The sequence below is a fragment of the Citrobacter sp. Cpo061 genome (assembly GCF_030332845.1).
GTDB lineage: Bacteria > Pseudomonadota > Gammaproteobacteria > Enterobacterales > Enterobacteriaceae > Citrobacter > Citrobacter portucalensis.
The window spans coordinates 402,977-459,504 of sequence record NZ_JAOWHB010000034.1 but is presented as its reverse complement, the minus strand read 5'-3'; the positions used below and the strand labels follow the sequence as shown (position 1 = coordinate 459,504).

Below are 56,528 nucleotides of genomic sequence, written 5' to 3'. Positions count from 1 at the left end.
ATTACCTATGTTGCAGGTTGCGCTGGATAACCAATCAATGTCTTCCGCGTATGAAACGACGCGTCTGATTGCCGAAGAGGTCGATATCATTGAGGTGGGCACTATTCTTTGCGTGGCAGAGGGCGTGCGCGCCGTACGCGATCTGAAGGCGCTTTACCCGCATAAAATTGTGCTGGCGGACGCCAAAATTGCCGATGCGGGAAAAATCCTCTCCCGAATGTGTTTCGAAGCCAACGCTGACTGGGTCACCGTCATCTGCTGTGCGGATATCAACACCACCAGGGGGGCACTGGAGGTGGCGAAAGAATTTAACGGTGATGTACAGATTGAACTGACGGGTTACTGGACCTGGGAGCAGGCGCAAGAGTGGCGTGACGCGGGCATTGGGCAAGTTGTGTATCACCGCAGCCGTGATGCGCAGGCAGCGGGTGTGGCATGGGGAGAGGCGGATATCAGCGCGATCAAACGCCTGTCCGAGATGGGCTTTAAAGTCACCGTCACCGGCGGTCTGGCGTTGGAAGATCTGCCGCTGTTCCAGGGAATTCCGATTCACGTATTTATTGCCGGTCGCAGCATTCGCGATGCCGCCTCTCCGGTGGAAGCGGCCCGTCAGTTCAAACGTTCTATCGCCCAGCTGTGGGGATAAGGAGCGACTATGTTGTCGAAACAGGTCCCGCTCGGTATTTATGAAAAGGCACTCCCCGGCGGGGAGTGCTGGCTGGAGCGCTTGCAGCTGGCGAAGGAACTGGGCTTTGACTTTGTCGAAATGTCGGTTGATGAAACCGACGCTCGCCTGGCGCGTCTTGACTGGAACCGCGAGCAGCGACTGGCGCTGGTGGCCGCTATCGCCGAGACAGGGATACGGGTGCCGTCCATGTGCCTGAGCGCTCATCGACGTTTCCCGCTGGGTAGTGAAGATGATGCGGTACGCGAACAAGGGCTGGAGATCATGCGTAAAGCGATTCAGTTTGCGCAGGATATCGGTATTCGCGTTATTCAACTGGCGGGTTACGACGTTTATTACCAGCAGGCCAATAACGAAACGCGTCGTCGGTTTCGCGATGGGCTGAAAGAAAGCGTAGAGATGGCGAGCCGTGCACAGGTGACGCTGGCGATGGAAATCATGGATTATCCACTGATGAATTCGATCAGTAAGGCGCTGGGATACGCTCACTATCTCAACAATCCGTGGTTCCAGTTGTATCCCGATATCGGCAATTTGTCGGCGTGGGACAACGATGTGCAGATGGAGCTGCAGGCGGGAATGGGCCATATCGTTGCCGTACACGTGAAAGATACCAAACCCGGTGTATTCAAGAATGTGCCGTTTGGTGAAGGGGTTGTCGATTTCGAACGTTGTTTTGCGACGCTCAAACAGAGTGGGTATTGCGGGCCATACCTGATTGAGATGTGGAGTGAAACGTCGGACGATCCGGCTCGTGAAGTGGCGAAGGCGCGCGACTGGGTGAAAGCGCGTATGGCCAGCGCCGGTCTGGTGGAGGCGGTGTAATGCAAAAACTCAAACAGCAGGTTTTTGAGGCTAATATGGATCTGCCGCGCTACGGGCTGGTGACGTTTACCTGGGGTAATGTCAGCGCCATCGACCGCGAACGCGGGATGGTGGTGATTAAGCCCAGCGGCGTCGACTACCAGACAATGACAGTGGACGACATGGTGGTTGTGGATCTGCACGGCAACGTGGTGGAAGGACGCTATCGTCCTTCTTCCGATACCGCCACCCATCTGGCGCTGTATCGTCGCTATTCCTCTCTTGGCGGCGTGGTGCATACCCACTCAACCCACGCGACGGCATGGGCGCAGGCAGGTCTGGCAATTCCTGCACTAGGCACGACGCATGCGGACTACTTCTTTGGTGATATCCCCTGCACCCGGGCGTTAACTGAAGCGGAAGTTCAGGATGAGTATGAGCTGAATACCGGCAGGGTGATTGTTGAAACGCTGGGGGAGGTGGAACCTTTGCATACGCCAGGCGTAGTGGTGTACCAACATGGCCCGTTTGCCTGGGGCAAAGACGCTCATGACGCGGTACATAACGCGGTGGTGATGGAAGAGGTGGCAAAAATGGCATGGATTGCGCGTGGCATTAATCCGGCGCTCAGCGCTATCGACAGTTATCTGATGAATAAGCACTTCATGCGTAAGCACGGCCCAAATGCCTATTACGGGCAGAAGTAGGAATAAACGTTCCGGAGCCAACTCTTCATGGGGATGAGATCGGTCTGGCTTCGGGATTGTTTTGCAAAAAAAGCCCCCAGTGAAGGGGGCAAGTCAAACTGTGGCAATGTTCTCGTTGGTTATTTCTGGTGTTAACGATAAATATCTGCACTGGCGTGCATATTTCCGTTACTACCGGGTTCCCTGGTGAGGATCACGTGGTAGTAGGTTGCGCCTTGCGCATCGGTCTCTTCATTCAGGGCCTGAGTGGCTTCACTTTCAGTGGCGAAGTTATGATTTATGTAAATGACGCCTAAGCTCTGCACATCATCCATGTTCCTGGCCTGATGGTTATCAATTTTGATGGCTGCCGTTGCATTTGCACTGAGCAAAAGCACAGCCAGAAGGGTCAAAACACGGGCTCGCATATGTACCTCCTCGACTGCGGTCTCTGGTTGCCTCTCTCCTGTGAGTGATTAACTTCTGATGTAATTTTAACCGCTACCAGCGCAGTCGATAGCGACCATTTCTGATGCAGTTGTTCAAAAAATTACCGCATAACCATCTTTTCTTTAATTAACAGTCTGCTGGTGTATACCGCTGCGGTGAAAAAATACCTGCCTTTCGCGCATAAGCTCTTACCAAATAGTCAATTTAATCGGGTGAGTACGCCGTTTATAGTGAGCCGGATAATTAATATAACTTTATGATAATAAGGCAAAAACTTATGGATACTTCATTCATGGATTTCAGCTATTTCGTGGTTATGTTTATGGTCGCGCTGGTGGCTGGCTTTATTAACGTGGTGTCGGGTGGTGGTGGATTTCTCTCTATTGGCGCACTCTTAATTTCTGGTTTACCCCCGGCTAATGCGCTGGCAACCAATAAAATTCAGGCTCTGGGTAGCTCGCTGACCTCCGGAATTTACTTTTTACGCCGAGGACATATCAACGTGCAGGAGCACAAGTATGTGTTTTTATCTGCCTTTATCGGTTCTGCGCTGGGAACGACGCTTATCCAGTTCATTGAACCGGAACTGCTGAAGAAACTGCTCCCAATCCTGATTATCGCAGTCGCCATTTACTTTATTTTTGCGCCAAACCTTAGCGAACCGAAAAGAAAGCAGCAGGTATCCCTGTTTCTCTTCTCGTTGATCGGTGGGGGATGTATTGGTTTTTATGATGGCTTTCTCGGGGCTGGGGCAGGTTCCTTTTATACCCTCAGCTATATTCTGCTGTGGGGATACAGTATTGATAAAGCGCAAATCCACTCGAATTTTATTAACCTGGCGTCGAACATCGCCTCGATTTTGTTCTTCATTTTCGGCGGTAAAATGATCTGGTCGCTGGGTTTGGTGATGTTTGCAGGGCAATCCCTTGGCGCACGTCTTGGTGCGACAGTCGTACTGACGCGCGGTAAGAAAGTCATCCGACCCATGATTGTCATTGTCTCCATTTGTATCAGCATCAAAATGCTGCTGGATATGTATTAATGGCAACATGATAAATAATCGTACAAGCACCTTGAGTTTACCTGCTGACCCCAGTATTATGACGCGTCATTTTTCAGCCGACCTTTAACACGTTCCTTGCCTCCATGGGCCTCGGCTGACCCAGACAGGAGGCTGAATAATCCGTAAGGAGCAATTCGATGCGTCATTACGAAATCGTTTTTATGGTCCATCCTGACCAGAGCGAACAGGTTCCGGGTATGATCGAACGCTACACTGCTGCCATCACTGGTGCAGAAGGCACGATCCACCGTCTGGAAGACTGGGGCCGCCGTCAGCTGGCTTACCCGATCAACAAACTGCACAAAGCTCACTACGTTCTGATGAACGTTGAAGCGCCGCAGGAAGTGATCGATGAGCTGGAAACTACCTTCCGCTTCAACGATGCCGTTATCCGCAGCATGGTTATGCGTACTAAACACGCTGTTACCGAAGCATCTCCGATGGTTAAAGCGAAAGACGAGCGTCGTGAACGTCGCGATGATTTCGCTAACGAAACCGCAGATGATGCTGAAGCTGGGGATTCTGAAGAGTAATTTCTGATGACCAACCGTCTGGCGTTGTCCGGCACTGTGTGCAGGGCCCCCCTTCGAAAGGTCAGTCCATCAGGAATTCCTCATTGCCAGTTCGTGCTTGAGCATCGTTCTGTGCAGGAGGAAGCCGGGTTTCACCGGCAGGCGTGGTGCCAAATGCCCGTTATTATTAGCGGACACGAAAACCAGGCCATTACTCACAGTATAACGGTCGGTAGCGCAGTGACCGTTCAGGGGTTCATCTCTTGCCACAAGGCAAAGAACGGCCTGAGCAAAATGGTTCTGCATGCCGAGCAGATTGAATTGATAGATTCTGGAGACTAGCCATATGGCACGTTATTTCCGTCGTCGCAAGTTCTGCCGTTTCACCGCGGAAGGCGTTCAAGAGATCGACTATAAAGATATCGCTACGCTGAAAAACTACATCACCGAAAGCGGTAAGATTGTCCCAAGCCGTATCACCGGTACCCGTGCAAAATACCAGCGTCAGCTGGCTCGCGCTATCAAACGCGCTCGCTACCTGTCCCTGCTGCCGTACACTGATCGTCATCAGTAATCGGTCACGGTCCATTAATACGACTTTGAGAGGATAAGATAATGCAAGTTATTCTGCTTGATAAAGTAGCAAACCTGGGTAGCCTGGGTGATCAGGTTAACGTTAAAGCGGGCTATGCTCGTAACTTCCTGGTACCACAGGGTAAAGCTGTTCCTGCTACCAAGAAAAACGTTGAATTTTTCGAAGCGCGTCGCGCTGAGCTGGAAGCTAAACTGGCTGACGTTCTGTCCGCTGCTGAAGCTCGTGCTGAGAAAATCAACGCACTGGAAACCGTAACCATCGCGTCTAAAGCTGGCGACGAAGGTAAACTGTTCGGTTCCATCGGTACTCGCGACATCGCTGACGCTGTAACTGCAGCTGGCGTTGAAGTAGCTAAGAGCGAAGTTCGTCTGCCGAACGGCGTTCTGCGTACCACTGGCGAGCACGAAGTGAGCTTCCAGGTTCACAGCGAAGTGTTTGCTAAGCTGACTGTAAACGTAGTTGCAGAATAAGTTTTTATTCTGATGACCGCGTAAAAGCGCCGGCCCTGTGCCGGCGTTTTGCTTTTCTGTTCCCCCCGCTTTTCTCTCTGGCTATTCTTTATCCTTTTCGGGATAATCACAAAAATAAAACATTATTTCAAAGTGGTGATGGAATGGAACCAACGCACCAACCTCTGTTTGCGCGTAAAAATGTTGTCTACCTGAGCGCAGCGTTTTGCTGTCTGTTGTGGGGGAGCGCCTATCCGGCGATCAAAAGCGGATATGAGATCTTCCAGATTGCCACGGATGACATTCCCTCAAAGATTGTCTTTGCCGGATATCGCTTTCTGTTTGCGGGATTATTGCTGCTACTGCTGGCGGTAGCGCAGCGTAAACCAATTGGCCGGTTAAGCCCGCGTCAGTACGGCCAACTCACGCTGTTGGGGCTAACGCAAACCTCGCTGCAATACATCTTCTTCTACATTGGCCTGGCGTTCACGACGGGAGTGAAAGGGTCCATCATGAATGCGACCGGGACCTTCTTCAGCGTGCTGCTGGCCCATTTTATCTACCATAACGACAAACTGAGCTACAACAAAGCGCTGGGCTGTATTCTGGGCTTTACCGGTGTAATGGTGGTGAACTTTAGCAGCGGAATGGATTTTAGCTTCAGCCTGTTAGGCGACGGCTCAGTAGTGATGGCAGCCTTTATTCTCTCTGCTGCCACGCTATATGGAAAACGTATTTCTCAGACGGTGGACCCGACGGTAATGACAGGGTACCAGTTGGGCGGTGGCGGCCTGGCGTTGGTTATCGGCGGCTACGCTTTTGGCGGCACGCTAACCGTACACGGTGCGTCTTCGGTGGCGATTCTCGGCTACCTGACGTTACTCTCTTCGGTCGCTTTCGCCTTGTGGAGTATTCTGCTCAAGCATAATCGCGTGGGGATGATTGCGCCGTTTAACTTCCTGATCCCGGTTTCGGGAGCAGTGCTGTCGGCAATATTCCTCGGTGAAAACATTCTCGAATGGAAATATGCGGTAGCGCTGGTGCTGGTGTGTTCGGGGATCTGGTGGGTGAACAAGGTGAAACGCTGACGTTTCACCTTGATGCCTGATGGCGCTATCGCTTATCAGGCTTACAATCGCGGGGTCACAGCGCTTAACGGGCGCGGATAAAACTGCCGTTAGGCTGGCGGGTAAACAGTACCTGCTGACCATTCCCGGTATCAATGGTTAATCCCGTCACCACGCCATTGGCATTCTGCCTGATCTGTATCATCTGACCGTCTTTCAGATTGCTCAGTGGTTTTCCGGCGCCTTCAACCTGTGCCATCGCATACACATCGGTTGGCGGGAGGTTATGGTCACGGAATACCTGCGCCAGCGTTTTACCTGAGTCTACGCGGTAGGAGCGCCACTGCTGGTCAATTCCGCTATCCTGTTGGAAAGGTTGTGTCTGAGGCTGAGATTGCTGGACCTGAGGCTGCGCATCAGGTTCGCCTTCCTGGATTGGCTCTGGCGCAACCGGAGCGACCTGGCCGGGATCATTTTGCGGCGGGACAAGCTGTGCCTGCAGCTGAGCCTCAGTCGGTGGCTGCGACTGTGACTGTAAATCCAGCTGGGCAGTACGCGTCACCACAGGGGTATCGCTGGTGTCACTGGAAGGGAGCAGGAAACCTATCACCAACACAATAGCAGCAATAATAATGCCGCGGCGGTGCATAGGCGGTAGCGGGTCCATAATGCGAAAATTGTCCGGTGCATGCCAGATTTTCGCCAGGGTTGGTTTTAATTCAAAGCGCCCGGGCATGGCTTTCCTCCTGCTCCGCGTCTCGTTCCTCGATCATAGAGTATAGATGGCTAACGCTATGATGTTCGTCATATTACCCGCTTTCGTGACGTCAACGCGGGATATTCCTATTGTTTATGTTTCCTCGCGATTTGTCATCTGTTCCCGAGACAAAGTTTTACCGGATGCGGCATGGCTGATATGCTGCCCGCTACTTTACATCCGATGAAAGGAAATATGATGGCTAACCCGACTTTTGACACTATCGAAGCGCAAGCAAGCTACGGCATTGGTTTGCAGGTAGGACAACAGCTGAGCGAATCCGGACTGGAAGGACTGTTGCCTGAAGCGCTGGTAGCGGGTATCGCTGACGCGCTGGAAGGTAAGCACCCGGCAGTGCCGGTTGATGTTGTGCATCGCGCACTGCGTGAAATCCACGAACGTGCTGATGCAGTTCGTCGCGAGCGTTTCCAGGCTATGGCGGCTGATGGCGTCAAATATCTGGAAGAAAACCGTGAGAAAGACGGTGTGAACAGCACTGAATCCGGTTTGCAGTTCCGTGTTCTGACCCAGGGTGAAGGTGCTATTCCGGCACGCACTGACCGCGTTCGCGTGCACTACACCGGTAAGCTGATCGACGGTACCGTGTTTGACAGCTCTGTCGCACGTGGCGAACCGGCTGAATTCCCGGTTAACGGCGTAATCCCAGGCTGGATTGAAGCGCTGACCCTGATGCCGGTAGGTTCCAAATGGGAACTGACTATTCCTCAGGAACTGGCTTACGGCGAGCGTGGCGCTGGCGCGTCCATTCCTCCGTTCAGCACGCTGGTGTTCGAAGTTGAGCTGCTTGAGATCCTGTAAGCAGTGACTTCTGTTCCCCCCGAGGCCGGGGGGAGCAAAAAAATAGCGTGAAAAGCTATAGTTACGTCGTTGTCGATATTTTATCTTGCAAATGCCCCATCAGCGTGTATTTTTGTGAGCTGATTCGCGCTATCAGAGTGATATGACACTCACTTTAAACATTAAATTAACATTATATCTAAATCTTAGTATTCATCCCGCCAATTCTTACCTAATATCGATGAGTCCTGATAACAGGATCGTCGTATCATAGACACACTAAAGGCCGTAGAGCCTGAACAACACAGACAGGTACAGGAAGAAAAAACATGGTAGATCAGGTAAAAGTCGACACCGCTGAAGAGGCGTCGTCTGAACAGTCGCTACGGCGCAATCTCACAAACCGTCATATTCAACTTATTGCTATTGGTGGCGCTATCGGTACTGGCCTGTTTATGGGCTCCGGTAAAACCATCAGTCTCGCCGGCCCGTCGATCATCTTTGTGTATATGATCATCGGTTTTATGCTGTTTTTCGTGATGCGCGCAATGGGTGAATTGCTGCTCTCGAATCTGGAGTACAAATCGTTTAGTGATTTTGCCTCTGACCTGCTCGGGCCATGGGCCGGGTATTTTACCGGCTGGACCTACTGGTTCTGCTGGGTTGTTACCGGGATGGCAGACGTGGTCGCGATTACCGCGTATGCGCAATTCTGGTTCCCCGAACTGTCAGACTGGGTCGCCTCGCTGGCGGTGATTGTGCTGCTGCTGAGCCTCAACCTCGCCACCGTAAAAATGTTCGGTGAGATGGAGTTCTGGTTTGCGATGATCAAAATCGTTGCCATCATCGGCCTGATTGTCGTCGGTCTGGTGATGGTGCTGACGCACTTCCAGTCGCCAACCGGCGTTCAGGCATCGTTCACGCACTTGTGGAATGACGGTGGCTGGTTCCCGAAAGGTCTGAGTGGCTTCTTTGCCGGCTTCCAGATAGCCGTGTTTGCGTTTGTGGGTATTGAGCTGGTGGGTACGACCGCAGCGGAAACCAAGGATCCGGAGAAATCTCTGCCGCGCGCCATTAACTCGATTCCAATCCGTATCATCATGTTCTACGTGTTCGCGCTGATCGTGATTATGTCCGTTACGCCGTGGAGCTCGGTAGTGCCAACCAAGAGCCCATTCGTTGAACTGTTTGTGCTGGTTGGTCTGCCTGCTGCGGCGAGCCTGATCAACTTTGTTGTACTGACTTCAGCTGCCTCTTCTGCAAACAGCGGCGTGTTCTCTACCAGCCGTATGCTGTTCGGTCTGGCGCAGGAAGGCGTTGCGCCTAAAGCGTTTGCCAAGCTGTCTAAACGCGCAGTTCCAGCGAAGGGTTTAACCTTCTCCTGTATCTGTCTGCTGGGCGGCGTGGTGATGCTGTACGTGAACCCGAGCGTGATTGGCGCCTTCACCATGATCACCACTGTATCGGCGATTCTGTTCATGTTCGTCTGGACCATCATTCTTTGCTCGTACCTGGTGTACCGCAAGCAACGTCCTCACCTGCATGAAAAATCAATCTACAAGATGCCGTTAGGCAAGCTGATGTGCTGGGTATGTATGGCATTTTTCGTCTTCGTACTGGTACTGCTGACGCTGGAAGATGATACCCGTCAGGCGCTGATCGTGACGCCGCTGTGGTTCATCGCGCTGGGTCTGGGCTGGTTGTTTATCGGTAAGAAACGTATGGCAGGCGTGCGTTAATCGCTAAGACGTGAGATGTAGGCCGGATAAGGCGTTTACGCCGCATCCGGCACTATGCTGGCGGGATTGCCTGATGCGGCTTCGCCTTATCAGGCCTACGTTCGAGGTCGTTGTAGGCCCGGTAAGCGCTAGCGCTACCGGGCTTTTTTATTCACCTGCGAGGGCACGCGGGAACAACACATTGTTTTCCAGGCTGATGTGTTCCATCAGGTCGTCGATCATCTCGTTAATGCCGTTATACATGGCTTTCCAGGTGGTGCAGGCCTCTGGTGGCGGCGTGACGTTATGGGTGATGTGTTTGATCACTTCTACCAGTTCACCCGCATCGTCATGTTCGCTTTCCATCACGCTGATTGGCCCCATCGCCTGGCTACCCATGCCCTGTTTAATCATCGGGAACAGGATCTGCTCTTCCTTCATCATGTGGCTGGACAGCTCTTCATGCAGCATGGTCAGGTTTTTCGCCAGACCGCGCGGTACGTTCGGTTTGTCTGCGTGAACGCGTTCAACTTTAGTGGCCTGCAGGATCAGCTCCGGCAGCTGTTCGCGGTGTCTGTCGTGATAACGCACGATGATATGGTCGATGATTTCAGCCAGAGCCACGGTACGCCAGTCTTTCTCCAGCGGCTGTTCAGCCAGCTGCGCGAGCTGCGCCTCAATAACGTCTAAATCCAGCTCTTTACGCGCGGCAGCGCGTGCCAGCGTTTGCTTACCGCCGCAGCAGTAATCCATATCGTATTTACGAAACAGGGCCGAAGCGCGAGGAATAGAGAGCGCCAGTTCACCTAAAGGTTGATCGCGATAAGACATTGCCGTTACCTCATTCTCAATAATATAAGATGCATTTTAAATGCAACTTATGGCGAAGGATATAACCCTTTCGGGGTGGGGTGTTTTGTGAAGGGCGTCACGAAAATTTCTTATCTCGTTAAGATGCTGAATCTTATTGGAAAGGAAAGGTACGGCGAAAAAAGCCGCACGACAGGATTAAATAAGCGCACGCCGCTGCCGATAGTTAGACCTCAGACAATACCTGCATAATAAAAGGCTACAGATGTTCAAACGAATCAAAGTGATAACCTTACTTATCACCGTGTTACTCGCGCTGGGCGCAATGCAGCTCATCTCCGCGGGCGTCTTTATTGGCGCACTCAATAACGATAAGCAGAACTTTAACGTGTCTCAACTTTCCAGCCAGAACGTGTCCGAGTTTACCGATGCGTGGATTAGCCTGAACCAGGCTCGCGTCACGCTCAACCGGGGCATGCTGCGTTTACAGGGAACCATGGCCAGCGATATTAACGGCGGTCAATTGAAGGAGCTGGTGAACACGGCAAATCGCCTGTTGGCCGAATCGAAAGAGCATTACGATAAATACTACGCTCTGCCGGAAACGCCGGGGCTGGATGAGCATCTGGCCGATCGACTGGAAGAGCAGTACGGCATCTATTCTGCGACGCTGGCAAAAATGAACGCGCTGCTGGCTGAAGGAAAGCTGGAAGAGATGTTCAAGCAGAATGCCGAGCAAAAGCAAACGGCCATGCAGGACGTTTATCGGGAATGGCGTAGCGCGCAAACGGCGCTGGCCGCTGCCGGAGTGCAGGACAATGAGAGTGATTACCAGAAGATAATCTGGCTGCTGTCCGCGGTGATGCTGATTGTCGTCACCGTGATTATCGCCAGTTGGCTGGCGATGCAGCGAGTGCTGCTCAAGCCGCTCCACGAGGTGATGGGACATATTCGCTACATTGCCGCCGGTGACCTGACGCACCCCATCAGCGCCGATGGCAGCAATGAAATGGCGCTGCTGGCAAGTAACGTCCGTGACATGCAGCAGGCGCTGGCGAATACGGTCAGCGTGGTGCGTGACGGGGCCGATACCATCTATACCGGTGCGGGTGAAATCGCCGCAGGCAGTAACGATCTCTCTTCACGTACCGAGCAGCAGGCCGCCTCTCTGGAAGAGACCGCAGCCAGCATGGAACAACTTACCGCAACCGTGAGACAGAACGCAGATAACGCGCGTCAGGCGACCAGTCTGGCAAAAAATGCTTCACAGACGGCGCAAAAAGGCGGAACCGTGGTTGATGGTGTGGTGCGTACGATGGATGAAATCGCCACCAGTTCCAGCAAAATCGCGCAAATTACCAATGTTATCGACGGTATTGCCTTCCAGACCAATATCCTTGCGCTAAACGCGGCGGTGGAAGCGGCGCGTGCGGGCGAGCAGGGGCGCGGATTTGCCGTGGTCGCAGGCGAGGTTCGGACGCTGGCGCAGCGTAGCGCTCAGGCGGCGAAGGAGATCAAAGCGCTGATAGATGACTCAGGGAATCGGGTCAATGCCGGTACGGCGCTGGTGCATGAAGCGGGTGAAACGATGGCGGAAATAGTTAGCGCCGTGACCCGCGTGACCGACATCATGGGGGAGATTGCCTCAGCTTCTGATGAACAAAGTCGGGGTATCGATCAGGTAGGCCTGGCGGTTGCCGAAATGGATCGCGTCACGCAGCAAAACGCCTCGCTGGTAGAAGAGTCCGCTTCCGCCGCTGCCGCGCTTGAAGAGCAGGCCGCGCGGTTGAACCAGACGGTAGCGGTGTTTAAAGTGTCGCGCCGGATGGCGGCGTAAACGCCTTATCCGGCCTACATGAGATCGTACAGTCCTTGTAGGCCGGATAAGCAGTGCCATCCGGCACATTATGATTGTGAAACCACCACGACGCTCGGTTTCTGCGGCTTGGCTCTGACTGCTATCACCACCCCAACCATCAGTAGCGCAATACCGCTAACCGTCAGCAGAGGTGGAAATTCCTGACGCAGAATAAAGGTGTACAACAAACCGGCCAGCGTTTCGAAGACAATCAGCGGGCCGAGGATCACCGTCGGTAATTTTTGGCTGGCGACGTTCCAGCACAGTGCGCCAACCCACGAACACAATACCGCAATGGCTATCATCAGACCGATAAACACGCCCGGACGCGGACCGAAGGGTAGAGCGAAGTCCGGCGTTTGCCCGTTAAGCCACAGGCAGGCGGCAATGTAACCGAGCAGAGAAACGGGCAACGTTACCAGAGCCTGGGCCGTCGCCCACATCATCGGGTGCTTATCCGGATTCTCTCGCAGCCAGCGGGCATTACGCAGCGCGTACCATGCCCAACACATCACCGAGACAAGCGCCAGCGCGATGCCGGAACCATAACGCCAGCCACTAAAGTCTGGTAACCCCTGATTCAGCTCCGAGATATTCACGCACAGCAGTCCTATACCAATCAATACCAGCGCAGGCGACAGACGCCACCATGATAATTTGCCGTCACGCTGGCTGTAGAGCAGGTTAGCGAAGACCGGGATCACCACCGGCAATGTACCAATAATCATCGTTGAAACCGGCGCGCCGGTGCGCTGAATAGCGCTTGCCAGGCAAACGTAATAAATCAGATTCCCCATCATTGTTAGCGTCAGCGCAGTTACCCAGTCTTTCCGCACGAGTTGACGCAGGCGCGCACGTCCCAGCCAGGCAATCGGCAATGCGATCAGCCCCAGCGCCAGATAACGCCCCATCGACTGCAATACCGCCGGGTATTCCGGTACGATCAGCGGTCCAACAAAAATTAATCCCCACATCAGCCCGGCCAACAGGGCATACAACACACCGCTAATCATTTTTGACATCCACATCGTTTAACAATAAGTCGAGTGTAGGCAGGAAAAATGCCGCCGTATTGTATGAGATTGCTGATCAACGCCGGACGACTTGTTTCTGATAACGTACCGGCGTAATGCCGTAGCGATGGGTAAACGCGCGGGTGAGATGCGACTGGTCGGTGAGGCCGGTTGCGGCGGCGACCTCTGCGGCGGGCATACCGTAAGTGAGAAAACCTTTGGCTCGCCACAGCCGGATCGCCATCAGCATCTGGTGCGGCGTGACGTGGAAATGAGACTTAAACTGGCGCTGAAAATGCCAGGGACTCAGCGATGCAACCCGCGCCAGCTCGTCGAGCGTGACCGGATGCATATAATTATCGTGCAGATACTCACGTACCCGTTCAAAGCGATGCGCCCCCTCCGTTAATACTGGCGCATGGCGGGCCAGCGGCTGGAACGTGTCGATCAGATCGAGTAGAAGGCCTTTTTGCGCCAGCGGATCCTCCGTGTTCCACAGGCCGTGGATCAGCGAGCAGATCTGGCGCGAGCGCAGCGGATCGTGACGCGTTACGTCATGAAACCACCAGTGGCGGATCCCGGTGACCTCTTCCAGAAGGTCGGGTTCAAGATAAATCATCCGATAGCGCCAGCCGTCGGCGGTTTCGGCTTCGCCGGTATGCAGCTCATCGGGATTCATGGTGACGACGGAATGGGCGGGGGCAACATACTGCGTGCCGCGATAGCGAAAACGTTCGGCTCCGGCTTCTATCGCGCCAATGCCAAACGCTTCATGGGTGTGCGGCTCGAAAGCGTAACGCGAGATGTGTGCATGATACAGCTCAACGCCCGGCACCTGCGCCAGATGGCGAAAGCGGGCGCTGTCTTTCTCATCAATAAACTGCTCAGGTACACCTTGCACGTTTTCTCTCCCCACGCATCATCCTGTCATTATCAGAGAGGATGCGCGGGGATGCTACCACAATTAACTAATTTTTAACACTTACACGATGCCTTTGACGCTGTCAGCCAACGAGGTGGTCGGGCGACCAATCAGTTTGCTCAGCGTATGGCTGTCGTCGAACAGACCACCTTTGGAGGCGCCAGTGTCTGAGTCAGCCAGCATGTCCGCCAGCCCGGCAGGCAGGCCTACACCTTTTAGCGCGGCGGCAAAATCTGCTTCGCTCAGGTTCTGATACACCACTTTTTTACCACTCTGTTTTGCCAGCTCGGCAGCCAACTGGCTCAGGGTCCAGCCTGCGTCGCCCGCCAGTTCATAAGTTTTACCGGCGTGACCGTCTTCACTGATGACGCGCGCGGCGGCAGCGGCATAGTCGGCGCGGGTCGCTGAGGCGATTTTGCCTTCACCTGCAGCCCCGATAAACACGCCGTGTTCCAGTGCAGCCGGTGCGCTGGCGAGATAGTTTTCGGTGTACCAGCCGTTACGCAGCAGCGCGTAGCCGATACCGGATTCAGCCAGCATCTTCTCGGTTGCCACATGCTCATCAGCCAGCCCCAGCGGGGAGGTATCGGCGTGCAGCAGGCTGGTGTAGGCGATGAATTTCACGTGCGCGGCTTTCGCTGCGTTAATCACGTTGCGATGCTGCGGGGCGCGTTGTCCCACTTCGCTGGAGGAGATTAGCAGTAGCTTGTCGATACCCTGTAAGGCAGCCGTCAAGGCGGCTTCATCGCTGTAATCCGCCTGACGAACGGTAATGCCCTGCTGGCTAAGCGCCGTCGCTTTAGCGGGATTACGCACAATTGCCACAATCTGGCTGGCAGGAACGGTTTTCAGCAGAGATTCAATAACGTGTTGGCCCAGTAGGCCGGTGGCGCCGGTAATTGCGATCATGGAGTGACTCCTTGGTATTGGTCTTGTGTTTAATCACGCTAACACCTAAACTTACTTTTAGTAAGTACGCACAAAAAGGTTAGTATGAAAATGACAGCTTCGACGCTCTCTCAGCAGTTACGCGATGGCAACTTGTTTGCCGAACAGTGTCCCTCCCGTGAGGTGTTAAAACACGTCACCAGCCGCTGGGGCGTGTTGATTCTGGTGGCGCTGCGCGACGGTACGCATCGTTTCAGCGATTTGCGCCGTAAGATGGGCGGGGTCAGTGAAAAGATGCTGGCGCAATCCCTGCAAGCGTTAGAGCATGATGGGTTTATCAATCGGGTGTCGTATCCGGTGGTGCCGCCGCACGTGGAGTATAGCCTGACGCCGTTGGGTGAGCAGGTGAGCGATAAAGTCGCCGCGCTGGCGGACTGGATAGAACTGAATTTGCCGCAGGTTTTAGCGCAGCGGGACGAACGGGCTGCGTAGTTTTGTAGGCCGGATAAGACGCTATTGCGCCGCATCCGGCACGAAAATTACTTACTTAAATCCAGCTGATAAATAGCGAAACCGATGTCATCGGTCGCGACTTTCTTCAGCGGATACTGGCCTTTCTCTTTAATAAATGCCGCGGCTTTATCAGACGGTGATGTTTCAAAGCGAATATCCAGTGGTGTATCGCTATGAATTGGCGCCAGACGCCAGTTGTTATCTGCCGCCGGGTGAATTTCACCGGCACGCTTCGTCTCAGCACCAATCCAGGCCGCCAGCACCGAGCGGTTTTCATCCGGAGAAGCAAACGCGATGTGGCTGTCGCCGGTTCCGGCAAACTTACCGCCGTAGGCGCGGTAGTTGTTGGTCGCGACGAGGAAGGTGGCATTCGGATCGATTGGTTTGCCGTTAAAGGTCAGATTTTTAATACGTTCCGCTTTCGGGTTAATGGTCTGACATTCACCGTCGTAGCGAGCAGGTTGTGAAACATCAATCTGATAATTCACGCCGTCAATCACGTCGAAATTATAGGTACGGAAGCCATCCCAGTTAATCAACGACTGTGGTTTGCTGCTGTGGATATCAATCTGATTGAACTGCCCGGCAGAACATTCCAGCCACTCTTTCACCTCTTTACCGCTGGCTTTCACTACCACCAGAGTGTTGGGATAGAGATACAAATCAGCGGCGTTACGGAAGGTTAACTGACCTTTTTCGACTTCTACGAAGCTTGCCGGATCGTTCTTGCGTCCACCGACCTTAAACGGCGCGGCGGCGGAAAGTACCGGTAGTTTTGCCAGATCCGGATCGCCCTGAATAAAGTGTTCTACATAGGCTTTCTGCGCGTTGTTCACCACCTGTACGGTCGGGTCATCCTGTACCAGCGCCAGATAGCTGTACATGTTGTCGGCGGATTTACCGATCGGTTTACTGACAAACTCACGCGTGGCGTCGTGATCGGCTTTCAGGATCTCAACGATTTTTTTGTCTTCTGCTGCCAGTGATTTTTTGGCTGCGGCGTCATAGATCGGACGCGCCTCGGCTTTCGCCTGAGTGACCTGCCATTTACCGCTGTCGTTATTCAGCACTAAATCCACCACGCCCAGGTGATCGCCCCACATACCCGGCATCACCGCAGGAACCCCATTCAGCGTACCTTTTGTGATATCTGCGCCTTTTATATTGGCAAAGTCTTTACCTGGGAAGACGGCGTGAGCGTGACCAAACATAATGGCATCCACGCCCGGTACTTCGCTGAGGTAATAAACGGAGTTTTCCGCCATGGTTTGATATGGGTCGGCAGAAAGCCCGGAGTGAGCAACCACCACCACAACATCGGCGCCTTTTTCTCTCATTTCCGGAACGTATTTGCGTGCAGTTTCCGTAATGTCGTTCACCGTGACTTTGCCGCTGAGGTTGGCTTTATCCCAGGTCATAATCTGCGGTGGCACAAAGCCGATATAGCCAATCTTCAGCGTTTGCTTGTTCCCTTCCTTGTCGACCACCTCAGTGTCTTTGATCAAGTAAGGCGTAAACAGCGGCTTTTTGGTCTTCACGTCGATGATATTGGCGTTAACGTAAGGGAACTTCGCTCCGGCCAGCGCGTTGTGCAGATACTCCAGACCGTAGTTGAATTCATGGTTGCCGAGGTTACCCACCGCGTAATCCAGGGTATTCAGCGCCTTATATACCGGGTGAGTTTCGCCCGCTTTCAGCCCCTTGGCCGCCATGTAATCCCCGAGCGGGCTGCCCTGAATCAGATCGCCATTATCAACCAGCACGCTGTTTTTGACTTCACCACGCGCAGCGTTGATCAGACTTGCCGTACGTACCAGACCGAATTTTTCAGTCGGTGTATCTTTGTAATAATCGAAATCCATCATATTGCTATGCAAATCAGTGGTTTCCATTATACGCAGATCGAAGGTCGCGGCATTGACGCTGGCTGCAATCAGCGTTGCCAGAAGCGTTGCACTAAACTTAATCATCAGGGGCATCCTTTTAAGATCTAAGCCACAAAAGAAAATGTATATAAATCTTCTTGCTTACAGAACTGTGAATCATGACATGAATATAGCGTTTAAAACCGCAGACGCTATCACAGTTGGCGGATCCCCTGACGATCGGGTATAAGTAAAACAACGAGTTAACACCACTGACAGAAACGAGGTGGAGAATGCTAGAACATGTATGCCAGCTTGCACGGAACGCGGGCGATGCCATTATGCAGGTCTACGATGGAATCAAACCGATGGAGATTACCAGCAAGCAGGATGATTCTCCGGTCACGGCGGCAGATATCGCCGCGCATACGGTGATCCTCGAAGGATTACTGGCGCTGACGCCGGATATTCCGGTTCTGTCTGAAGAGGCGCCTCCTGGCTGGGATGTTCGCCAGCATTGGCAGCGCTACTGGCTGGTGGACCCGCTGGACGGGACCAAAGAGTTCATTAAGCGTAACGGTGAATTTACCGTCAATATTGCGCTGATCGAGAAAGGAAAGCCGGTTCTGGGCGTGGTTTACGCGCCGGTAATGAAAGTGATGTACAGCGCAGCAGAAGGTAAAGCGTGGAAAGAAGAGTGCGGCGTACGCAAACAAATTCAGGTTCGTGACGCGCGTCCGCCGCTGGTGGTCATTAGCCGCTCGCATGCCGACAATGAGTTAAAAGAGTATCTGCAACAGTTGGGCGAGCACCAGACCACCTCGACTGGCTCATCGCTGAAGTTCTGCCTGGTGGCGGAAGGGCACGCACAGCTGTATCCGCGTTTTGGGCCAACCAACGTGTGGGACACCGCCGCTGGCCATGCCGTTGCCGCCGCAGCCGGAGCGCACGTTCACGACTGGCAGGGGAAACCTCTGGATTACACCCCACGTGAATCGTTCCTCAACCCCGGCTTCCGCGTCTCTATTTACTGAGTAATTTGTGCAGCAGGGCAATTACCTGCTGTACCTCTTCCTGCGTTAATGCGCCATCTTTTGCCCACTGCACGCGTCCGTCCTTGTCGAGTACGGCGATAGCGGAGCTCTCTTCATCCAGTTGCCAGGCTTTACGCGCAATGCCATTGCTGTCGACAATGAATTGCGACCACGGGTAGAGCTTCTTATTGCTCTCCAGACTGCTGCGCACAAACATACCGGAGCCGGGAATGGCGTCATCCGTGTTGACAATAGTGGTGGTCTGGTATTTGTCGTGCGGCAGGTTGGCGGCTTTGATTGCCTCGATCAGCGTCGCATTTTTCTCTTTGGCGGAGGTGCGTCCGGCAATGTGTTGCACAATTCGCACTTTGCCTGGCAACTGCGCGCTATTCCAGCTTTTGTAGCTAAACTTATCGTTATCGAGAATCAGTTCGCCACGATCGGCGATCCCCACCGGCGGTACGCGCTGGTCAGTCTCAAACTTATGTGCGGAGGCAATCATCGGCAGTAGCAGGCACGACAGCGCCAGCAGTTTTCGTAAGGTCATAGGTTTTCCTTCTTTCTTTTATTTTGCAGGTGATCCGACCACTTGGGTCTGGAATTTAATCATATGTGCGAATGATGCTTTTTCCCGCAAGCGCGATGCCAGTTTGCGGACGGGCGCACAAATCCTGCGAAAAATGAAGGCTTATACTGAAGACAGCGAAGCGTTGAAAAGATAATTCTGAATAATTGTAACTTGAAGGTAAATAAACTTATACACGCTGGAAACATCAACGAGATAGTCTATAGTCATAGGGCATTAAAATTTGCGCCTGAGGATTGTCGGACCGATTGTGGTACCGCAAAGGCGTAATGCTCAGCAGGAGACAACAATGAAAATTTTCCAACGATACAACCCGCTGCAGGTGGCGAAGTACGTGAAGATCCTGTTTCGTGGACGGTTATATATCAAGGATGTAGGCGCTTTTGAATTTGATAAGGGTAAGATTCTTATCCCAAAAGTGAAGGACAAACTGCATTTTTCCGTGATGTCCGAAGTTAACCGTCAGGTCTTGCGTCTGCAAACTGAGATGGCTTGATCAAAGTGCTATGCAGTAGTTAAAAAAACGGCTCCTGATGGGAGCCGTTGATGTTTCTGTAAGGCGTTAAGACGCCTTTGCCTCTTCTTTTGCATCTGGCAGTTTTGGTACCAGAACGGTAGGTTTACTGTCCAGACGCGTCACCAGCAGCTGATCGATCTTGTAGTTATCGATATCCACCACTTCAAATTTGTAACCTGAATACTTCACCGAGTCGGTGCGTTTCGGGATTTTACGCAGCATGAACATCATAAAGCCGCCGATGGTTTCATAGTTGCCGGACTGCGGGAACTCGTCGATATCCAGCACGCGCATTACGTCATCAATCGGTGTACCGCCGTCGACTAACCATGAGTTTTCATCACGTGCCACAATCTGCTCTTCCAGACCCTGACCTACCAGATCGCCCATCAGCGTCGTCATAACGTCGTTGAGGGTGATAATCCCCACCACCAGCGCGTACTCGTTCATGATGACGGCAAAGTCTTCGCCTGCGGTTTTGAAGCTTTCCAGCGCTTCAGAGAGCGTCAGCGTGTCCGGGACGATCAGCGTATTGCGGATCTGTACGCCGCTGTTCAGCGCCATGCTTTGGTTTGCCAGTACGCGGTTGAGGAGATCCTTTGAATCAACATAACCAATGATGTGGTCGATATCTTCGTTACACACCAGGAATTTGGAGTGCGGATGTTCCGCCACCTTGTTCTTCAGGCTTTGCTCATCTTCATGGAGATCGAACCAGATAATATTCTCGCGCGAGGTCATTGAAGACGGGACGGTACGGGATTCCAGTTCGAACACATTTTCAATCAGCTCATGCTCCTGCTTGCGCAGAACACCCGCCAGCGCACCCGCTTCGACCACGGCGTAAATGTCATCCGAGGTGATGTCGTCTTTACGCACCATTGGGATCTTAAACAGACGGAAAATGTTGTTTGCCAGACCGTTAAAGAACCACACCAGCGGGCGGAAGACCAGCAGGCAGAAGCGCATCGGGTTGATGATACGCAAAGCCACAGCTTCTGGCGCAATCATACCGATGCGTTTCGGGGTTAAATCCGCGAACAGGATGAACAGGCCAGTAACCAGCGAGAACGACAGAATAAAGCTTAACTGTTCGGACAGCTCTGGAGTGAAGTACTTCGAGAAAAGGCTGTAAAACGCCGGGGAGAATGCTGCATCACCGACGATACCGCCGAGAATGGCGACCGCGTTAAGGCCAATTTGCACGACGGTAAAAAACATGCCGGGGTTTTCCTGCATCTTCAAAACACGTTGTGCGTTTACGTTGCCTTCATCGGCAAGCAGTTTAAGTTTTATTTTGCGTGATGCAGCAAGCGAGATCTCAGATATCGAGAAAAACGCACTCACGGCGATCAGGCAGAGAATGACTAAAATACTGTTTAACATATCTTATCCGACCGTTCGGGTCAGATCCTCGGAAGGGAGAAGTTGATACTCGTCGTCTTTCAAGCTGCAGGTGCGTTAGCTGCACTCATTCACCCCAGTCACATAGTTCTCTATGCTCCTGGGGATTCACGAGTTTGCCGCCTGCCTGCAACTCGAAATCCTTAGAGTATAAATCCAATGGAATATTCATTGAAAACCGGCTCGTGGAAGTGAGCCGGTAAATTCAGAAGCTAGTATAGCGTAAGGTACTGTAAAGTCGCCAGAGGGGGAAATTATCCTTGTGGGGGCAGGCAAACACCAATACCACCAATGCCACAATATCCGTAAGGATTTTTGTGCAGATACTGCTGGTGATCGTCCTCGGCATAATAGAACGGGGTTGCCGTAGTGATTTCCGTGGTAATGGTGCGCTCGTCGCCTGCGGCGGTCATTGCTGCCTGAAAACGTTCAAGGCTGGCCTGTGCGGCGGCGGTTTGTTCCGGCGTTAACGGGTAAATGGCGGAGCGATACTGCGTGCCCTGGTCGTTCCCCTGACGCATGCCTTGAGCCGGGTCGTGATTTTCCCAGAACACCTGCAGCAGTTGTTCGTAGCTGATAACATGCGGGTCATAGACGATGCGTACCGCTTCGGCATGCCCGGTATCGCCAGAACACACTTCACGATAGGTTGGGTTTGGGGTGTAGCCGCCGGTGTACCCGGCTGCGGTGCTGTATACCCCGGGTAATGACCAGAATAAACGTTCAACGCCCCAGAAGCATCCCATGGCGAAATAAGCTATCTCCATACCGTCGGGCACGTTGGTCATCGAATGTTGGTTAACCGCATGCAGCGTTGCCACTGGCATCGGGGTGTTGCGTCCAGGTAGCGCATCTGCTTGAGTAACAAGATGCTTTTTATCAAATAAACTCATGGCCGTTCTCCCGAAATCAGTCATTTGGGTTAAGGTTGTAACGAGACGCGTCTTTGCCCACAATAAACGGCGTGAATACGTCTAGAGTTAAACATAAGAAATATTTGGGTTGTCGTCTGTTTTTCAACTCTTATTGTTGATTTTTTGTTAAGCCGAGGAACGGCATAGTATTTTTTTCCAGGGGTGGGAAAAAAGGATATTCAGGAGAAAATGTGCCACATATCCGTCAGTTATGTTGGGTGGGATTACTGTGCTTAAGTGGCTCCGCCGCCGCCGCGAATGTTCGCTTACAGGTCGAAGGATTATCAGGACCGCTGGAGAAAAACGTCCGTGCGCAGCTGTCCACGATTCAAAGTGATGAAGTCACTCCAGACCGACGCTTTCGTGCGCGCGTTGATGATGCCATCCGCGAAGGGCTAAAAGCGCTGGGCTACTTTGAGCCGACCATTGATTTTGAACTGCGTCCACCGCCGGCAAAAGGCCGCCAGGTGCTGATTGCCAAAGTGACCCCCGGCGAGCCGGTGCTGATTGGTGGCACCGAGGTGATTTTGCGCGGTGGCGCGCGTACGGATAAAGATTATCTGGATCTGCTGAAAACGCGCCCGGCAATCGGCACCGTGCTGAATCAGGGGGACTATGACAACTTCAAAAAGTCACTCACCAGCGTGGCGCTGCGCAAAGGCTACTTCGATAGTGAATTTAATAAAAGCCAGCTCGGGATAGCGCTTGAGCGTCGCCAGGCGTTCTGGGATATCGATTACAACAGCGGCGAACGCTATCGCTTTGGGCATGTCACCTTTGAAGGCTCGCAAATTCGCGATGAGTATCTGCAAAATCTGGTGCCCTTTAAAGAAGGTGAAGAGTACGAGTCGAAAGATCTGGGCGAACTGAACCGTCGTCTGTCGGCGACCGGATGGTTTAATTCCGTGGTCGTCGCGCCGGAGTTTGATAAAGCCCGCAAAACCAAGGTGCTGCCGCTGAAAGGCGTGGTCTCACCGCGAACCGAAAACACTATCGAAACCGGGGTCGGTTATTCAACTGACGTCGGGCCACGGGTGAAGACCTCGTGGAAAAAACCGTGGATGAACTCCTACGGGCACAGCCTGACGACCAGCGCCAGTATCTCGGCGCCAGAGCAGGTGCTTGATTTCAGCTATAAAATGCCGCTGTTAAAGAACCCGCTGGAGCAGTATTACCTGGTACAGGGCGGCTTTAAGCGTACCGATTTAAACGACACCGAGCAGGATTCCACAACGCTTGCGGTTTCCCGTTACTGGGACCTCTCCAGCGGCTGGCAGCGCGCGATTAACCTGCGCTGGAGCCTCGACCACTTTACCCAGGGTAACGTCACCAACACCACTATGCTGCTCTATCCGGGCGTGATGATCAGCCGGACGCGTTCACGCGGCGGCCTGATGCCTGTCTGGGGCGACTCTCAGCGTTACTCTATTGATTACTCGAACACCGCCTGGGGTTCAGATGTTGATTTCTCCGTCTTCCAGGCGCAAAACGTCTGGATCCGCACGCTGTACGACAGGCATCGCTTTGTGATGCGCGGTAATCTCGGCTGGATTGAAACTGGAGACTTCGACAAAGTGCCGCCGGACCTGCGTTTCTTTGCCGGGGGCGATCGCAGTATTCGCGGCTACAAATACAAATCTATTTCGCCGGAAGGCAGCGACGGCAAGCTGAAAGGGGCCTCCAAGCTGGCAACCGGCTCGCTGGAATACCAGTACAACGTGACCGGTAAATGGTGGGGAGCGATGTTTGTCGATAGCGGCGAAGCGGTCAGCGACATTCGCCGAAGCGATTTCAAAACCGGTGCCGGGGTCGGCGTACGCTGGCAATCACCAGTGGGGCCTATCAAGCTCGACTTTGCCGTCCCGGTCGGCGACAAAGATGAACATGGTTTACAGTTTTACATCGGTCTGGGGCCTGAATTATGAGTTTATGGAAGAAGATAAGCCTCGGCGTGCTGATTTTTATCCTGCTGTTGTTAGGCTCGGTGGCGTTCCTCGTCGGTACCACCTCGGGCCTGCATCTGATCTTCAAAGCAGCTAATCGGTGGGTTCCGGGTCTGGAAATTGGTCAGGTCACCGGCGGCTGGCGGGATCTATCACTGAAAAATATTCGCTACGACCAGCCTGGCGTGGCGGTGAATGCTGGTGAAGTGCATTTGGCCGTGGGGCTTAACTGTCTGTGGGACAGCAGCCTGTGCGTCAACGATCTGGCGCTGAAAAACATCAACGTGGCGATCGACAGCAAAAAGATGCCGCCATCCGCGCCGGTTGAGGAAGAAGAGAGCGGTCCGCTTAATCTTTCCACGCCTTACCCCATCACGCTTTCGCGCGTGGCGCTGAACAACATCAATATCAAAATCGATGACACCACGGTTTCGGTGCTGGATTTTACCTCTGGCCTGAACTGGCAGGAAAAAACGCTGACGCTGAAGCCAACGTCATTACAGGGGCTGCTGATTGCTCTGCCTAAAGTGGCGGAAGTGGCACAGGAAGAGGTTGTCGAACCGAAGATTCAGAACCCGCAGCCGGATGAAAAGCCGCTCGGGGAAACGCTAAAAGATCTGTTCTCAAAACCGGTGCTGCCGGAAATGACCGATGTCCATCTGCCGCTCAATCTCAATATTGAAGAGTTTCGCGGCGAGCAGCTGCGCGTGACCGGAGATACGGATTTAACGGTACATAGCATGCTGCTGAAAGTGAGCAGCATAGACGGCAACATGAAGCTCGACGCGCTGGATATCGACTCGAATCAGGGAACGGTAAAAGCCAGCGGCACGGCGCAACTGACCGACACGTGGCCGGTTGATATTACGTTAAACAGCACGCTAAACATCGACCCGTTAAAAGGCGAAAAGGTGAAGCTGAAGGTTGGCGGCGCGCTGCGCGAACAGCTGGAAGTCGGCGTCAATCTGTCTGGTCCGGTAGATATGGACCTGCGTGCACAGACGCGCCTGGCAGAAGCCGGATTGCCGCTCAACATTGAGGTGGTGAGTAAGCAGGTTTACTGGCCGTTTACCGGTGAGAAACAGTTCCAGGCCGATGACATCAAGCTCAAACTGACCGGCAAGATGACCGACTATACGCTGTCGATGCGTACCGCCGTGAAAGGTCAGGATATTCCTCCAGCTACCATCACGCTGGACGCCAAAGGCAACGAGCAGCAGATTAATCTCGACAAACTCAGCGTTGCGGCGCTGGAAGGGAAAACCGAGCTGAAAGCGCTGGTGGACTGGCAGCAGGCGATCAGCTGGCGCGGGGAGCTAACGCTGGATGGTATCAATACCGCGAAAGCGATCCCGGACTGGCCGTCAAAACTGAATGGCCTGGTGAAAACGCGCGGCAGTCTGTACGGCGGAAGCTGGCAGATGGAGGTTCCGGAGCTGAAGCTGACCGGCAACGTGAAGCAGAACAAGGTCAATGTGAACGGTTCGCTGAAGGGGAACAGCTACCTGCAGTGGACGATTCCGGGCCTGCATCTGGAACTGGGACGCAACAGTGCGGACGTAAAAGGCGAACTGGGGGTTAAAGACCTCAACCTCGACGCGACGATTGATGCCCCAAGCCTGGATAACGCGCTGCCGGGATTAGGCGGGACGGCGAAAGGGCTGGTAAAAGTTCGCGGTACGGTTGAAGCGCCGCAGCTGCTGGTGGATATTACCGCCCGTGGTCTGCGCTGGCAGGAACTTTCCGTTGCTCAGGTGCGCGTCGAAGGCGATGTGAAATCGGCCGAGCAAATCGCCGGTAATCTCAACGTTCGTGTAGAGCGAATTGTACAACCTGACGTGAATATTGGTCTGGTGACGCTCAACGCCAAAGGCAGTGAAAAGCAGCATGAACTGCAGTTACGCATTCAGGGTGAGCCGGTTTCAGGGCAACTGGATCTTGCCGGGAGCTTTGATCGCAAAGAACAGCGCTGGAAAGGGGAGTTAAGCAATACCCGCTTCCAGACGCCGGTCGGTCCGTGGTCGCTCAACCGGGCTATCGCGCTGGATTATCGTAATCAGGAACAGAAAATTAGTATCGGACCGCACTGCTGGAACAACCCGAATGCGGAGCTGTGCGTACCACAAACCATTGATGCCGGTGCAGAAGGTCGCGCGGTGGTGAATCTTAACCGCTTCGACCTGGCGATGCTAAAACCGTTTATGCCGGAGACAACCCAGGCCAGCGGTGTGTTCACTGGCAAAGCTGATGTGAGCTGGGACACCACCAAAGAGGGGCTGCCACAGGGGCAGGTCACCCTGAGCGGACGTAACGTCAAGGTCACGCAAAGCGTGAATGATGCCCCGCTCCCCGTGGCGTTTGAAACGCTGAATCTGACCGCCGACCTGCACAACAACCGTGCCGAGTTGGGCTGGCTGATTCGTCTGACCAACAACGGGCAGTTTGACGGACAGGTGCAGGTAACGGACCCGCAAGGGCGTCGTAATCTGGGCGGTAACGTCAATATTCGCAACTTCAATCTGGCGATGGTGAACCCCATCTTCTCGCGCGGTGAAAAAGCGGCAGGGATGATCAACGCCAACCTGCGGCTGGGCGGCGATGTGCAAAGCCCGCAGTTGCTCGGACAGCTGCAACTGAGTGGTCTGGATATCGACGGTAACTTCATGCCGTTTGACATGCAGCCAAGCCAGTTAGCCGTTAACTTCAATGGAACACGCTCAACGCTGGCGGGCGTGGTGCGTACGCAGCAGGGAGAAATTAACCTGAGCGGCGATGCCGACTGGAGTCAGATAGACAACTGGCGGGCGCGTGTCGCGGCTAAAGGCAGCAGGGTACGTATTACCGTACCGCCGATGGTCCGCCTCGACGTATCGCCTGACGTGGTCTTTGAAGCCACGCCGAGCCTGTTTACTCTCGATGGTAACGTGGATGTGCCGTGGGCGCGTATCGTGGTACATGACCTGCCGGAAAGTGCGGTTGGGGTTTCCAGCGATATGGTCATGCTTAACAACAACCTGCAGCCCGAGAAACCGCAGACCGCCGGCATTCCGATCAACAGCAACCTGAACATCCACGTTGGTAACAACGTGCGTCTTGACGCCTTTGGTCTGAAAGCGCGTCTGACGGGCGATCTGAAAGTGGTGCAGGATAAGCAAGGTCTGGGACTTAACGGGCAAATTAATATCCCGAGCGGTCGCTTCCACGCCTATGGTCAGGATCTGATTGTGCGTAAGGGCGAGCTGTTGTTCTCCGGTCCGCCGGATCAGCCGTTGCTCAACATCGAAGCGATTCGTAACCCAGATGCCACCGAAGACGACGTGATCGCTGGCGTTCGCGTCACCGGTACCGCCGATGAACCGAAGGCGGAGATCTTCTCCGACCCGGCAATGTCGCAGCAAATGGCGCTTTCCTACCTGCTACGTGGACAAGGGCTGGATAGCGAACAGAGCGATAGCGCAGCGATGACTTCAATGCTTATTGGTCTGGGGGTTGCACAAAGTGGTCAGGTTGTGGGTAAAATCGGGGAGACATTTGGCGTAAGCAATCTGGCACTGGACACGCAAGGGGTGGGCGACTCATCTCAGGTGGTTGTCAGCGGATACGTACTGCCAGGTCTGCAGGTGAAATATGGTGTGGGTATATTTGACTCCTTAGCGACACTCACGCTACGTTATCGTCTGATGCCTAAGCTATATCTGGAAGCAGTGTCTGGCGTAGATCAGGCACTTGATTTGCTCTATCAGTTCGAGTTTTAGCAATGCGAATATTTGTCTACGGCAGTTTACGAACCAAACAAGGCAACAGCCACTGGATGACCAATGCCCTGTTGCTGGGAAATTTCAGTATCGATAACTACCAGTTGTACAGCCTGGGCCACTATCCAGGCGCGGTTCCGGGAAATGGAACAGTACACGGGGAAGTTTATCGTATTGATAACGCCACGCTGGCAGAGCTTGACGCTCTGCGTACCCGTGGCGGTGAATACGCACGCCAGTTAATTCAAACGCCGTACGGAAGTGCATGGATGTACGTGTACCAACGTCCGGTTGATGGCTTAACGCTGATTGAAAGCGGTAACTGGTTAGACAGAGACCAGTACTGATATATCGTCTACCAGAATAAACAACGCCGCCTTCGGGTGGCGTTGTTTATTAAAGGCTTAAAACTCCACGCGCGCGCCGAGGTTATAGCGGCGTCCTTCCACCTGCGCGGATTCATTCCATGCAGTCGTCAGTTTCGGATCTTCATCCAGCACGTTGTAGATCCCTGCCATCAGCTGCGTGTGCGTATTGAGCTTATAACGTACGCCTACGTCGACCATCGTGTAGTCATCGTACTTATAGTTATTGCCGCTGTTGCGGTTACTGCTGCGGTAATTCACCGTACTCCATACGTCCAGACTCTGCGTTGCCGCCCAGTTCAGCGACAGGTTCGCCATATGGCGCGGGTAATCGTTGAGCGCGTAGCCTTTGTTTACGCCGCTTTTCTGTTCGCTATGGTTCCAGGTGTAGTTAGCGTTGGCTTTTACATCGGCGCTAATCTGCCAGTCGGCATTCAGTTCTATGCCGTACACGTCCGCCTTGCTGACGTTGAAGTATTTACTGACGGAGTCCGCCTTGTAGCCATTCACGGAGCACTGATTCGTCGATGTAGTTTCGCAAATGGTTTGTTCAGCAATTTTGTCTTTGAACTGCGTATAGAAGACGGTGCTATCCAGTGACAGCGCATTCCCCGTCCAGTAGAGGCCCAGCTCAGAGTTAACGCTTTGTTCTGGTTTCAGATCGTCGTTACCGACGGTCAGGAAGGGATAAGGTACGGTCGAGCCGTATGGGGTGACAAAGTCGCTGGATGTCGCACGCAGCTCAGGTTTTTTATAACCTGCGGAAACGCCGCCCTTCAGCGCCCAGTCATTGCTGAAGGCCCAGTTACCGTACATTTTCGGCGTAATATGTGTGCCAAAGTTATCATCCTGGTCCATACGCGCTGATGTGGTCAGGATGAAGTCGTCAATGCTCCAGCCGTCTTCAGCAAACAATGCCCAACCGTTACGGCTGATTTTTGTCACTGGCTCAGATCCGGGCAGCGTTTTGTTGGCCACATCAAAGCGGTCATTCAACTCTTCGCGGGTGAAATTCGCCCCAACGGTCAGTTTATGGTTGTCGAGCGTGAAGGTGGTTTGCGAATTAGCGACGTAGTTCTCCATCTGTACATACTGCGGCGACTGGCCGTCATAAACGTACTTCGAACGGCCTTTTTCATAATTTATGTAGTTGGTCGTTGCAATGGTGTCGTCGGCATACCAGCCGGTATGCGTTAAGGTGGCGGCGTTACGATCGAACAGCCATGACCACGGCGCGCCGCGCTTCTGGGTACGGTTTTTCTCCTGCTCACCGGTGACCACATTGAGGTCGAACAGGTTATTTTCGCTAGCGGCCAGGCCCAGCGTCATATCAACGGATTTACGGTTGTGTTTGCCGAAATAGTTATTGCGATCGTCATCGCGACGGTCGAGCCAGTCGGCCGCTACGCTAAGGCCGAGAACATCGGGCACAATCGGCCCCATGGTAAACAGATTCATCTGGCTGGTATTACCCAAATACTGGTGTTCCTGAAGCCAGGTATTGGCGGCAATTGCCGTCGTCCACTCTTTTGCGCCATACGGTTTTTTGGTAATCACGTTGACCACACCGCCGATGGCATCTGAGCCGTACAGCGAGGACATGGGCCCGCGGATAACTTCGATACGCTCAATGGCCTCCATCGGCGGTAAGAAGTTGGCTTCAGTACCGATGTCATGTCCGTAAGGGCGAGATTCACCGGTATTTTGTTTGACGCTGTTGACCATAAACGCGGTATAGGACGGGTCCATGCCGCGAATCATAATGCTGCCAGCGTTCATACCGCTGCTGTTGGTGACCGAGACGCCAGGAAGGTTTTTAATCGCTTCACCAATGCTACGGTCCGGCTGAATATCCAGCGTTTTACGATCGATAACGGAAATGGTGGCCGGCGCTTCGCGCTTTTGCTGCGAGAACCCGGATGCGGTGATCACCATTTCATCTTCGCTATTGCGTGAGGTTTCGGTGAGTTCTTCTGCCTGAGTGGGGAAAATAACACCGCCTGAGAATGCAACGATCCCTGTCAGCGTAATAAGTTGACGCGTTTTCATAATATAGACACCTGAAAAGTAAAAAATAAAAGCATCACCTTGCAGCCCAGAAAAGCTGCAAGGTGTCAGAAGCGTTATTAATTATTAATATTTGGAGAGGTCGATTTTCAGCATGTAATCGGGCTTCACACCTGCCGTTTTTTCCGGCTGTTTGACGCTGACATACAGAGTGTTGGCATCAGACGAGAGCGCCAGGCTATTAGGTAACGCATTGGTTTCAATGCTTTGTTTTACCTGATAAGTCTTGCTGTCCACAATGCTGATACGCTTTGCATTACGGTGGGTGATATACACTTCCTGGCGCTTTTCGTTATATATCACTGCCAGCGAGTTGATAACCTTAATGGGCGCAATAACCTTACCGGTATTAATATCAACAACCAGTACATCCGCTAAATCAGGATCGGTCAGGAATGCGCGATTATTTTTTGCATCCAAAGCAATATTCAGGAAAAAATGTTTTTTGCCTGGCTCAATACTAAAGCGGTTAATAATTTGATGGTTAGTGGTATCCAGCGTAATAAGTTCGTTGCGGCCATTTACGACATACAGGCGGTTCTTATTGGCATCTACGGCCATGCCGGTCGGATACTGGCCCATGTTTTCAAGGGTGGCGATTTTCTCGCGCTTTTGCGTATCCACCACCCAGACAATACCCTTTTCAGCCACGCCGGAAACGTACAGGCGGTGATGCTGTTTATCGAGCACCATTTCGCGGGTATGGACAATTTCTTTCGGGTTTTTGGCTTCGCTCAGTTGCAGTATCGCCAGCTCTTTACCGCTGCGGGTATCAATGAGCGTGACCGAACCCTCCAGCGTGTTGCCGACATACAGCACCTGGTTTTCTGCATCCAGGGCAGTGGCAAAGGCACGACGGCTGGTTTCGATAACTTCAGTCGTGGTGAGTTTCTCCAGATCGAGTTTATAGATAAGCCCGCTGGTTTTATCTTTATCAAACGACGGCGACGAGGCAGCAAAAAGCGCATTCTGCTGGCTATCAACCGCCAGTTCATATACGCCGTTGCCAACGTCGCGGGTCAGAAAATCTTGCTCAGGTAGCGTCTGCGCCACGCTGGACAGGCTGGTAAATAACAGTGCTGTGGCGAGAGCCACGCAGGAATAGCGTTTCAGGGACTTCACATTGTGGAGGTTCATTGACTTTTATTCACATTTATTTACATGCTGAGAATGATAATGAGATCTAATCTCATTCGCAATTAAGATAAATGAAATGTGACTACCCAATCTGGTAGGTGTATATGGCCATGTTTTATGTATGGGTATTTATAGCAAAAATCACGATAGCTCAGTTGACGTTACTGCAATTAGGTTATGTTAATAAATATATCTAATTATTCCTGAAATAATATTCTTCGTATTTATGATTATATAATTTATTTAATTTGATCTGCCTGGTATAAATAATTTAACGCCATAGGCAATATTACTCAGTGTATAAATTTACTAACTAGGGAGGATAGTAATGGATGAGCAATATTGTTTATCTTAAACTTATTGGTGAACAACAAACCGATATTTCTGATGGATGTGGCACAACTGATTCAGTCGGTAATCGTTGGCAACAGAATCATGTGAATGAAATATTTGTTTTTTCTCTGGTTGCAGGAGTAGCGAGTACAGGTAACGGTACGAATCTACAGAACTTAACATTCAGTAAGCAAATAGATAAAAGCTCACCACTATTAATGAATGCGATTAATAACAATGAAAACCTGTTTCTAGAGTTTTGGTTTTATCGCATAAATAGATATGGTCAATGGGAGAGGTATTATTATATTCAGCTCAGAGGTGCATCGATATCAAGCATTCAGATGAGAGTTATAAAAGACGAGATACATACAGAAACAATATCTGTTGATTATGATTATATTCTCAGTAAACATCTGATAAGTAATACTGAGTTTAGCTATCTTGCTCTGCCTGCAGAATACAATAAGTTGTTTGTTCCTGTGCCGAAACCCCAGACTCAAACCCTTAACAGCGCTGGTATAGGTCGACTGCTGGCGGCAGGGGGGATTTATAACGGCAACATCGAGGGGTTCAGGGACACTGCAGAAAAATTGGGGGGTGATGCACCTATCGGTTTTAATCAGATAATTAATGACCAGACCAAGGGATTGCTGATTGCGGGGGCTTCAATAACTGCAGGGTTAGGGATTGGTAAGTTGAGTACGGCCAGTGCGCTGGCTGAGATATCGAATTATAGTAAGATTCCATCCCTTGAATCCCCTTATTTAAAAGGGTTCACATCAGAGGCTGAAACATTACTCAATGCCAAACATGCAGTTATCGATCCGAAAAAAATGGCATCTTATGCTTTAAATCCAGAGCATCCTGTTGGGGGGAATAAAGCGAGAGTTTTCGAATCAGCTTTGGGTTTTAACCCATCTAATGCAGGGATCTTAGTTTCCAGAGTTCAGCAGGGAATCATATCTAGCTCTGCTGAGTTAGGGGCCTATGATAAATTTGGTCAAAGAATGTCCGTCGATATACCGATTATTGGGGTGAACGGAGAAACCGCGATAGTTCGTACAGGTTGGATGTATGAGACTGACTCGCTAGTGCCTCGTATGACGACCATCTATGTAAAATAGTAAGGCTAAATAATGAAATTATCACCTTTAGACGTTGTGTTTCTGAATGTTGATTTGCCAGGCGATGGTTTAACGAAGGGTCAGGTCGGTGCAGTTATTGATGTGTATTACTCACCGTCATTAGCTTACGAAGTTGAGTTTTGTGACAAAGAAGGAAAGACTATTGCATCTTTGGCTCTATCATCGGAGCAACTGACCAAAGATTTTACTTATATTCCGTGACCATATGACTGCGGAGAATATGGGGCTATGGTTTTATTATGAAAGAAAATGAGTTAAAAATCTTCTTGAGAAAGAAAAGGTATCAAAACCTCTCTATTCACTAAACGGAGGATTGCCTAATGAGTAGTTATACCTTGATTTTGAAATTGATAAATGGATAGTTTATTACTTTGAAAAGTGGTAAGAACGAGAGTTGTCGAATTTATTATGGAAGATGATGCCTGTGATTATATGTATAAAGAGATTCAATCAATAAATGAAGTCAATTACATATCATGACTGGATGAATCACATACCAAGGGATAACAGTTTATTCGCATCTACTGATTGTTTAGTTTTTGGTTCTAAAGGTCTTTCTTATCAATACTTTGGGTTCGTAGATAGTTATGTTGGCTGGAGGCTCATTTGGTGTGAATCGTGTGGTCACGGAGTGAGAATTTCAAGAACACAAATACCGTTAGGAGAAAATGTATTAATTAATGAAAAGGAGCAGGATCTTTTTTTTGAAACTAAACCCTATCTGAAGTTAATGGCGTAATGTTATAAATGATTGCGAATATTGAATTTAACGTACTGAAAGTTATGGCTGAGAAAGACAAAGACTGGAATTGTTATCTTCTTGATCGGGTACTTTCTGTAAGAGATATTCCAGGTTTTGGTAATGTAGTCAGAATTGTTAATAGCTTGGCTGATCAGGGCCTTGTAGAAATCATTGATATCGAAAATGCTACTCAACCTGACTATCGAGTTACTGATGAAGGGCATGAGTATGTAAAAAACCATCATTCAGGAGATTAATAGCAGAATGACCAATGCCAGTCAGTGGTTAATCGATTCCTTTCTTTCCGGTGTGCTATCCGCTTCAGAGTTTGATAAGCAATATAGTGTTGCCTGGCGAAATTATAGGGACTCTGATGATATAAATGAAATTGATGAAAATACAAAATTGTATGTAGATAGCGTATTTACAGCTTTAGATCTTTATTGTTCTGATCCTAAACTCAGAGATGACAATGATCTGGATGATTGTGCTTTGCTAAGTGAAGTCGCTTCTTTGAATAAGTGGTGGTGAGGGATCGATTGATCCGTATATGCATCACCACTCAGGGCGAGTCACTGCATCAAAAAAAGCCCCTCATAAAACGAGGGGCTTCAATCAGTTATGCTGACTTAGAAAGCGAACTTACTTCTTCGCGCGCTCGAAGGAAGCAACGATTTCAGCTTTAGCAGCTTCAGCGTTGTCCCAACCATCAACTTTTACCCATTTGCCCGCTTCGAGATCTTTGTAGTGTTCGAAGAAGTGGGTGATCTGCGCTTTCAGCAGTTCCGGCAGGTCGGTCACATCTTTGATGTGATCGTATTCTTTGCTCAGCTTGGTGTGCGGTACCGCAACCAGTTTCGCATCTTCACCGGATTCGTCGGTCATTTTCAGTACGCCAACCGGACGGCAGCGGATCACTGAACCTGGCTCCAGCGGGTACGGAGTCGGGACCAGAACGTCTACCGGGTCACCATCCAGAGACAGGGTGTGGTTGATGTAACCGTAGTTGCACGGATAGAACATCGCGGTGGACATGAAGCGGTCAACGAACAGGGCGCCGCTCTCTTTGTCAACTTCGTATTTGATCGGATCTGCGTTCGCAGGGATCTCGATAACAACGTAGATATCTTCCGGCAGGTCTTTACCGGCAGGGACGTTGAGTAAGCTCATGTCTGTTTCCTTTAAATAAGCTATGGCAAACAAGTGGCGGGTATTATAGCCAACTCGCGCGGAATGTCTCCGCTTGTTTTCGCTTTCTCTGCGTGCATTTTCTTCTTTTTACCTCTCTCTCGTGACAGAAAAATCCATATCTTCAGCCGCATTTTTCATAGTGAGATGAAAGCGATTACAAAGTTGTGATTAACGTTTTATTTACTTTTTTGAAGTGTGATGTAACGCAATCCGTTACATGCTCAATTGTCTATAGTTTTTTCGCAACGGTTAATTAACCAACAATAATCACCCTACGAGGACGCACTTATGTGGAAGCGCTTACTTTTAGTCACAGCAGTTTCGGCAGCCATGTCGTCTATGGCAATGGCAGCCCCTTTAACCGTAGGATTTTCGCAGGTTGGCTCTGAATCCGGCTGGCGCGCCGCAGAAACCAACGTCGCGAAAAGCGAGGCCGAAAAGCGGGGAATTACGCTGAAAATCGCTGATGGCCAGCAAAAGCAGGAAAACCAGATTAAAGCAGTCCGCTCATTTGTTGCGCAGGGCGTCGACGCCATCTTTATTGCGCCGGTCGTGGCAACGGGTTGGGAGCCGGTTTTAAAAGAAGCTAAAGATGCCGACATTCCGGTCTTTTTGCTCGATCGTTCCATCGATGTAAAAGACAAATCTCTCTATATGACCACCGTCACCGCCGACAACGTGCTGGAAGGTAAATTGATCGGCGACTGGCTGATTAAACAAGTGGATGGCAAGCCGTGTAACGTCGTTGAGCTGCAAGGGACCGTTGGGGCCAGCGTGGCGATCGATCGTAAGAAAGGCTTTGCTGAAGCTATCGCTAATGCGCCAAACATCAAAATTATTCGCTCTCAGTCCGGTGACTTCACCCGCAGTAAAGGGAAAGAAGTGATGGAGAGCTTTATCAAAGCGGAAAACAACGGCAAGAACATCTGTATGGTTTACGCCCACAACGATGACATGGTGATCGGTGCGATTCAGGCGATCAAAGAAGCGGGCCTGAAACCTGGCAAAGATATTCTCACCGGTTCTATCGATGGCGTACCGGATATCTACAAAGCGATGATTGACGGTGAAGCCAACGCCAGCGTCGAACTGACGCCGAATATGGCCGGCCCGGCATTCGACGCACTGGAGAAATTCAAAAAAGACGGCACGATGCCTGAGAAGCTGACCATTACCAAGTCGATCCTCTATCTGCCGGATACGGCAAAAGAAGAGTTAGAGAAGAAGAAAAACATGGGCTACTAAGCCTTCATGAAAATGCCGGGGGCGCTGCGCTTGCCCGGCCTACATTACGCTCTTTTGTAGGCCGGATAAGCGTAGCGCCATCCGGCGTGATGCAGGGGGAACCATGACCACCGACCAACATCAGGAAATCCTCCGCACCGAAGGATTAAGCAAATTCTTTCCCGGCGTCAAAGCGTTGGATAACGTGGATTTCAGCTTGCGTCGTGGTGAGATTATGGCGCTGCTGGGAGAAAACGGAGCCGGCAAATCGACGCTCATCAAAGCGCTGACCGGCGTTTACCATGCCGATCGCGGCACTATCTGGCTTGAAGGCCAACCGATCACCCCCAAAAACACCGCCCATGCCCAACAACTGGGGATTGGCACCGTGTACCAGGAAGTGAACCTGCTGCCCAATATGTCGGTTGCCGATAACTTATTTATTGGTCGTGAACCGCGGCGCTTTGGCCTGCTTCAGCGCAAGCAGATGGAAAAACGCGCGACGGAGCTGATGGCGTCATACGGTTTTTCCCTCGACGTGCGCGAGCCGCTGAACCGCTTTTCCGTGGCGATGCAACAAATCGTCGCCATCTGTCGGGCGATCGATCTCTCCGCGAAAGTGCTGATCCTTGATGAGCCGACCGCCAGCCTTGATACCCAGGAAGTTGAAATGCTGTTTGGCCTGATGCGGCATCTGCGCGATCGGGGCGTCAGCCTGATCTTCGTCACCCACTTTCTTGATCAGGTTTATCAGGTCAGCGATCGCATTACCGTTCTGCGTAACGGCGGCTTCGTTGGCTGCCGTGAAACCCGAGAACTGCCTCAGATCGAACTGGTCAAAATGATGCTGGGCCGTGAACTGGATACCCATGCGCTACAGCGTGCGGGCCGCACGTTGCTGAGTGATAAACCGGTGGCGGCATTCAGCGGCTTTGGCAAAAAAGGCACCATCGCGCCATTTGATCTACAGGTGCGTCCCGGTGAGATCGTCGGTCTCGCCGGACTACTGGGATCCGGGCGAACGGAAACGGCGGAGGTGATCTTCGGTATTAAACCCGCCGACAGCGGAAGTGCGCTGATCAAAGGCAAACCGCAGACCTTGCGATCGCCACATCAGGCTTCGTGTCTGGGGATCGGCTTCTGTCCGGAGGATCGCAAAACGGATGGCATTATTGCTGCTGCTTCGGTGCGGGAAAACATCATTCTGGCATTGCAGGCGCAGCGCGGCTGGCTGCGGCCTATTCCCCGGAAAGAGCAAAACGAGATTGCCGAGCGTTTTATCCGCCAGCTTGGTATTCGTACTCCGAACGCTGAGCAGCCGATCGAATTTCTCTCCGGCGGCAATCAGCAAAAAGTATTGCTCTCGCGTTGGTTACTGACCAAACCGCAGTTCCTGATCCTCGATGAACCCACGCGTGGGATCGACGTTGGCGCGCATGCGGAGATCATCCGCCTGATCGAAACGCTGTGCGCGGATGGTCTGGCGCTGCTGGTCATTTCATCCGAACTGGAAGAGTTAGTGGGCTATGCCGATCGGGTCATTATTATGCGCGATCGCAAACAGGTGGCCGAGATCCCCCTGGCTGAACTGTCCGTACCGGCGATCATGAATGCCATTGCGGCCTAAGGAGACTATGGTGATGCCTCAATCTCTCCCTCAATCCAATCCGTCTAAACGGCGGTTCCGTTGGCCAAAGGGGATGCCACAGCTGGTGGCGTTACTGCTGGTGCTGCTGGTGGATAGCCTGGTCGCCCCGCATTTCTACCAGGTGATTTTGCAGGATGGTCGGCTGTTCGGTAGCCCGATTGATATTCTCAACCGTGCCGCGCCCGTGGCGCTATTGGCGATTGGTATGACGCTGGTGATTGCAACCGGTGGCATCGACCTTTCCGTGGGGGCCGTCATGGCTATTGCTGGCGCCACTACCGCGGCGATGACGGTGGCCGGGCACAGTCTGCCGGTAGTGCTGCTTGCCGCCTTGGGCTCCGGCATTCTGGCTGGGCTGTGGAATGGGATTCTGGTGGCCATCCTCAAGATCCAACCGTTTGTCGCCACGCTAATCCTGATGGTGGCCGGGCGCGGGGTGGCGCAGCTTATCACTTCCGGGCAGATCGTCACCTTTAACTCGCCCGAACTGTCATGGTTTGGCAGCGGCTCGCTCTTACTGTTCCCTACGCCGGTAATTATTGCACTGCTCACGCTGGTGGTGTTCTGGCTGCTGACGCGGAAAACGGCGCTGGGTATGTTTATCGAAGCGGTGGGTATCAACATTCGTGCGGCAAAAAACGCCGGAGTGAACACCCGCATTATCGTGATGCTCACCTATGTGCTGAGCGGCCTGTGCGCGGCTATCGCTGGCATTATCGTCACGGCAGACATTCGCGGGGCGGATGCCAATAACGCCGGATTATGGCTGGAGCTGGATGCCATCCTGGCGGTGGTTATCGGCGGCGGGTCGCTGATGGGCGGGCGCTTTAACCTGCTGCTGTCGGTGGTAGGCGCATTGATTATTCAGGGCATGAACACCGGGATTTTGCTGTCGGGCTTCCAGCCGGAACTGAATCAGGTGGTCAAAGCCGTGGTGGTGTTGTGTGTGCTGGTCGTGCAGTCGCAACGCTTTATCAGCCTGATAAAAGGAGTGCGTGGTCATGATAAAACGTAATTTACCGCTGATGATCACCCTCGGCGTGTTTGTGCTGGGTTATCTCTACTGCCTGACGCAGTTTCCCGCTTTTGCTTCCACCCGGGTCATTTGCAATATCCTGACCGATAACGCCTTTCTGGGCATCATTGCCGTAGGCATGACTTTCGTAATCCTCTCTGGCGGGATCGACCTTTCCGTTGGCTCGGTGATCGCCTTTACCGGCGTATTTCTGGCAAAGGCCATTGGCTATTGGGGCATTTCTCCGCTGCTGGCGTTCCCTTTGGTTTTGCTGATGGGCTGCGCGTTTGGTGCGTTTATGGGGTTACTGATTGATGCGCTGAAGATCCCGGCATTTATTATCACCCTGGCGGGAATGTTCTTCCTGCGCGGCGTCAGCTATCTGGTCTCTGAAGAATCTATACCGATTAATCATCCGGTTTATGACACGCTCTCAAGCCTGGCATGGAAAATTCCCGGCGGTGGTCGCCTGAGCGCGATGGGATTGCTGATGCTGGCGGTTGTCGTCATCGGCATATTCCTGGCGCACCGTACGCGCTTTGGTAATCAGGTTTACGCGATTGGCGGCAACGCCACCTCTGCCAACCTGATGGGCATCTCAACCCGCAGCACCACCATCCGCATTTATATGCTGTCTACCGGGCTTGCGACGCTTGCCGGCATTGTCTTTTCCATTTACACCCAGGCGGGCTATGCGCTGGCGGGCGTTGGCGTCGAACTGGATGCGATAGCCTCAGTTGTGATTGGCGGAACGCTGCTCAGCGGTGGGGTCGGTACAGTGTTAGGGACGTTGTTTGGCGTCGCCATTCAGGGGCTGATCCAGACCTACATTAATTTTGACGGCACATTAAGTTCCTGGTGGACGAAGATCGCGATTGGCATTTTATTGTTTATATTTATAGCGTTACAACGCGGTCTGACGGTGCTTTGGGAAAATCGTCAAAGCTCGCCGGTTACCCGAGTGGGTACGGCGGCAACACCAAAGTAACATCCTGATTTTGCACAAAACATTTAAATACCTAAACTTTTTCCGGTTGTAGTCGATAGGTTCTGTACAGGTCTGTTTTAACCCTACAACCGGAAATATAACGATGCCAAAATCCCTTTCAATTCGATCAAGTTTGTTGGTGTTATTGTCTCTGCTGACGTTCCTGCTGCTACTGACCGGTGGCATGGGGCTATATGCGTCTACACGTGTCATTACCTCGTTGATTTATCACGGTATTATGAGCGCTGCAATGTTGGCTGCTATCGCATTGCTGGCGGTCATTTGGTTTATGCTGCGAAATAAGTTTCTCAAACCGTTGGATAACATGGTTGAGCAACTGGAACGTCTGGCTACGGGGGATTTGTCGCCGGTTACCGCGTTGTCGGCCAGCGCCGAATTCAACCGCCTGAACGCAGCAATGGATGACATGCGCCATGCGCTGGGCGACTCGGTACAGCGCGTACGCGATGCCAGCTCGCAAATTGATATTGGCAGTCGTGAACTGACGGCCGGTAACCAGCATCTGGCGCAACGCACTGAATCGACAGCCACTTCGCTGGAGCAGACCGCCGCCAGCATGGAAGAACTCACGGCGACGGTGAAACAGAATGCGCAGAACGCGGAACAGGCGCACCAGCTGGCAAAATCGGTGTCGGATACTGCCGATCGCGGTAGCGAAATGGTGTGCTATGTGATCGAGAAAATGCGCGATATTTCCGGCAGTTCCAGCCGAATCGCCGATATCCTCAGCGTGATTGACGGCATTGCTTTCCAGACCAATATTCTGGCGCTCAATGCTTCCGTTGAAGCGGCGCGGGCTGGTGAGCAGGGACGGGGCTTTGCGGTTGTTGCTGGAGAAGTGCGTAATCTGGCCAGCCGCAGCGCCGAGGCGGCCAAAGAGATCCGTACGCTAATCAGCGATTCGCATACCCATGTGGGGGAAGGCAGTGAACTGGCGCAGCAGGCGGGCGAAACCATGGATGAAATCGCGACCGAGGTTATGCGTATGACCAAACTGATGCGTGAAATTGCCAGTGCGTCCCAGGAACAGAGTCGCGGCATAGAGCAGGTGAATATCGCGGTAATTCAGATGGATGAAACGGCGCAGCAAAACGCGGCGCTGGTGCAGCAGTCTTCAGCGGCTACCCGCTCTCTGGAAGAGCAGTCTTCAGCGCTAATCGAAGCAATGGCCGTATTTAAGCTACAGAAAGCGTAAGCAGACGATGGATTTTGTAGGCCGGATGGCAACGCTACGCGTTTTATCCGGCCTACGTCCGTGCGATGAATGATACTTACGCGTCCGGGAACTCGCGGATAAAGCGTTCTACATCTTCAACCATATGGTCGTTACCCACGAAGAAGGAGCGGCGCTGGTGCAGGCTTTCTGGGGTGATATCCAGAATGCGTTCTTTACCATCGCTGGCTTTGCCGCCCGCCTGCTCGGCCAGGAAGGCCATCGGGTTGCATTCATACAGCAGACGCAGTTTCCCTTGCGGGTGGCTGGCGGTGCTTGGGTACAGGTAGATCCCGCCTTTCAGCAGATTGCGATGGAAATCCGCAACCAGAGAGCCAATGTAGCGCGAGGTATACGGGCGCTGGGTTGGCTTATCTTCTTCCTGGCAGAATTTAATGTACTTCTTCACGCCGTTCGGGAATTTGATGTAGTTACCTTCGTTAATGGAGTACGTGCTGCCTTTCGCCGGGAAGCGCATACGTTCCTGGCTGAGGCAAAATACGCCCAGAGAAGGATCGTAGGTGAAGGCATGTACGCCACAGCCGGTGGTATACACCAGCATGGTGGAAGAACCATAAACAACGTAACCTGCAGCAACCTGCTTGTTGCCCGGTTGCAGGAAATCCTCTTCCGTGACCGGTGTGCCGACTGGGGTTACGCGGCGGTAAATAGAGAAAATCGTACCGACAGAGACGTTAACATCGATGTTGGATGAGCCATCCAGCGGATCCATTAGCACAACGTATTTAGCGTGTTCACAGCCTTCAAAGACGACGATTTCATCTTCTTCTTCTGAGGCAATGCCCGCCACAATGTCGCGCGCCTTCAGTGCAGCTTTCAGTTTTTCGTTCGCGAACAGATCGAGTTTTTGTTGAACCTCTCCCTGCACGTTCTCAGCACCGCTGGCACCCAGGATATCGACCAGACCGGCCTTATTGATATCGCGGTGGATGATCTTGGCGCCCAGCTTTATTGCCGACAACAAAGCAGTGAGCTCACCGGTAGCATGAGAAAACTCGTGCTGCTTTTCGACAATAAATTCACCTAACGTTTTCATAACACTTTCCCTGCAATTTATGTGGAGTAAAGCGACCGCAACAATATTAACAAATATTTCCTTTGTTGCGCTTAGGTGAATCGCGCCAGCAAACTGCGGAATATCCTGAAATGCGTTTCTCACTTGCCGGACATGTGCGTAAAATGGCCCCCAGATTAAAAAAGGATAGTGACGTATGCGCATTCATATTTTGGGAATTTGTGGCACTTTCATGGGCGGTCTGGCGATGCTGGCGCGCTCGCTCGGTCATGAAGTAACCGGTTCGGACGCCAATGTGTATCCGCCGATGAGTACCTTACTTGAGAAGCAAGGCATTGATCTGATTCAGGGTTACGATGCCAGCCAGCTCGACCCACAGCCGGACCTGGTGATCATTGGCAATGCCATGACCCGTGGTAATCCGTGCGTGGAAGCGGTGCTGGAAAAGAACATTCCGTACATGTCAGGCCCGCAGTGGCTGCATGACTTTGTCTTGCGCGATCGCTGGGTACTGGCGGTTGCGGGTACGCACGGCAAAACCACTACCGCCGGAATGGCGACCTGGATCCTCGAAGCCTGCGGCTATAAACCTGGCTTTGTGATCGGCGGCGTTCCGGGCAACTTTGAGGTTTCCGCGCGCCTCGGCGAGAGCGACTTCTTCGTGATTGAAGCGGATGAGTACGACTGCGCGTTCTTCGACAAGCGTTCTAAATTCGTGCATTACTGCCCGCGCACGCTGATCCTCAATAACCTTGAGTTCGATCACGCGGACATCTTTGACGATCTGAAAGCTATTCAGAAACAGTTCCACCATCTGGTACGTATCGTGCCGGGCCAGGGACGCATCATCTACCCGGAAAATGACATCAATCTGAAACAGACGATGGCGATGGGCTGCTGGAGCGAACAAGAGCTGGTGGGCGAACAAGGTCACTGGCAGGCGAAAAAGTTGACCACCGATGCCTCCGAGTGGGAAGTGTGGCTGGACGGTGAAAAAGTCGGCGAAGTGAAGTGGGGCCTGGTGGGCGAGCACAACATGCACAACGGCCTGATGGCAATTGCAGCCGCGCGTCATGTTGGCGTCGTGCCTGCGGATGCGGCCAATGCATTGGGCTCGTTCATCAACGCCCGTCGCCGTCTTGAGCTGCGCGGTGAAGCCAATGGCGTGACGGTGTATGACGATTTTGCCCATCACCCGACGGCCATTCTGGCAACGCTTGCGGCACTGCGCGGTAAAGTGGGCGGCACGGCGCGCATCATCGCGGTGCTGGAACCTCGCTCGAACACCATGAAAATGGGCCTGTGCAAAGATGACCTGGCGCCGTCGTTAGGGCGTGCAGACGAAGTGTTCCTGCTGCAACCCCCGCACATTCCGTGGCAGGTAGCAGAAGTCGCTGAAGCCTGCGTTCAGCCGGCACACTGGAGCGGCGATGTGGATGCACTGGCAGATATGGTGGTGAAAACCGCACAGCCTGGCGATCACATTCTGGTGATGAGCAACGGCGGGTTTGGCGGTATTCATCAAAAACTGCTGGATGGTCTGGCGAAGAAAGCTCAGGCAGAAGAAGAGTAAAAAAATGCCCGGTGGCGCTACGCTTACCGGGCCTACAACGGATCGTAGGCCGGATAAGGTATTTGCACCGCCATCCGGCACTTTCGGCGGACGAAGAGGTTAGGCCTCGTTTTCCGCCAGTTCACGCAGATACTGGAAGATCTGGCGGGAAGATTTTGGCGGCTTGTTGCCCGCTTTTTCTTTCCTGGCGTTACGCACCAGCGAACGCAGTTGCTGACGGTCGGCGTCAGGCCACAGGTTCATCACTTCTTCGATAGCTTCATCGCTACCGTCAACCATACGGTCACGCAGTTGCTCCAGCTTATGGAAGACAACGACCTGTTGGTTGTGACGGTTTTTCAGCTTGTCCAGCGCCTGACGGATAGGATCAACATCGCGCTGGCGCAACATTTTGCCAATCAGCTGCAGCTGACGACGGCGACCTTCCATCTTAATACGCTGGGCCAGCTCAATCGCGGCACGTAAATCCGCATCGAGCGGGATTTTATCCAGCGCGTTTTTCCCCAGTTTTACCAGTTCCACACCCAGGTGTTTTAACTCCTCGGCGTCACGTTTTATTTCACTTTTACTGACCCAGATAATTTCATCGTCTTCGTCTTCGATGTCATCACCGGGAACGTCGTCGAGCCAGTCTTCGGGCTGCTTAGTCATGTCAGGCTCCTTAAAAAAAGAGGCTAATGTTACCAGTTAAGATGCGCACTGAAAAACGGTTCTCTGTTAGACTTCAGAGAAACTCTCTCTACATTATGGCATTTGCGATGAAAGTAATCTCACAAGTTGAAGCGCAGCGTAAGATTCTGGAAGAAGCAGTCTCGACAGCACTGGAATTAGCGTCAGGTAAGTCGGATGGCGCGGAAGTCGCTGTAAGCAAGACCACGGGTATTAGCGTCAGCACCCGTTATGGTGCAGTGGAGAACGTCGAATTCAATAGCGATGGTGCACTGGGGATTACGGTTTACCACCAGAACCGTAAGGGCAGCGCATCGTCCACCGATTTAAGCCCGCAGGCGATTGCACGCACCGTGCAGGCCGCGCTGGACATTGCACGTTACACTTCGCCGGACCCGTGCGCGGGCGTGGCAGATAAAGAACTGCTGGCCTTTGATGCGCCCGATCTGGACCTGTTTCACCCGGCGGAAGTTTCCCCTGACGAAGCTATCGAACTGGCTGCCCGCGCTGAACAGGCGGCACTACAGGCCGACAAACGCATCACCAATACCGAAGGTGGCAGCTTTAACAGCCACTATGGCATCAAAGTGTTTGGCAACAGCTACGGTATGCTGCAGGGCTACTGCTCCACGCGCCATTCCCTTTCCAGCTGCGTAATCGCAGAAGAAAATGGTGATATGGAGCGCGATTACGCCTACACCATTGGTCGGGCGATGGGCGATCTGCAAACGCCGGAGTGGGTGGGGGCTGACTGTGCTCGCCGTACCTTATCACGCCTGTCTCCGCGTAAGCTTTCCACCATGAAAGCGCCGGTGATTTTCGCCAATGAAGTGGCGACCGGACTGTTCGGACACCTGGTTGGCGCCATTGCAGGCGGCTCGGTGTACCGCAAATCCACCTTCCTGCTCGACTCGCTGGGCAAGCAAATTCTGCCGGAATGGCTGACCATTGAAGAACATCCGCACCTGCTGAAAGGGCTGGCGTCTTCACCGTTCGACAGCGAAGGCGTACGGACCGAACGCCGCGACATTATTAAAGACGGTGTGCTGACTCAGTGGCTGCTGACCAATTATTCTGCACGTAAGCTGGGGCTTAAGAGCACCGGTCATGCAGGCGGGATCCACAACTGGCGAATTCCGGGACAGGGTCTAAGCTTCGAGCAGTTGCTCAAAGAGATGGGCACAGGTCTTGTGGTTACCGAGCTGATGGGACAGGGCGTAAGCGGCATTACCGGCGATTACTCGCGCGGCGCGGCGGGCTTCTGGGTCGAAAACGGTGAAATTCAGTACCCGGTGAGTGAAATTACCATCGCCGGTAACTTAAAAGAGATGTGGCGTAATATCGTCACCGTCGGCAACGATATTGAAACGCGCAGTAATATTCAGTGTGGTTCGGTCCTGTTGCCGGAGATGAAGATCGCCGGGCAATAATATCCGTCATACTTCAAGCTGTGGCGTGAATTATTGAGGGTATCTGGCGTTTGTTTATTTTTGAATAATAAAAAAGGAAGTGAGCAATGCGTAAACACCTGTTAGCGATCGTCGCAGCTTCAACGCTGGTTCTTGGTTCTTCTGCGTTTGCAGCCGATCTCGAAGACGATATGGGGATCCTCAACGACAACCTGAAAATCGTCGAAAAAACGGATAATGCGACCGAACTGAAAGATGCGTTAACCAAAATGCGTGCAGCTGCGCTGGACGCGCAAAAGGGAACGCCGCCGAAGCTGGAAAACAAATCCCCGGATAGCCCGGAGATGAAGGATTTCCGTCACGGTTTTGACACGCTGATCGGCCAGATTGACGGCGCGCTGAAGCTGGCGAACGAAGGTAAAGTTAAAGAGGCGAAAGCTGTTGCGGAAGAGCTGAAAACCACGCGCAACGAAAACCACAAGAAGTTCCGCTAATCTGCGCTATCCGGCCTGCATACCCGTAGGTCGGATACAACACCCCGCTACTGCACGCCCCATAAGTAAACGCTATACCCATCACATTTTTTCATTTTTATCGCCCATTCATTGTTCGCACTTCCTTCCATTTTTCTGCTCGCTCTTGCGATCTCAATCACATTCTTCCAGTGATAAATCGTGGTTCCAGCTCTTTTTGCGGCACAGATCACTATCGCTGCACACCTTTCCACTTCGAAGTGGAAAACAACTCGCTACAAACTCATAACCTCCGTCGCTAATTTATCCTCAGAGACATTAACGGGGTAAGACGAGTGAATAACGGAGCTGTAATGAATGACATGGGGGAATCGGTGGAACTGGCCGACCGCATGCTGGCGCAGGTGTATGCCTTGCTGCGTGAACGCAACATTATTCCCAACGCCGTACAGGAACAGATGCTGACGTCGCATGTTCGCGCCATGGCGCACCGCTCGGTAACGGGTGAACCCTTACCAGAGGTCGATGCCAGCTTGTTTGATGAAATATCTGCCGAATCAATGGCGCTTGCCCGCGACGTGGTCGCCGAGTTTGGCAATCTTCCTGAGGAAGAGGCCTGGCTGCTGTCGGTGCACTTCGAAGTCGCGAAAGACAACCTTTAAGGAGCAAAAGATGGAACAGATTACCGTAGTGATTGGCGATCGTCTGGGTAAAGGCCAGAAAGTGGCGGCAGGCGTAGAGAAAGCGGGTGGTCGTGCCGTTGTGGTGCCGGGCGTTGCAGCAGATATGAAGCTGGGTGACGTGATGAAAGCGGAAAACGCCACCTTTGGTATCTCGTTTTGCGGCAGCGGTGGTGCGGGAGCGATTACCGCACAGACCAAATACGGCTACAAGGCGAAATACGGCATGCGCTCGGTCGATGAAGGGGTAACCGCCATCAACGAAGGGTGCAACGTACTGGGATTCGGCTTTATGGACAAAGAAGAGCTCGGCGAGCGCCTGGTGCAGGCGTGGCAAAAGAAACACGGCGCTTAAGCATGAAAGAGCAATTCACCACCACGGTGAGAGTCACGGGTAAGGGCGAGACCAAAGCTCGCGCCTTTGCCGATGCCCTGAACCACGTTCAGGCTGCGGTGATGAAAGCGTCGCCGCATATCTTACTGCGTATTGAGCCACAGGATGTGCAGGTTGTTCAAGCGCGTGAATCGGTGCGTAAAGAGGCGTTTTTATTCCTCTTTTTGCGCCGGGAAAGACGCACTTTCAGCGTGGAGCTGGACGTGACCGTCAACGTGAGTGCCATCAATCTCGACAAGGTGGATTTCGTTACGCAACGCTGATTTTTCTATTAAAAGGCATAATTATGTTCCTGATAATATTAATAAAATCGCTCATCATCGGCGCGTTGGTTGGCGTTGGTGTCGGCGCTGGGGCTGCACGCATGTTTCATGCGCCTACCACTCAAGGGATGGGCGCGTTTCGTACTCTGGGAGAACTGAATTCCTGCGAAGGGGATCCGGCGTCTCACTTCTCGTTCGGCCTGGGCTTCTTCTTTAACGCCTGGGCTTCCTCTGTTGCGGCGGGGGCGTTCACGCAGGACGTCGACCATCGCATCATCCCCAACTGGGGCGCCGCCGCGCTGATGATTAAAAATCGCAACGTCGGTGAAACGCTGCACGACCCCAAACGCATGGCAATTGCCTGCGGCGTTATCGGGATGATCGTGGTGACCTTCCTGAACCTCACCGCATCATCCGTACCGGAAGCGTTGCAGGTTACCGCCGTCAAGGTGCTGGTGCCCGCGGCTAACCTGCTGGTTAACACCGTGATGCCAGTAATCTTCTGGCTGGCGGCGATCGACGCCGGTAAGAAATCTGGCTTCTGGGCCACCGTTTTTGGCGGCGCGGCGCAGCTGATCATGGGTAACGCCGTTCCGGGTCTGGTTCTCGGCATTCTGATCGGCAAAGGTGTTGAAGAGAGCGGCTGGAACCACGTCACTAAAGTGATGATGGTGGCTATCGTCGCGCTGTTTGTCCTGAGCGGCTTCTTCCGTGGCTTCGACATGAAGATGATCGAATCCTTCCATCTGACCGTGCCTAACTGGCTCGAACTTATCCACAACTCGCTCAGCGGCAAATAACGGAGGTCATCATGGAACAGAATAAAGGTTTTTGGTTCGCTGACTGGTCGTTCCCGATCTTCGTGGGCCTGCTCTCCTCTGGCGTGTTTGCCGGAACACACATGTACTACCTGTACGGTATTGGCGCATTTAACGAAGTGGCTTTTGTGGCGATGCTGAAGGCGGGAATGGATACCGGCTCCTACGGAGCGGTGGCGGCATTTGGCGCAAGCTTCCTGTTTGCCCGCATCATTGAAGGTTCGCTGGTGGGGATTTTGGATATCGGCGGGGCGATTCAAACCGGGGTTGGGTTAGGTGTTCCGGCGCTGCTGTTGGGCGCGGGCATTATCTTCCCGGTCGCCAACTTCGCCGCCTCGCTGGTCACCGGTCTGGTGATTGGTCTGGCGATTGGCTACATCATCATTCTGGCGCGTAAGTTCACCATCAACCAGAGCGACTCGACCTACGGTGCGGACGTCATGATGGGGGCCGGTAACGCCTCCGGACGCTTCCTCGGACCGTTGATTATCCTCAGCGCGATGACGGCTTCTATTCCTATCGGAATCGGTTCTCTGGCGGGTGCGCTGCTGTTTTACCTGTGGCAAAAACCGATTACCGGCGGGGCGATCCTCGGCGCAATGATCCTCGGGTCTATTTTCCCGATTGCCATTAGTTGATGGTGTGTCGTTGTAGGCCGGATAAGGCGCAGCCGCCATCCGACAATGACGCCTGATGGCGCTGCGCTTATCAGGCCTACACGACCGCCCCCATTTCAACAGGAGAGAGACATGTTTGATTTACTCCTGCGCCGTGCGCGCCTCGTTGACGATACGGTGAGCGATATTGCGCTCAAAGACGGCAAGATCGCGGCGTTGGGTGACGTTGATGGTCCGGCGCTGAAAACCATCGAGCTGGGCGGTGAGTGCTACGTCAGCGCAGGCTGGATTGACTCCCACGTTCATTGCTACCCGAAATCCCCGATTTACCACGACCAGCCGGATAGCGTTGGTATTGCGACCGGCGTCACTACCGTAGTGGATGCGGGCAGCACCGGAGCGGATGACATCGACGATTTTTACACCCTGACCCGGGAAGCTGCCACCGAAGTGTACGCGTTGCTGAATATCTCCCGCGTTGGGCTTATTGCCCAGAACGAGCTGGCCAACATGGTCAATATTGACGCTGATGCGGTGCGAGAGGCGGTGAAACGCCACCCTGATTTTATCGTCGGTCTGAAGGCACGTATGAGCAGCAGCGTAGTCGGTGAAAATGGCATCACGCCGCTGGATCGCGCCAAAGCGATGCAAGCGCAGAACGGTGACCTGCCGCTGATGGTGCACATCGGCAACAACCCGCCGGACCTGGATGAGATCGCCGAACGCCTGAGCGCGGGTGACATCATTACCCACTGTTACAACGGTAAGCCGAATCGCATTCTGACACCGCAAGGTGAGCTACGGGCGTCAGTGACGCGGGCGATTTCACGCGGCGTGCGTCTGGACGTTGGGCATGGCACCGCCAGCCTGAGCTTTGCGGTGGCAAAACGCGCTATCGAACTGGGTATTTTGCCGCACACCATTAGCTCCGATATTTACTGTCGTAACCGTATCAGCGGCCCGGTGCATTCCCTGGCGAATGTGATGTCGAAATTCCTCGCCATTGGGATGTCGCTTCCGCAGGTCATTGAATGCGTTACCGCCAATGCCGCCGATGGTCTGCGCCTGAAACAGAAGGGGCGGCTGCGGATCGGTCTGGATGCCGATTTAACCCTCTTTACGCTTAAGCGCCAGCCAACCGTGCTGGTAGATGCAGAAAACGACAGCCTGCAGGCTGAACAACTGCTGGTGCCGCTTGCCGCAATACGTGCGGGCAAGGGCTATATGACCGAACAAGGGAGCGCGGAACATGCCTTCGATTTTTGAGAAATACGATTTAAAACAGGTGATTAATACCTCCGGCCGCATGACGGCGCTCGGCGTTTCCACGCCGCGACCAGAAGTGGTTGAAGCCGCGATGGCGGGGATGAACCAATATTTCGAGATGAAAGACCTGGTCAATAAAACCGGCGACTACATCGCGAAATTACTGGAAGTGGAGGGGGCAACGGTTGTCTCTTGCGCATCGGCCGGGATCGCCCTGTCGGTGGCTGGCGTATTGGTTAAAGACAGCGACTGGCTGCTGGAGAACCTGCACGTCACGCCCATCGAGAACAACGAAATCGTGCTGCCCAGAGGTCACAACGTCAACTTTGGCGCACCGGTGGGCACCATGGTAGCGCTTGGCGGCGGCAAGTTAGTGGAAGCCGGTTATGCCAACGAATGTTCCGCGGCACAGCTGGCGGCGGCCATTACACCGCGTACGGCGGCCATTCTGTATATCAAATCTCACCACTGCGTCCAGAAAAGTATGCTCAGCGTGGAGCAGGCTGCGGTGGTGGCGCGTACGCATAATCTGCCGCTGATCGTGGATGCGGCGGCGGAAGAGGATTTGCAGTGCTACTACCGGGTTGGTGCAGATCTGGTGATTTATAGCGGCGCCAAGGCGATAGAAGGACCAACCAGCGGTCTGGTGATTGGTAAAACCCAATATGTTGAGTGGGTGAAGCGCCAGACGGCGGGGATTGGCCGGGCGATGAAGGTGGGCAAAGAGGGAATTCTTGGACTGACCTGCGCCATCGAACTGTATCTGAACGCGCAGAAAGAGAGCGGCGCGGAGATGGTCGAGAAAATGACGCCGTTCATTAATGAGTTGAACCAGCTTAACGGCGTGAGCGCCCGCGTGGTGTGGGATAGTGCAGGGCGCGACATCGCACGCACGGAAATTAAGTTTGATGAAGCGGTAACCGGGATCGCCACGGGGGAACTGGTCGACGCGCTGAAACAGGGGGAGTACGCGATTTACTTCCGTGGTTACAAAGCCAATGAAGGCATTATCGAAGCCGATGTGCGCAGCGTCGATCGCGCGCAGCTGGAGATTGTGGCCCGTCGAATTGGTGAAGTGATTTCGCAGGAGAAAAACGCATGAAACTGACCCCTAACTTTTATCGCGACCGCGTCTGCCTGAACGTGCTGGCAGGCTCCAAAGAAAATGCCCGGGATATTTATGCGGCGGCGGAAGGACACGTGCTGGTTGGCGTATTGTCAAAAAATTACCCGGATGTCGCAAGCGCAGTAGCGGATATGCGTGAATACGCGGCCTTTATCGACAATGCGCTCTCCGTGGGGCTGGGGGCGGGCGATCCTAACCAGTCGGCGATGGTCAGTGAAATCTCCCGTCAGGTGCAGCCACAGCATGTCAATCAGGTCTTTACCGGCGTGGCCACCAGTCGCGCGCTGCTGGGCCAGCAGGAGACAGTGGTCAATGGTCTGGTCTCGCCAACCGGCACGCCGGGCAGGGTGAAAATCTCCACTGGTCCGCTAAGCAGCCAGTCGCCGGAAGGTATTGTGTCGGTAGAAACCGCGATTGCGCTGCTCAAAGACATGGGCGGTAGCTCAATTAAATACTTCCCGATGGGCGGCCTGAAATGCCGTGACGAGTACATTGCGGTCGCGCAGGCCTGCGCCCGTCATGACTTCTGGCTGGAGCCAACCGGCGGTATCGATCTGGATAATTTCACTGAAATCCTGCAAATTGCCCTCGATGCCGGAGTGAGTAAAATCATTCCTCACATCTATAGTTCGATTATTGATAAGGTGAGTGGTAACACTCGTCCGGACGACGTACGCCAGCTGATGGCGATGACCCGGGCCTGCGTAGGCTAACTGACTGATGAGGAAACTGACGTGCGATTCCCCAACCAACGTTTAGCACAGCTGTTTGACATGTTGCAAAACGAAGCGCTTCCACAGGACGAGCTGGCGCAGCGGTTGTCGGTTTCCACACGCACCGTACGGGCGGATATCACCGCGCTAAACGCGCTGCTCACCCAGTACGGCGCACAGTTTGTCCTCAGCCGGGGTAATGGTTATCAGCTCAAAATTGATGACCCGGCAAGCTTTCACACCCTGCAAACGCAGCAGCCCAATACGTTGCTGCGCATCCCACGCACCAGCCAGGAACGGATACACTGGCTGGTGGTGCGTTTTCTGACGTCGGCTTTCTCGCTGAAGCTGGAAGATTTGGCTGATGAATGGTTTATCAGCCGCGCGACGCTGCAAAACGATATGGCTGAGGTGCGCGAGCATCTGCAACGTTATCATCTGACGCTGGAAACGCGTCCCCGTCACGGCATGAAGCTGTTCGGCAGCGAAATGGCGATCCGCGCCTGTTTGACCGATCTGCTGTGGACGCTGGCGCAGCAGGATCCGCAGCATCCGTTAGTGACGCAAGAAGCGCTGAATGCGGGGCTTCCTGAACAGTTGCAACCCGTTTTGCAGGACATTTTTGCCCGTTTCCATATTCGTCTGACCGATGAGGGCGAGCTGTTTTTACGCTTGTACTGCGCGGTGGCGGTACGGCGGATTAGCGAAGGATATCCACTCCCGGATTTTGCCGCAGAAGAGGCCGATCAATCGGTGTGCCTGGCCACGCGGGAAATCGCGGCGGTACTGCACCGCCTGGCAGACAAACCGCTTTCCGTTTCCGAAGAAAACTGGCTACAGGTGCATATTGCTGCCCGCCAGGTTCAGGAGATCGCGCCCAGTGCTATCAATGCGGATGATGACGAAGCGTTGGTCAATTACATCCTGCGTTTTATCAACACCCAGTACAACTACAACCTGTTGAATGATAAACAGTTGCATGCTGACCTGCTGACGCATATTAAGACGATGATCACCCGGGTGCGTTACCAGATAATGATCCCCAATCCGCTGTTGGAAAATATTAAACAGCATTACCCCATGGCGTGGGACATGACGCTGGCCGCCGTCTCGGGATGGGGAAAATATACGCCGTACACCATCAGTGAAAATGAGATTGGCTTCCTCGTGCTGCATATTGGCGTCGGGCTGGAGCGTAGTTACAACATCGGTTACCAGAGGCAGCCGAAGGTTCTGCTGGTATGCGATGCCGGAAATGCGATGGCGCGGATGATTGAAGCGGTACTGGCGCGTAAGTATCCGCAGATAGAGATCGTCGATACCGTAACGCTTCGCGACTACGAACAGCGGGAAAGCATCAGCGAAGATTTTGTCATCTCAACCGCGCGGATTGGTGAAAAAGATAAGCCGGTGGTGATGATTGCGCCATTCCCTACCGATTATCAGCTGGAGCAGATTGGCAAACTGGTGCTGGTCGACAGAACCCGCCCGTGGATGTTGAACAAATTCTTCGATGCCGCCCATTTTCGTGTGATTGACGAGCCAATGGATCAACAAACGTTGTTCAAAACCTTATGCCGTCAGTTGCAGGATGAAGGTTTTGTCGACGCGGAGTTTCTTGATTCGGTGGTTGAGCGTGAGGCCATCGTCAGCACCATGCTGGGTGACAGCATTGCCTTGCCGCACGCCCTTGGTCTGCTGGCAAAGAAAACGGTGGTCTACACCATCCTCGCCCCGCAGGGTATCGCCTGGGGAGATGAAACGGCCCACGTGATCTTCTTGCTCGCCATCAGCAAGAGTGAATACGAAGAGGCGATGGCTATCTACGATATCTTCGTCACCTTCCTGCGCGAACGCGCGATGACGCGACTCTGCGCGTGCCGTCATTTCACCGAGTTCAAAGCGGTTGCGATGGAGTGTGTGAGCCGTTTTTGAGAGGCGGATAACAGAATGTTTACCGCCTGAAAGTTAACGCAAATGATGTACAACCTGGTTGCTGCTACCGCGCCAGATCAGCGCCGGGTCTTTAAGATCCTGCACAAATTTACCATCGACCAGCACGTTGATGAGATCCACCACCTGCATTTGTGCGGCGTTGAGTTCATCAAGCTTGTAGCCGGTCCACACCCAGATATCTTTCCCCGGACACTCAGCGTGAATACGCTGTACCAGTTGCAGGATATCCGGCACGTTTTGCGGATGCAGCGGATCGCCGCCGGACAGCGAAATACCCTGGCGAGGGATTCGCGTGTCGTTCAGATCGGCAATGATCTTGTCTTCCATCTCTTTGGTAAACGGCTGGCCGGAATTGAGTCGCCAGGTGCTTTTGTTATAGCAGCCAGGGCATTCATGCACGCATCCCGACACAAACAGGGTGCAGCGAGTTCCTGGGCCGTTGACGATATCGACAGGATAGTATTGATGGTATCGCATTTTCGCTTCTCAATTGACGCCATTACTGTGTTGTCTGCGCTCGCTCACCCGGGTCACTTACTTATGTAAGCTCCCCGGGATTCGCTTGCTTGCCGCCTTGTCCTGGCGCCAATTGCTTTGCGAAAAGCGTCACATCGCCAGGCAATAATACTGTCGAAATTAACCTATCTGCCCATTACCTAAATGCTTAACGCGGCGCTTCACTTCTTCCTGCTTACCGGCGTTAAACGGACGAGCGTCCGGGCTGCCTAAATAACCGCATACGCGGCGGGTGACCGACACGCGCGCGGCGTCGTGGTTACCACATTTCGGGCAGGTAAAGCCTTTGCTGGTGCACTCGAACTCACCGGTAAAGCCGCACTCGTAGCATTCATCGATTGGCGTGTTGGTCCCGTAATACGGCACGTGCTGATAGCTGTAATCCCAGACGTCTTCCAGTGCTTTCAGGTTGTGCTGAATGTTCGGGTACTCGCCGTAGCAAATGAAACCTCCGTTCGCCAGCGGCGGGTACGGCGCTTCGAAATCGATCTTGTCGTACGGGTTAACCTTTTTCTCCACGTCGAGGTGGAAGCTGTTGGTGTAGTAACCTTTGTCGGTAACACCCGGCACCACGCCAAACTCGGCGGTATCCAGACGGCAGAAACGATCGCACAGGTTTTCACTTGGTGTACTGTACAGACTAAAGCCGTAGCCGGTTTCGTCTTTCCACTGATCGACTGCCTGACGCAGACGTTCCACAATGGCGATAGCTTTAGCGCGAAGCTGCTCGCTGTCGTACAAGTGTTTGTCGCCAAACAGCGCGTTGATGGTTTCGTGAATGCCGATGTAACCCAGAGAAATCGACGCGCGGCCGTTTTTAAAGATTTCAGACACGTCATCGTCTGCTTTCAGACGTACGCCGCAGGCCCCTTCCATATACAGGATTGGTGCAACGCGGGCCTTCACGCCTTCCAGACGCGCAATGCGGGTCATCAGCGCTTTACGCGCCAGGATCAGACGGTCGTCGAGCAGTTTCCAGAAGGTGGCTTCATCGCCATGAGCTTCCAGCGCGATACGCGGCAGGTTAAGGCTGATAACGCCGAGGTTGTTACGGCCATCGTGAACCTGTTCGCCGTTCTCGTTTTCCCATACGCCCAGGAAGCTGCGGCAGCCCATTGGCGTTTTGAACGAGCCGGTCACTTTAACCACCTGATCGTAGTTCAGGATGTCCGGATACATACGCTTGCTCGCGCACTCCAGCGCCAGCTGCTTGATGTCATAGTTCGGATCGCCAAACTTGTGGTTCAGACCGTCACGAATCGCAAACACCAGTTTCGGGAACACGGCGGTTTTACGATTTTTACCCAGGCCGGCAATGCGGTTACGCAGAATGGACTGCTGGATCAAACGCGATTCCCAGCTGGTTCCCAGGCCGAAACCGAAGGTGACGAACGGCGTCTGACCGTTGGCGGTATGCAGGGTATTCACTTCATACTCAAGGGACTGGAATGCGTCGTAGCATTCTTTCTCGGTACGGGAATGCGCATAACCGTCGGCATCTGGGATCTGCCACTCTTCAGCGGTTTTGCGATGCTTATTAAAGCTCTCGGTCACGAACGGTGCGAGAACTTCGTCAATACGGTTAATGGTGGTACCGCCATAAATATGGCTGGCAACCTGCGCGATAATTTGCGCGGTGACGGCCGTCGCGGTGGAGATGGATTTTGGCGGCTCAATCTCCGCGTTACCCATCTTAAAGCCCTGCGTCAGCATACCTTTCAGGTCGATCAGCATGCAGTTAAACATTGGGAAGAACGGAGAGTAGTCGAGATCGTGATAGTGAATATCACCACGCTCGTGCGCCTGGACGACATCACGCGGCAGCAGGTGTTGACGCGCATAGTGTTTGGCGACGATACCGGCCAGCAGGTCGCGCTGGGTCGGGATCACTTTGCTGTCTTTGTTGGCGTTTTCGTTCAGCAGAGCAGAGTTGGTTTGCTCAACCAGACCACGAATTTCCTGGTTCAGACGGCCACGTTTTTCACGCTGTATATCACGGTCGTGGCGATATTCGATGTACGCACGGGCGAGTTGTTTGTACGGACCAGACATCAGTTGGTTTTCAACCGCTGTCTGGATCTCGTTGATATCGACCTGGCTGCGCTCATTCATCTGGCTACTAACGACTTCTGCGACGGTGGCACAGTAATCTGCGTCATCGACTCCCGCTGCTTTAGCTGCACGCAGAATGGCTTCTTTGATGCGCTCTGATTTAAACGGCACTTTACAGCCATCTCGTTTCATCACATGCGGTGTCATGATCACTCCATATTTATAAGAACAGGTTATCCACAGAGGTTGGAGAAGCGGCCATGGCTTTA

Annotated in this window: 56 protein-coding genes (1 of these 56 cut by a window edge); 39 read left to right on the top strand and 17 right to left on the bottom strand. The window is 52.9% G+C overall.

The window, feature by feature from the left end:
* The 3 genes in view from ulaD to OGX97_RS05725 are tightly spaced (at most 9 nt apart) and all read left to right on the top strand, a layout consistent with a single transcriptional unit that may run on beyond the window.
* Positions 1–646, top strand: the 3' portion of a protein-coding gene (ulaD, locus tag OGX97_RS05735; RefSeq protein WP_060682846.1) for a 3-keto-L-gulonate-6-phosphate decarboxylase UlaD. 5 nt of this gene lie to the left of the window's left edge; the window shows 646 of its 651 coding nt (coding positions 6–651); the start codon falls outside the window, past its left edge; the stop codon is at positions 644–646.
* A 9-nt stretch (positions 647–655) separates the two neighbouring features.
* Positions 656–1,510: an L-ribulose-5-phosphate 3-epimerase gene (locus OGX97_RS05730; RefSeq protein WP_008786014.1), complete on the top strand. Its 855-nt coding sequence runs from the start codon at positions 656–658 to the stop codon at positions 1,508–1,510.
* A complete protein-coding gene (locus tag OGX97_RS05725; RefSeq protein WP_020996261.1) occupies positions 1,510–2,196 on the top strand; it encodes an L-ribulose-5-phosphate 4-epimerase in 687 nt (228 codons plus the stop codon). The genes OGX97_RS05730 and OGX97_RS05725 overlap by 1 nt, the downstream gene beginning before the upstream one ends.
* A 131-nt stretch (positions 2,197–2,327) precedes the next feature.
* Here OGX97_RS05725 and yjfY read toward each other — a convergent pair whose 3' ends face one another.
* Positions 2,328–2,603 carry a DUF1471 family protein YjfY gene (gene yjfY / locus OGX97_RS05720; protein WP_003025668.1) on the bottom strand — a complete coding sequence of 92 codons (276 nt, stop codon included), beginning with the start codon at positions 2,601–2,603 and terminating at the stop codon, positions 2,328–2,330.
* 299 nt (positions 2,604–2,902) lie between these two features.
* Here yjfY and OGX97_RS05715 point away from each other — a divergent pair, with 299 nt between their 5' ends.
* The 6 genes from OGX97_RS05715 to OGX97_RS05685 all read left to right on the top strand — a co-directional run bounded on the left by OGX97_RS05715 (position 2,903) and on the right by OGX97_RS05685 (position 6,332).
* On the top strand, positions 2,903–3,667 hold the full coding sequence (locus OGX97_RS05715; protein WP_003830447.1) for a TSUP family transporter: 765 nt from the start codon (positions 2,903–2,905) through the stop codon (positions 3,665–3,667).
* Positions 3,668–3,825: 158 nt separating this feature from the next.
* Positions 3,826–4,221 carry a 30S ribosomal protein S6 gene (gene rpsF, locus OGX97_RS05705; protein WP_003025672.1) on the top strand — a complete coding sequence of 132 codons (396 nt, stop codon included), beginning with the start codon at positions 3,826–3,828 and terminating at the stop codon, positions 4,219–4,221.
* A 6-nt stretch (positions 4,222–4,227) separates the two neighbouring features.
* Positions 4,228–4,542, top strand: coding sequence for a primosomal replication protein N (priB, locus tag OGX97_RS05700; RefSeq protein WP_003025674.1), 315 nt, complete (start codon positions 4,228–4,230; stop codon positions 4,540–4,542).
* 4 nt (positions 4,543–4,546) lie between these two features.
* Positions 4,547–4,774, top strand: a complete 228-nt coding sequence (rpsR, locus tag OGX97_RS05695) for a 30S ribosomal protein S18 (protein WP_000135199.1) — start codon at positions 4,547–4,549, stop codon at positions 4,772–4,774.
* A gap of 41 nt (positions 4,775–4,815) precedes the next feature.
* Positions 4,816–5,265, top strand: a complete 450-nt coding sequence (gene rplI, locus OGX97_RS05690) for a 50S ribosomal protein L9 (protein WP_003025676.1) — start codon at positions 4,816–4,818, stop codon at positions 5,263–5,265.
* Positions 5,266–5,408: 143 nt separating this feature from the next.
* On the top strand, positions 5,409–6,332 hold the full coding sequence (locus tag OGX97_RS05685) for a DMT family transporter (protein WP_008786017.1): 924 nt from the start codon (positions 5,409–5,411) through the stop codon (positions 6,330–6,332).
* A 64-nt stretch (positions 6,333–6,396) separates the two neighbouring features.
* On the opposite strand, the gene OGX97_RS05680 is transcribed toward OGX97_RS05685, so the two are convergent.
* Positions 6,397–7,047, bottom strand: a complete 651-nt coding sequence (locus OGX97_RS05680; RefSeq protein ID WP_032942177.1) for a LysM-like peptidoglycan-binding domain-containing protein — start codon at positions 7,045–7,047, stop codon at positions 6,397–6,399.
* Between the two features lie 219 nt (positions 7,048–7,266).
* On the opposite strand from OGX97_RS05680, the gene fklB reads away from it, so the two are divergent.
* Together fklB and cycA are read left to right on the top strand one after the other, a co-directional pair.
* Entirely contained in the window at positions 7,267–7,887 is a 621-nt protein-coding gene (fklB, locus tag OGX97_RS05675; RefSeq protein ID WP_032934269.1) for an FKBP-type peptidyl-prolyl cis-trans isomerase, read from the top strand.
* Between the two features lie 308 nt (positions 7,888–8,195).
* On the top strand, positions 8,196–9,605 hold the full coding sequence (gene cycA, locus OGX97_RS05670) for a D-serine/D-alanine/glycine transporter (protein ID WP_008786019.1): 1,410 nt from the start codon (positions 8,196–8,198) through the stop codon (positions 9,603–9,605).
* Between the two features lie 147 nt (positions 9,606–9,752).
* Here the strand turns inward: cycA and ytfE are convergent, their stop codons facing one another.
* Positions 9,753–10,415, bottom strand: a complete 663-nt coding sequence (gene ytfE / locus OGX97_RS05665; protein WP_003025690.1) for an iron-sulfur cluster repair protein YtfE — start codon at positions 10,413–10,415, stop codon at positions 9,753–9,755.
* 244 nt (positions 10,416–10,659) lie between these two features.
* Here ytfE and OGX97_RS05660 point away from each other — a divergent pair, with 244 nt between their 5' ends.
* A complete protein-coding gene (locus tag OGX97_RS05660) occupies positions 10,660–12,231 on the top strand; it encodes a methyl-accepting chemotaxis protein (RefSeq protein WP_235125704.1) in 1,572 nt (523 codons plus the stop codon).
* 68 nt (positions 12,232–12,299) lie between these two features.
* Here OGX97_RS05660 and OGX97_RS05655 read toward each other — a convergent pair whose 3' ends face one another.
* From OGX97_RS05655 to OGX97_RS05645, 3 genes are all read right to left on the bottom strand, one after another.
* Positions 12,300–13,265 carry a DMT family transporter gene (locus OGX97_RS05655; RefSeq protein WP_235127629.1) on the bottom strand — a complete coding sequence of 322 codons (966 nt, stop codon included), beginning with the start codon at positions 13,263–13,265 and terminating at the stop codon, positions 12,300–12,302.
* A 76-nt stretch (positions 13,266–13,341) separates the two neighbouring features.
* Positions 13,342–14,166, bottom strand: coding sequence for an AraC family transcriptional regulator (locus OGX97_RS05650; RefSeq protein ID WP_020996259.1), 825 nt, complete (start codon positions 14,164–14,166; stop codon positions 13,342–13,344).
* A gap of 81 nt (positions 14,167–14,247) precedes the next feature.
* Entirely contained in the window at positions 14,248–15,096 is an 849-nt protein-coding gene (locus OGX97_RS05645) for an SDR family oxidoreductase (protein WP_191215223.1), read from the bottom strand.
* A 90-nt stretch (positions 15,097–15,186) separates the two neighbouring features.
* Here OGX97_RS05645 and OGX97_RS05640 point away from each other — a divergent pair, with 90 nt between their 5' ends.
* Entirely contained in the window at positions 15,187–15,567 is a 381-nt protein-coding gene (locus tag OGX97_RS05640; RefSeq protein WP_032934267.1) for a winged helix-turn-helix transcriptional regulator, read from the top strand.
* Between the two features lie 47 nt (positions 15,568–15,614).
* Here the strand turns inward: OGX97_RS05640 and cpdB are convergent, their stop codons facing one another.
* Complete coding sequence (gene cpdB / locus OGX97_RS05635; protein WP_279850977.1) at positions 15,615–17,558, bottom strand: 2',3'-cyclic-nucleotide 2'-phosphodiesterase; 1,944 nt, start codon at positions 17,556–17,558, stop codon at positions 15,615–15,617.
* Between the two features lie 188 nt (positions 17,559–17,746).
* On the opposite strand from cpdB, the gene cysQ reads away from it, so the two are divergent.
* Entirely contained in the window at positions 17,747–18,487 is a 741-nt protein-coding gene (gene cysQ, locus OGX97_RS05630; RefSeq protein ID WP_279850978.1) for a 3'(2'),5'-bisphosphate nucleotidase CysQ, read from the top strand.
* Here cysQ and OGX97_RS05625 read toward each other — a convergent pair.
* On the bottom strand, positions 18,477–19,034 hold the full coding sequence (locus OGX97_RS05625; RefSeq protein WP_048215073.1) for a YtfJ family protein: 558 nt from the start codon (positions 19,032–19,034) through the stop codon (positions 18,477–18,479). The genes cysQ and OGX97_RS05625 overlap by 11 nt on opposite strands.
* A 328-nt stretch (positions 19,035–19,362) precedes the next feature.
* Here OGX97_RS05625 and OGX97_RS05620 point away from each other — a divergent pair, with 328 nt between their 5' ends.
* Entirely contained in the window at positions 19,363–19,569 is a 207-nt protein-coding gene (locus OGX97_RS05620) for a DUF1107 domain-containing protein (protein WP_003025710.1), read from the top strand.
* A 66-nt stretch (positions 19,570–19,635) separates the two neighbouring features.
* Here OGX97_RS05620 and OGX97_RS05615 read toward each other — a convergent pair whose 3' ends face one another.
* Both OGX97_RS05615 and msrA read right to left on the bottom strand, forming a co-directional pair.
* Positions 19,636–20,976, bottom strand: coding sequence for a hemolysin family protein (locus OGX97_RS05615; protein WP_003830418.1), 1,341 nt, complete (start codon positions 20,974–20,976; stop codon positions 19,636–19,638).
* A 272-nt stretch (positions 20,977–21,248) separates the two neighbouring features.
* A complete protein-coding gene (gene msrA / locus OGX97_RS05610; RefSeq protein WP_279850979.1) occupies positions 21,249–21,887 on the bottom strand; it encodes a peptide-methionine (S)-S-oxide reductase MsrA in 639 nt (212 codons plus the stop codon).
* A gap of 212 nt (positions 21,888–22,099) precedes the next feature.
* Between msrA and tamA the strand changes: the two genes are divergently transcribed.
* The 3 genes from tamA to OGX97_RS05595 are packed head-to-tail and all read left to right on the top strand — an operon-like array spanning position 22,100 to position 27,953.
* Positions 22,100–23,833 (top strand): autotransporter assembly complex protein TamA, encoded by a 1,734-nt coding sequence (gene tamA / locus OGX97_RS05605; RefSeq protein ID WP_003025718.1) that lies wholly within the window; start codon positions 22,100–22,102, stop codon positions 23,831–23,833.
* Positions 23,830–27,606, top strand: coding sequence for an autotransporter assembly complex protein TamB (gene tamB, locus OGX97_RS05600; RefSeq protein WP_279850980.1), 3,777 nt, complete (start codon positions 23,830–23,832; stop codon positions 27,604–27,606). Before tamA ends, tamB begins: the two co-directional genes overlap by 4 nt.
* A 2-nt stretch (positions 27,607–27,608) precedes the next feature.
* Positions 27,609–27,953 carry a gamma-glutamylcyclotransferase family protein gene (locus tag OGX97_RS05595; RefSeq protein ID WP_003025723.1) on the top strand — a complete coding sequence of 115 codons (345 nt, stop codon included), beginning with the start codon at positions 27,609–27,611 and terminating at the stop codon, positions 27,951–27,953.
* A 57-nt stretch (positions 27,954–28,010) separates the two neighbouring features.
* Here the strand turns inward: OGX97_RS05595 and OGX97_RS05590 are convergent, their stop codons facing one another.
* A complete protein-coding gene (locus tag OGX97_RS05590) occupies positions 28,011–30,020 on the bottom strand; it encodes a TonB-dependent receptor domain-containing protein (RefSeq protein ID WP_235125677.1) in 2,010 nt (669 codons plus the stop codon).
* Between the two features lie 84 nt (positions 30,021–30,104).
* Positions 30,105–31,175 carry a 7-bladed beta-propeller protein YncE gene (gene yncE, locus OGX97_RS05585; RefSeq protein WP_057066562.1) on the bottom strand — a complete coding sequence of 357 codons (1,071 nt, stop codon included), beginning with the start codon at positions 31,173–31,175 and terminating at the stop codon, positions 30,105–30,107.
* A 332-nt stretch (positions 31,176–31,507) separates the two neighbouring features.
* Between yncE and tssD the strand changes: the two genes are divergently transcribed.
* From tssD to OGX97_RS05565, 4 genes are all read left to right on the top strand, one after another.
* On the top strand, positions 31,508–32,635 hold the full coding sequence (tssD, locus tag OGX97_RS05580) for a type VI secretion system tube protein TssD (protein WP_235125675.1): 1,128 nt from the start codon (positions 31,508–31,510) through the stop codon (positions 32,633–32,635).
* A gap of 12 nt (positions 32,636–32,647) precedes the next feature.
* Positions 32,648–32,857, top strand: coding sequence for a DUF4926 domain-containing protein (locus tag OGX97_RS05575; protein WP_060682836.1), 210 nt, complete (start codon positions 32,648–32,650; stop codon positions 32,855–32,857).
* Between the two features lie 546 nt (positions 32,858–33,403).
* A complete protein-coding gene (locus OGX97_RS05570) occupies positions 33,404–33,655 on the top strand; it encodes a MarR family transcriptional regulator (protein ID WP_198802572.1) in 252 nt (83 codons plus the stop codon).
* 7 nt (positions 33,656–33,662) lie between these two features.
* A complete protein-coding gene (locus OGX97_RS05565) occupies positions 33,663–33,929 on the top strand; it encodes a colicin immunity domain-containing protein (protein WP_224759905.1) in 267 nt (88 codons plus the stop codon).
* Between the two features lie 111 nt (positions 33,930–34,040).
* Here the strand turns inward: OGX97_RS05565 and ppa are convergent, their stop codons facing one another.
* Positions 34,041–34,568 carry an inorganic diphosphatase gene (gene ppa / locus OGX97_RS05560; RefSeq protein WP_003025726.1) on the bottom strand — a complete coding sequence of 176 codons (528 nt, stop codon included), beginning with the start codon at positions 34,566–34,568 and terminating at the stop codon, positions 34,041–34,043.
* Positions 34,569–34,877: 309 nt separating this feature from the next.
* Here ppa and ytfQ point away from each other — a divergent pair, with 309 nt between their 5' ends.
* From ytfQ to OGX97_RS05535, 5 genes are all read left to right on the top strand, one after another.
* Positions 34,878–35,834 carry a galactofuranose ABC transporter substrate-binding protein YtfQ gene (gene ytfQ / locus OGX97_RS05555; protein WP_008786033.1) on the top strand — a complete coding sequence of 319 codons (957 nt, stop codon included), beginning with the start codon at positions 34,878–34,880 and terminating at the stop codon, positions 35,832–35,834.
* 103 nt (positions 35,835–35,937) lie between these two features.
* Positions 35,938–37,440 carry a galactofuranose ABC transporter, ATP-binding protein YtfR gene (gene ytfR / locus OGX97_RS05550; RefSeq protein ID WP_048215067.1) on the top strand — a complete coding sequence of 501 codons (1,503 nt, stop codon included), beginning with the start codon at positions 35,938–35,940 and terminating at the stop codon, positions 37,438–37,440.
* 13 nt (positions 37,441–37,453) lie between these two features.
* Entirely contained in the window at positions 37,454–38,476 is a 1,023-nt protein-coding gene (ytfT, locus tag OGX97_RS05545; RefSeq protein WP_003830397.1) for a galactofuranose ABC transporter, ATP-binding protein YtfT, read from the top strand.
* A complete protein-coding gene (yjfF, locus tag OGX97_RS05540) occupies positions 38,463–39,464 on the top strand; it encodes a galactofuranose ABC transporter, permease protein YjfF (protein ID WP_008786036.1) in 1,002 nt (333 codons plus the stop codon). The genes ytfT and yjfF overlap by 14 nt, the downstream gene beginning before the upstream one ends.
* 103 nt (positions 39,465–39,567) lie before the next feature.
* Positions 39,568–40,680 (top strand): methyl-accepting chemotaxis protein, encoded by a 1,113-nt coding sequence (locus tag OGX97_RS05535; RefSeq protein ID WP_008786037.1) that lies wholly within the window; start codon positions 39,568–39,570, stop codon positions 40,678–40,680.
* 76 nt (positions 40,681–40,756) lie between these two features.
* On the opposite strand, the gene fbp is transcribed toward OGX97_RS05535, so the two are convergent.
* Complete coding sequence (gene fbp / locus OGX97_RS05530) at positions 40,757–41,755, bottom strand: class 1 fructose-bisphosphatase (protein ID WP_003830390.1); 999 nt, start codon at positions 41,753–41,755, stop codon at positions 40,757–40,759.
* 175 nt (positions 41,756–41,930) lie between these two features.
* Here fbp and mpl point away from each other — a divergent pair, with 175 nt between their 5' ends.
* Positions 41,931–43,307, top strand: a complete 1,377-nt coding sequence (gene mpl / locus OGX97_RS05525; RefSeq protein ID WP_003830388.1) for a UDP-N-acetylmuramate:L-alanyl-gamma-D-glutamyl-meso-diaminopimelate ligase — start codon at positions 41,931–41,933, stop codon at positions 43,305–43,307.
* Positions 43,308–43,406: 99 nt separating this feature from the next.
* On the opposite strand, the gene yjgA is transcribed toward mpl, so the two are convergent.
* A complete protein-coding gene (yjgA, locus tag OGX97_RS05520) occupies positions 43,407–43,958 on the bottom strand; it encodes a ribosome biogenesis factor YjgA (RefSeq protein WP_008786039.1) in 552 nt (183 codons plus the stop codon).
* Between the two features lie 95 nt (positions 43,959–44,053).
* Here yjgA and pmbA point away from each other — a divergent pair, with 95 nt between their 5' ends.
* From pmbA to OGX97_RS05465, 11 genes are all read left to right on the top strand, one after another.
* The gene (gene pmbA, locus OGX97_RS05515; protein ID WP_279850985.1) at positions 44,054–45,406 is read left to right on the top strand and encodes a metalloprotease PmbA; all 1,353 of its coding nucleotides are present in this window, start codon (positions 44,054–44,056) and stop codon (positions 45,404–45,406) included.
* An 86-nt stretch (positions 45,407–45,492) separates the two neighbouring features.
* Positions 45,493–45,879, top strand: coding sequence for a cytochrome b562 (cybC, locus tag OGX97_RS05510; RefSeq protein ID WP_003025756.1), 387 nt, complete (start codon positions 45,493–45,495; stop codon positions 45,877–45,879).
* A gap of 332 nt (positions 45,880–46,211) precedes the next feature.
* Positions 46,212–46,520, top strand: coding sequence for a glycine dehydrogenase (locus tag OGX97_RS05505; protein WP_003025758.1), 309 nt, complete (start codon positions 46,212–46,214; stop codon positions 46,518–46,520).
* A 10-nt stretch (positions 46,521–46,530) separates the two neighbouring features.
* The gene (locus tag OGX97_RS05500) at positions 46,531–46,893 is read left to right on the top strand and encodes an SFCGS family glycine-rich protein (protein WP_003830384.1); all 363 of its coding nucleotides are present in this window, start codon (positions 46,531–46,533) and stop codon (positions 46,891–46,893) included.
* 2 nt (positions 46,894–46,895) lie between these two features.
* Positions 46,896–47,195 (top strand): DUF4312 family protein, encoded by a 300-nt coding sequence (locus tag OGX97_RS05495; protein ID WP_235125653.1) that lies wholly within the window; start codon positions 46,896–46,898, stop codon positions 47,193–47,195.
* 23 nt (positions 47,196–47,218) lie between these two features.
* A complete protein-coding gene (locus OGX97_RS05490; RefSeq protein ID WP_003025764.1) occupies positions 47,219–47,995 on the top strand; it encodes a DUF4311 domain-containing protein in 777 nt (258 codons plus the stop codon).
* Between the two features lie 11 nt (positions 47,996–48,006).
* Entirely contained in the window at positions 48,007–48,651 is a 645-nt protein-coding gene (locus tag OGX97_RS05485) for a DUF4310 family protein (RefSeq protein WP_003830379.1), read from the top strand.
* A gap of 111 nt (positions 48,652–48,762) precedes the next feature.
* Entirely contained in the window at positions 48,763–49,896 is a 1,134-nt protein-coding gene (locus OGX97_RS05480) for an amidohydrolase/deacetylase family metallohydrolase (RefSeq protein WP_235125650.1), read from the top strand.
* Positions 49,880–50,998, top strand: a complete 1,119-nt coding sequence (locus OGX97_RS05475; protein WP_235125648.1) for a DgaE family pyridoxal phosphate-dependent ammonia lyase — start codon at positions 49,880–49,882, stop codon at positions 50,996–50,998. The genes OGX97_RS05480 and OGX97_RS05475 overlap by 17 nt, the downstream gene beginning before the upstream one ends.
* Complete coding sequence (dagF, locus tag OGX97_RS05470) at positions 50,995–51,735, top strand: 2-dehydro-3-deoxy-phosphogluconate aldolase (RefSeq protein ID WP_198802584.1); 741 nt, start codon at positions 50,995–50,997, stop codon at positions 51,733–51,735. Before OGX97_RS05475 ends, dagF begins: the two co-directional genes overlap by 4 nt.
* Positions 51,736–51,756: 21 nt before the next feature.
* Positions 51,757–53,670, top strand: a complete 1,914-nt coding sequence (locus OGX97_RS05465; protein WP_235125645.1) for a BglG family transcription antiterminator — start codon at positions 51,757–51,759, stop codon at positions 53,668–53,670.
* Positions 53,671–53,703: 33 nt separating this feature from the next.
* On the opposite strand, the gene nrdG is transcribed toward OGX97_RS05465, so the two are convergent.
* Complete coding sequence (nrdG, locus tag OGX97_RS05460; protein ID WP_048227187.1) at positions 53,704–54,168, bottom strand: anaerobic ribonucleoside-triphosphate reductase-activating protein; 465 nt, start codon at positions 54,166–54,168, stop codon at positions 53,704–53,706.
* A gap of 159 nt (positions 54,169–54,327) precedes the next feature.
* Positions 54,328–56,466 carry an anaerobic ribonucleoside-triphosphate reductase gene (gene nrdD / locus OGX97_RS05455; RefSeq protein ID WP_003830363.1) on the bottom strand — a complete coding sequence of 713 codons (2,139 nt, stop codon included), beginning with the start codon at positions 56,464–56,466 and terminating at the stop codon, positions 54,328–54,330.
* Positions 56,467–56,528: the final 62 nt, after the last annotated feature.

Coding starts and splice junctions, on each gene's coding strand:
- OGX97_RS05730 (WP_008786014.1), top strand. CDS start 656: ATGTTGTCGAAACAGGTCCCGCTCGGTATTTATGAAAAGGCACTCCCC.
- OGX97_RS05725 (WP_020996261.1), top strand. CDS start 1,510: ATGCAAAAACTCAAACAGCAGGTTTTTGAGGCTAATATGGATCTGCCG.
- yjfY (WP_003025668.1), bottom strand. CDS start 2,603: ATGCGAGCCCGTGTTTTGACCCTTCTGGCTGTGCTTTTGCTCAGTGCA.
- OGX97_RS05715 (WP_003830447.1), top strand. CDS start 2,903: ATGGATACTTCATTCATGGATTTCAGCTATTTCGTGGTTATGTTTATG.
- rpsF (WP_003025672.1), top strand. CDS start 3,826: ATGCGTCATTACGAAATCGTTTTTATGGTCCATCCTGACCAGAGCGAA.
- priB (WP_003025674.1), top strand. CDS start 4,228: ATGACCAACCGTCTGGCGTTGTCCGGCACTGTGTGCAGGGCCCCCCTT.
- rpsR (WP_000135199.1), top strand. CDS start 4,547: ATGGCACGTTATTTCCGTCGTCGCAAGTTCTGCCGTTTCACCGCGGAA.
- rplI (WP_003025676.1), top strand. CDS start 4,816: ATGCAAGTTATTCTGCTTGATAAAGTAGCAAACCTGGGTAGCCTGGGT.
- OGX97_RS05685 (WP_008786017.1), top strand. CDS start 5,409: ATGGAACCAACGCACCAACCTCTGTTTGCGCGTAAAAATGTTGTCTAC.
- OGX97_RS05680 (WP_032942177.1), bottom strand. CDS start 7,047: ATGCCCGGGCGCTTTGAATTAAAACCAACCCTGGCGAAAATCTGGCAT.
- fklB (WP_032934269.1), top strand. CDS start 7,267: ATGGCTAACCCGACTTTTGACACTATCGAAGCGCAAGCAAGCTACGGC.
- cycA (WP_008786019.1), top strand. CDS start 8,196: ATGGTAGATCAGGTAAAAGTCGACACCGCTGAAGAGGCGTCGTCTGAA.
- ytfE (WP_003025690.1), bottom strand. CDS start 10,415: ATGTCTTATCGCGATCAACCTTTAGGTGAACTGGCGCTCTCTATTCCT.
- OGX97_RS05660 (WP_235125704.1), top strand. CDS start 10,660: ATGTTCAAACGAATCAAAGTGATAACCTTACTTATCACCGTGTTACTC.
- OGX97_RS05655 (WP_235127629.1), bottom strand. CDS start 13,265: ATGATTAGCGGTGTGTTGTATGCCCTGTTGGCCGGGCTGATGTGGGGA.
- OGX97_RS05645 (WP_191215223.1), bottom strand. CDS start 15,096: ATGATCGCAATTACCGGCGCCACCGGCCTACTGGGCCAACACGTTATT.
- OGX97_RS05640 (WP_032934267.1), top strand. CDS start 15,187: ATGACAGCTTCGACGCTCTCTCAGCAGTTACGCGATGGCAACTTGTTT.
- cpdB (WP_279850977.1), bottom strand. CDS start 17,558: ATGATTAAGTTTAGTGCAACGCTTCTGGCAACGCTGATTGCAGCCAGC.
- cysQ (WP_279850978.1), top strand. CDS start 17,747: ATGCTAGAACATGTATGCCAGCTTGCACGGAACGCGGGCGATGCCATT.
- OGX97_RS05625 (WP_048215073.1), bottom strand. CDS start 19,034: ATGACCTTACGAAAACTGCTGGCGCTGTCGTGCCTGCTACTGCCGATG.
- OGX97_RS05620 (WP_003025710.1), top strand. CDS start 19,363: ATGAAAATTTTCCAACGATACAACCCGCTGCAGGTGGCGAAGTACGTG.
- OGX97_RS05615 (WP_003830418.1), bottom strand. CDS start 20,976: ATGTTAAACAGTATTTTAGTCATTCTCTGCCTGATCGCCGTGAGTGCG.
- msrA (WP_279850979.1), bottom strand. CDS start 21,887: ATGAGTTTATTTGATAAAAAGCATCTTGTTACTCAAGCAGATGCGCTA.
- tamB (WP_279850980.1), top strand. CDS start 23,830: ATGAGTTTATGGAAGAAGATAAGCCTCGGCGTGCTGATTTTTATCCTG.
- OGX97_RS05595 (WP_003025723.1), top strand. CDS start 27,609: ATGCGAATATTTGTCTACGGCAGTTTACGAACCAAACAAGGCAACAGC.
- OGX97_RS05590 (WP_235125677.1), bottom strand. CDS start 30,020: ATGAAAACGCGTCAACTTATTACGCTGACAGGGATCGTTGCATTCTCA.
- yncE (WP_057066562.1), bottom strand. CDS start 31,175: ATGAACCTCCACAATGTGAAGTCCCTGAAACGCTATTCCTGCGTGGCT.
- tssD (WP_235125675.1), top strand. CDS start 31,508: ATGAGCAATATTGTTTATCTTAAACTTATTGGTGAACAACAAACCGAT.
- OGX97_RS05575 (WP_060682836.1), top strand. CDS start 32,648: ATGAAATTATCACCTTTAGACGTTGTGTTTCTGAATGTTGATTTGCCA.
- OGX97_RS05570 (WP_198802572.1), top strand. CDS start 33,404: ATGATTGCGAATATTGAATTTAACGTACTGAAAGTTATGGCTGAGAAA.
- OGX97_RS05565 (WP_224759905.1), top strand. CDS start 33,663: ATGACCAATGCCAGTCAGTGGTTAATCGATTCCTTTCTTTCCGGTGTG.
- ppa (WP_003025726.1), bottom strand. CDS start 34,568: ATGAGCTTACTCAACGTCCCTGCCGGTAAAGACCTGCCGGAAGATATC.
- ytfQ (WP_008786033.1), top strand. CDS start 34,878: ATGTGGAAGCGCTTACTTTTAGTCACAGCAGTTTCGGCAGCCATGTCG.
- ytfR (WP_048215067.1), top strand. CDS start 35,938: ATGACCACCGACCAACATCAGGAAATCCTCCGCACCGAAGGATTAAGC.
- ytfT (WP_003830397.1), top strand. CDS start 37,454: ATGCCTCAATCTCTCCCTCAATCCAATCCGTCTAAACGGCGGTTCCGT.
- yjfF (WP_008786036.1), top strand. CDS start 38,463: ATGATAAAACGTAATTTACCGCTGATGATCACCCTCGGCGTGTTTGTG.
- OGX97_RS05535 (WP_008786037.1), top strand. CDS start 39,568: ATGCCAAAATCCCTTTCAATTCGATCAAGTTTGTTGGTGTTATTGTCT.
- fbp (WP_003830390.1), bottom strand. CDS start 41,755: ATGAAAACGTTAGGTGAATTTATTGTCGAAAAGCAGCACGAGTTTTCT.
- mpl (WP_003830388.1), top strand. CDS start 41,931: ATGCGCATTCATATTTTGGGAATTTGTGGCACTTTCATGGGCGGTCTG.
- yjgA (WP_008786039.1), bottom strand. CDS start 43,958: ATGACTAAGCAGCCCGAAGACTGGCTCGACGACGTTCCCGGTGATGAC.
- pmbA (WP_279850985.1), top strand. CDS start 44,054: ATGGCATTTGCGATGAAAGTAATCTCACAAGTTGAAGCGCAGCGTAAG.
- cybC (WP_003025756.1), top strand. CDS start 45,493: ATGCGTAAACACCTGTTAGCGATCGTCGCAGCTTCAACGCTGGTTCTT.
- OGX97_RS05505 (WP_003025758.1), top strand. CDS start 46,212: ATGAATGACATGGGGGAATCGGTGGAACTGGCCGACCGCATGCTGGCG.
- OGX97_RS05500 (WP_003830384.1), top strand. CDS start 46,531: ATGGAACAGATTACCGTAGTGATTGGCGATCGTCTGGGTAAAGGCCAG.
- OGX97_RS05495 (WP_235125653.1), top strand. CDS start 46,896: ATGAAAGAGCAATTCACCACCACGGTGAGAGTCACGGGTAAGGGCGAG.
- OGX97_RS05490 (WP_003025764.1), top strand. CDS start 47,219: ATGTTCCTGATAATATTAATAAAATCGCTCATCATCGGCGCGTTGGTT.
- OGX97_RS05485 (WP_003830379.1), top strand. CDS start 48,007: ATGGAACAGAATAAAGGTTTTTGGTTCGCTGACTGGTCGTTCCCGATC.
- OGX97_RS05480 (WP_235125650.1), top strand. CDS start 48,763: ATGTTTGATTTACTCCTGCGCCGTGCGCGCCTCGTTGACGATACGGTG.
- OGX97_RS05475 (WP_235125648.1), top strand. CDS start 49,880: ATGCCTTCGATTTTTGAGAAATACGATTTAAAACAGGTGATTAATACC.
- dagF (WP_198802584.1), top strand. CDS start 50,995: ATGAAACTGACCCCTAACTTTTATCGCGACCGCGTCTGCCTGAACGTG.
- nrdG (WP_048227187.1), bottom strand. CDS start 54,168: ATGCGATACCATCAATACTATCCTGTCGATATCGTCAACGGCCCAGGA.
- nrdD (WP_003830363.1), bottom strand. CDS start 56,466: ATGACACCGCATGTGATGAAACGAGATGGCTGTAAAGTGCCGTTTAAA.